The organism is Streptomyces glaucosporus (genome assembly GCF_039533345.1).
GTDB classification, from domain to species: domain Bacteria; phylum Actinomycetota; class Actinomycetes; order Streptomycetales; family Streptomycetaceae; genus Streptomyces; species Streptomyces glaucosporus.
The window spans coordinates 165,649-221,413 of record NZ_BAAATJ010000005.1 but is presented as its reverse complement, the minus strand read 5'-3'; the positions used below and the strand labels follow the sequence as shown (position 1 = coordinate 221,413).

Annotated in this window: 55 protein-coding genes (2 of these 55 running past the window's edge); 35 read left to right on the top strand and 20 right to left on the bottom strand. The window is 74.8% G+C overall.

Features of this window, described 5'->3' with window-relative positions; all coding sequences use genetic code 11:
- The 4 genes from ABD358_RS08890 to ABD358_RS08875 form a co-directional block, all read right to left on the bottom strand.
- On the bottom strand, nt 1-935 hold the 5' portion of the coding sequence (locus tag ABD358_RS08890) for a PucR-like N-terminal domain-containing protein (RefSeq protein WP_344630323.1). 274 nt of this gene lie to the left of the window's left edge; the window shows 935 of its 1,209 coding nt (coding positions 1-935); its start codon is at nt 933-935; its stop codon lies beyond the left edge, outside the window.
- A 213-nt stretch (nt 936-1,148) separates the two neighbouring features.
- Nucleotides 1,149-2,099: a hypothetical protein gene (locus ABD358_RS08885; protein ID WP_344630322.1), complete on the bottom strand. Its 951-nt coding sequence runs from the start codon at nt 2,097-2,099 to the stop codon at nt 1,149-1,151.
- 40 nt (nt 2,100-2,139) lie between these two features.
- The gene (locus tag ABD358_RS08880; protein ID WP_344630321.1) at nt 2,140-3,705 is read right to left on the bottom strand and encodes a DUF6801 domain-containing protein; all 1,566 of its coding nucleotides are present in this window, start codon (nt 3,703-3,705) and stop codon (nt 2,140-2,142) included.
- 114 nt (nt 3,706-3,819) lie between these two features.
- A complete protein-coding gene (locus ABD358_RS08875) occupies nt 3,820-4,452 on the bottom strand; it encodes a hypothetical protein (RefSeq protein ID WP_344630320.1) in 633 nt (210 codons plus the stop codon).
- A gap of 743 nt (nt 4,453-5,195) precedes the next feature.
- Here ABD358_RS08875 and ABD358_RS08870 point away from each other — a divergent pair.
- The 20 genes from ABD358_RS08870 (at nt 5,196) to ABD358_RS08775 (ending at nt 24,582) form a co-directional block, all read left to right on the top strand.
- Nucleotides 5,196-6,209: an ABC transporter ATP-binding protein gene (locus ABD358_RS08870; protein WP_344630319.1), complete on the top strand. Its 1,014-nt coding sequence runs from the start codon at nt 5,196-5,198 to the stop codon at nt 6,207-6,209.
- Nucleotides 6,206-6,970: an MlaE family ABC transporter permease gene (locus ABD358_RS08865; RefSeq protein WP_344630318.1), complete on the top strand. Its 765-nt coding sequence runs from the start codon at nt 6,206-6,208 to the stop codon at nt 6,968-6,970. Before ABD358_RS08870 ends, ABD358_RS08865 begins: the two co-directional genes overlap by 4 nt.
- Before the next feature lie 5 nt (nt 6,971-6,975).
- Complete coding sequence (locus tag ABD358_RS08860) at nt 6,976-7,782, top strand: MlaE family ABC transporter permease (protein WP_344630317.1); 807 nt, start codon at nt 6,976-6,978, stop codon at nt 7,780-7,782.
- Complete coding sequence (locus ABD358_RS08855) at nt 7,783-9,036, top strand: MCE family protein (RefSeq protein WP_344630316.1); 1,254 nt, start codon at nt 7,783-7,785, stop codon at nt 9,034-9,036. It begins immediately after the preceding gene.
- Nucleotides 9,033-10,082, top strand: coding sequence for an MCE family protein (locus tag ABD358_RS08850; RefSeq protein ID WP_344630315.1), 1,050 nt, complete (start codon nt 9,033-9,035; stop codon nt 10,080-10,082). Before ABD358_RS08855 ends, ABD358_RS08850 begins: the two co-directional genes overlap by 4 nt.
- A complete protein-coding gene (locus tag ABD358_RS08845) occupies nt 10,079-11,182 on the top strand; it encodes an MCE family protein (RefSeq protein WP_344630314.1) in 1,104 nt (367 codons plus the stop codon). Before ABD358_RS08850 ends, ABD358_RS08845 begins: the two co-directional genes overlap by 4 nt.
- Entirely contained in the window at nt 11,179-12,198 is a 1,020-nt protein-coding gene (locus ABD358_RS08840) for an MCE family protein (protein WP_344630313.1), read from the top strand. Before ABD358_RS08845 ends, ABD358_RS08840 begins: the two co-directional genes overlap by 4 nt.
- Nucleotides 12,195-13,418 (top strand): MCE family protein, encoded by a 1,224-nt coding sequence (locus ABD358_RS08835; RefSeq protein ID WP_344630312.1) that lies wholly within the window; start codon nt 12,195-12,197, stop codon nt 13,416-13,418. Before ABD358_RS08840 ends, ABD358_RS08835 begins: the two co-directional genes overlap by 4 nt.
- A complete protein-coding gene (locus ABD358_RS08830; RefSeq protein ID WP_344630311.1) occupies nt 13,415-14,695 on the top strand; it encodes an MCE family protein in 1,281 nt (426 codons plus the stop codon). The genes ABD358_RS08835 and ABD358_RS08830 overlap by 4 nt, the downstream gene beginning before the upstream one ends.
- Nucleotides 14,692-15,207, top strand: coding sequence for a hypothetical protein (locus ABD358_RS08825; RefSeq protein ID WP_344630310.1), 516 nt, complete (start codon nt 14,692-14,694; stop codon nt 15,205-15,207). Before ABD358_RS08830 ends, ABD358_RS08825 begins: the two co-directional genes overlap by 4 nt.
- Nucleotides 15,204-15,890 carry a hypothetical protein gene (locus ABD358_RS08820; RefSeq protein WP_344630309.1) on the top strand — a complete coding sequence of 229 codons (687 nt, stop codon included), beginning with the start codon at nt 15,204-15,206 and terminating at the stop codon, nt 15,888-15,890. Before ABD358_RS08825 ends, ABD358_RS08820 begins: the two co-directional genes overlap by 4 nt.
- A 31-nt stretch (nt 15,891-15,921) precedes the next feature.
- On the top strand, nt 15,922-16,467 hold the full coding sequence (locus tag ABD358_RS08815) for a nuclear transport factor 2 family protein (protein ID WP_344630308.1): 546 nt from the start codon (nt 15,922-15,924) through the stop codon (nt 16,465-16,467).
- Between the two features lie 27 nt (nt 16,468-16,494).
- A complete protein-coding gene (locus ABD358_RS08810) occupies nt 16,495-17,244 on the top strand; it encodes a hypothetical protein (RefSeq protein WP_344630307.1) in 750 nt (249 codons plus the stop codon).
- An 84-nt stretch (nt 17,245-17,328) separates the two neighbouring features.
- Nucleotides 17,329-18,582: a lytic transglycosylase domain-containing protein gene (locus ABD358_RS08805; protein WP_344630306.1), complete on the top strand. Its 1,254-nt coding sequence runs from the start codon at nt 17,329-17,331 to the stop codon at nt 18,580-18,582.
- 272 nt (nt 18,583-18,854) lie between these two features.
- On the top strand, nt 18,855-19,700 hold the full coding sequence (locus ABD358_RS08800) for a HipA family kinase (protein ID WP_344630305.1): 846 nt from the start codon (nt 18,855-18,857) through the stop codon (nt 19,698-19,700).
- Nucleotides 19,697-20,092: a DUF3037 domain-containing protein gene (locus ABD358_RS08795; protein WP_344630304.1), complete on the top strand. Its 396-nt coding sequence runs from the start codon at nt 19,697-19,699 to the stop codon at nt 20,090-20,092. Before ABD358_RS08800 ends, ABD358_RS08795 begins: the two co-directional genes overlap by 4 nt.
- A gap of 167 nt (nt 20,093-20,259) precedes the next feature.
- Nucleotides 20,260-21,021 (top strand): 3-oxoacyl-ACP reductase FabG, encoded by a 762-nt coding sequence (gene fabG / locus ABD358_RS08790; protein WP_344630303.1) that lies wholly within the window; start codon nt 20,260-20,262, stop codon nt 21,019-21,021.
- Nucleotides 21,022-21,055: 34 nt separating this feature from the next.
- Nucleotides 21,056-21,811 (top strand): SDR family oxidoreductase, encoded by a 756-nt coding sequence (locus tag ABD358_RS08785; RefSeq protein ID WP_344630302.1) that lies wholly within the window; start codon nt 21,056-21,058, stop codon nt 21,809-21,811.
- A gap of 421 nt (nt 21,812-22,232) precedes the next feature.
- Nucleotides 22,233-23,813, top strand: coding sequence for an ABC transporter substrate-binding protein (locus tag ABD358_RS08780; RefSeq protein ID WP_344630301.1), 1,581 nt, complete (start codon nt 22,233-22,235; stop codon nt 23,811-23,813).
- Between the two features lie 97 nt (nt 23,814-23,910).
- Complete coding sequence (locus ABD358_RS08775; RefSeq protein ID WP_344630366.1) at nt 23,911-24,582, top strand: uracil-DNA glycosylase; 672 nt, start codon at nt 23,911-23,913, stop codon at nt 24,580-24,582.
- A gap of 58 nt (nt 24,583-24,640) precedes the next feature.
- Here the strand turns inward: ABD358_RS08775 and ABD358_RS08770 are convergent, their stop codons facing one another.
- The gene (locus ABD358_RS08770) at nt 24,641-25,057 is read right to left on the bottom strand and encodes a DUF3224 domain-containing protein (protein WP_344630300.1); all 417 of its coding nucleotides are present in this window, start codon (nt 25,055-25,057) and stop codon (nt 24,641-24,643) included.
- A gap of 107 nt (nt 25,058-25,164) precedes the next feature.
- On the opposite strand from ABD358_RS08770, the gene ABD358_RS08765 reads away from it, so the two are divergent.
- Complete coding sequence (locus ABD358_RS08765; protein WP_344630299.1) at nt 25,165-26,181, top strand: helix-turn-helix transcriptional regulator; 1,017 nt, start codon at nt 25,165-25,167, stop codon at nt 26,179-26,181.
- 67 nt (nt 26,182-26,248) lie between these two features.
- Here the strand turns inward: ABD358_RS08765 and ABD358_RS08760 are convergent, their stop codons facing one another.
- Entirely contained in the window at nt 26,249-26,734 is a 486-nt protein-coding gene (locus ABD358_RS08760; RefSeq protein ID WP_344630298.1) for a hypothetical protein, read from the bottom strand.
- A 71-nt stretch (nt 26,735-26,805) separates the two neighbouring features.
- Nucleotides 26,806-27,402, bottom strand: coding sequence for a TetR/AcrR family transcriptional regulator (locus tag ABD358_RS08755; RefSeq protein WP_344630297.1), 597 nt, complete (start codon nt 27,400-27,402; stop codon nt 26,806-26,808).
- A gap of 102 nt (nt 27,403-27,504) precedes the next feature.
- On the opposite strand from ABD358_RS08755, the gene ABD358_RS08750 reads away from it, so the two are divergent.
- A complete protein-coding gene (locus ABD358_RS08750; protein WP_344630296.1) occupies nt 27,505-28,725 on the top strand; it encodes an FAD-dependent monooxygenase in 1,221 nt (406 codons plus the stop codon).
- A 49-nt stretch (nt 28,726-28,774) separates the two neighbouring features.
- Entirely contained in the window at nt 28,775-29,680 is a 906-nt protein-coding gene (locus tag ABD358_RS08745; RefSeq protein ID WP_344630295.1) for a Gfo/Idh/MocA family protein, read from the top strand.
- Here the strand turns inward: ABD358_RS08745 and lnt are convergent.
- On the bottom strand, nt 29,652-31,205 hold the full coding sequence (lnt, locus tag ABD358_RS08740) for an apolipoprotein N-acyltransferase (RefSeq protein WP_344630294.1): 1,554 nt from the start codon (nt 31,203-31,205) through the stop codon (nt 29,652-29,654). The two genes, ABD358_RS08745 and lnt, sit on opposite strands and share 29 nt — an antisense overlap.
- Before the next feature lie 260 nt (nt 31,206-31,465).
- Here lnt and ABD358_RS08735 point away from each other — a divergent pair, with 260 nt between their 5' ends.
- Genes ABD358_RS08735 through ABD358_RS08725 form a run of 3 tightly spaced genes read left to right on the top strand, consistent with a single transcriptional unit; the run spans nt 31,466 to nt 35,712 of the window.
- Nucleotides 31,466-32,302, top strand: a complete 837-nt coding sequence (locus tag ABD358_RS08735; protein ID WP_344630293.1) for a universal stress protein — start codon at nt 31,466-31,468, stop codon at nt 32,300-32,302.
- 22 nt (nt 32,303-32,324) lie between these two features.
- Complete coding sequence (locus ABD358_RS08730) at nt 32,325-33,281, top strand: HAD family hydrolase (RefSeq protein ID WP_344630292.1); 957 nt, start codon at nt 32,325-32,327, stop codon at nt 33,279-33,281.
- Nucleotides 33,282-33,285: 4 nt separating this feature from the next.
- The gene (locus tag ABD358_RS08725; RefSeq protein WP_344630291.1) at nt 33,286-35,712 is read left to right on the top strand and encodes a glycoside hydrolase family 65 protein; all 2,427 of its coding nucleotides are present in this window, start codon (nt 33,286-33,288) and stop codon (nt 35,710-35,712) included.
- Nucleotides 35,713-35,767: 55 nt separating this feature from the next.
- Here the strand turns inward: ABD358_RS08725 and ABD358_RS08720 are convergent, their stop codons facing one another.
- From ABD358_RS08720 to ABD358_RS08710, 3 genes are all read right to left on the bottom strand, one after another.
- Nucleotides 35,768-36,070, bottom strand: coding sequence for a hypothetical protein (locus ABD358_RS08720; protein WP_344630290.1), 303 nt, complete (start codon nt 36,068-36,070; stop codon nt 35,768-35,770).
- A 63-nt stretch (nt 36,071-36,133) separates the two neighbouring features.
- Nucleotides 36,134-37,192, bottom strand: coding sequence for a PP2C family protein-serine/threonine phosphatase (locus ABD358_RS08715; protein ID WP_344630365.1), 1,059 nt, complete (start codon nt 37,190-37,192; stop codon nt 36,134-36,136).
- A gap of 183 nt (nt 37,193-37,375) precedes the next feature.
- Nucleotides 37,376-38,299, bottom strand: coding sequence for an FAD-dependent oxidoreductase (locus tag ABD358_RS08710; RefSeq protein ID WP_344630289.1), 924 nt, complete (start codon nt 38,297-38,299; stop codon nt 37,376-37,378).
- A 155-nt stretch (nt 38,300-38,454) separates the two neighbouring features.
- On the opposite strand from ABD358_RS08710, the gene ABD358_RS08705 reads away from it, so the two are divergent.
- On the top strand, nt 38,455-39,684 hold the full coding sequence (locus ABD358_RS08705) for a CapA family protein (RefSeq protein ID WP_425576276.1): 1,230 nt from the start codon (nt 38,455-38,457) through the stop codon (nt 39,682-39,684).
- Nucleotides 39,685-39,732: 48 nt separating this feature from the next.
- Here the strand turns inward: ABD358_RS08705 and ABD358_RS08700 are convergent, their stop codons facing one another.
- The gene (locus ABD358_RS08700) at nt 39,733-40,605 is read right to left on the bottom strand and encodes an undecaprenyl-diphosphate phosphatase (protein ID WP_344630287.1); all 873 of its coding nucleotides are present in this window, start codon (nt 40,603-40,605) and stop codon (nt 39,733-39,735) included.
- A gap of 143 nt (nt 40,606-40,748) precedes the next feature.
- Entirely contained in the window at nt 40,749-41,465 is a 717-nt protein-coding gene (locus tag ABD358_RS08695; RefSeq protein ID WP_344630286.1) for a TVP38/TMEM64 family protein, read from the bottom strand.
- A gap of 152 nt (nt 41,466-41,617) precedes the next feature.
- Here ABD358_RS08695 and ABD358_RS08690 point away from each other — a divergent pair, with 152 nt between their 5' ends.
- A complete protein-coding gene (locus tag ABD358_RS08690) occupies nt 41,618-42,475 on the top strand; it encodes a spermidine synthase (RefSeq protein WP_344630285.1) in 858 nt (285 codons plus the stop codon).
- Here the strand turns inward: ABD358_RS08690 and ABD358_RS08685 are convergent.
- The 3 genes from ABD358_RS08685 to ABD358_RS08675 form a co-directional block, all read right to left on the bottom strand.
- Nucleotides 42,415-43,755 (bottom strand): MFS transporter, encoded by a 1,341-nt coding sequence (locus ABD358_RS08685; protein WP_344630364.1) that lies wholly within the window; start codon nt 43,753-43,755, stop codon nt 42,415-42,417. The genes ABD358_RS08690 and ABD358_RS08685 overlap by 61 nt on opposite strands.
- Nucleotides 43,752-44,774 carry a DUF8017 domain-containing protein gene (locus ABD358_RS08680; RefSeq protein ID WP_344630284.1) on the bottom strand — a complete coding sequence of 341 codons (1,023 nt, stop codon included), beginning with the start codon at nt 44,772-44,774 and terminating at the stop codon, nt 43,752-43,754. Before ABD358_RS08680 ends, ABD358_RS08685 begins: the two co-directional genes overlap by 4 nt.
- Nucleotides 44,775-44,884: 110 nt before the next feature.
- Entirely contained in the window at nt 44,885-45,409 is a 525-nt protein-coding gene (locus tag ABD358_RS08675; RefSeq protein ID WP_344630363.1) for a gamma carbonic anhydrase family protein, read from the bottom strand.
- Nucleotides 45,410-45,645: 236 nt separating this feature from the next.
- Between ABD358_RS08675 and ABD358_RS08670 the strand changes: the two genes are divergently transcribed.
- The 3 genes from ABD358_RS08670 (at nt 45,646) to ABD358_RS08660 (ending at nt 47,554) form a co-directional block, all read left to right on the top strand.
- The gene (locus ABD358_RS08670) at nt 45,646-46,389 is read left to right on the top strand and encodes an acyltransferase (protein WP_344630362.1); all 744 of its coding nucleotides are present in this window, start codon (nt 45,646-45,648) and stop codon (nt 46,387-46,389) included.
- A 198-nt stretch (nt 46,390-46,587) separates the two neighbouring features.
- The gene (locus ABD358_RS08665; RefSeq protein ID WP_344630283.1) at nt 46,588-47,139 is read left to right on the top strand and encodes a YbaK/EbsC family protein; all 552 of its coding nucleotides are present in this window, start codon (nt 46,588-46,590) and stop codon (nt 47,137-47,139) included.
- 37 nt (nt 47,140-47,176) lie between these two features.
- Complete coding sequence (locus ABD358_RS08660) at nt 47,177-47,554, top strand: hypothetical protein (protein ID WP_344630282.1); 378 nt, start codon at nt 47,177-47,179, stop codon at nt 47,552-47,554.
- Nucleotides 47,555-47,620: 66 nt separating this feature from the next.
- Here the strand turns inward: ABD358_RS08660 and ABD358_RS08655 are convergent, their stop codons facing one another.
- A complete protein-coding gene (locus tag ABD358_RS08655; RefSeq protein WP_344630281.1) occupies nt 47,621-48,028 on the bottom strand; it encodes a CoA-binding protein in 408 nt (135 codons plus the stop codon).
- Between the two features lie 52 nt (nt 48,029-48,080).
- Nucleotides 48,081-48,485 (bottom strand): RidA family protein, encoded by a 405-nt coding sequence (locus tag ABD358_RS08650; protein ID WP_344630280.1) that lies wholly within the window; start codon nt 48,483-48,485, stop codon nt 48,081-48,083.
- Nucleotides 48,486-48,577: 92 nt separating this feature from the next.
- On the opposite strand from ABD358_RS08650, the gene ABD358_RS08645 reads away from it, so the two are divergent.
- From ABD358_RS08645 to ABD358_RS08630, 4 genes are all read left to right on the top strand, one after another.
- Complete coding sequence (locus tag ABD358_RS08645) at nt 48,578-49,204, top strand: YigZ family protein (protein ID WP_344630279.1); 627 nt, start codon at nt 48,578-48,580, stop codon at nt 49,202-49,204.
- Between the two features lie 162 nt (nt 49,205-49,366).
- Nucleotides 49,367-50,533, top strand: a complete 1,167-nt coding sequence (locus tag ABD358_RS08640) for an exonuclease SbcCD subunit D (protein ID WP_344630278.1) — start codon at nt 49,367-49,369, stop codon at nt 50,531-50,533.
- Nucleotides 50,530-53,547, top strand: coding sequence for an AAA family ATPase (locus tag ABD358_RS08635; RefSeq protein ID WP_344630277.1), 3,018 nt, complete (start codon nt 50,530-50,532; stop codon nt 53,545-53,547). The genes ABD358_RS08640 and ABD358_RS08635 overlap by 4 nt, the downstream gene beginning before the upstream one ends.
- Before the next feature lie 34 nt (nt 53,548-53,581).
- Nucleotides 53,582-54,403 (top strand): SDR family oxidoreductase, encoded by an 822-nt coding sequence (locus ABD358_RS08630; RefSeq protein ID WP_344630276.1) that lies wholly within the window; start codon nt 53,582-53,584, stop codon nt 54,401-54,403.
- A 132-nt stretch (nt 54,404-54,535) separates the two neighbouring features.
- Here the strand turns inward: ABD358_RS08630 and ABD358_RS08625 are convergent, their stop codons facing one another.
- Together ABD358_RS08625 and ABD358_RS08620 are read right to left on the bottom strand one after the other, a co-directional pair.
- The gene (locus ABD358_RS08625; protein WP_344630275.1) at nt 54,536-55,630 is read right to left on the bottom strand and encodes a cytochrome P450 family protein; all 1,095 of its coding nucleotides are present in this window, start codon (nt 55,628-55,630) and stop codon (nt 54,536-54,538) included.
- Nucleotides 55,627-55,765: the 3' end of a cytochrome P450 family protein gene (locus tag ABD358_RS08620; RefSeq protein WP_344630274.1), read on the bottom strand. It continues 1,343 nt past the right edge of the window; 139 of the gene's 1,482 nt are visible here — the last part of the coding sequence; its start codon lies beyond the right edge, outside the window; the stop codon is at nt 55,627-55,629. Before ABD358_RS08620 ends, ABD358_RS08625 begins: the two co-directional genes overlap by 4 nt.

The following is a 55,765-nucleotide window of genomic DNA, read 5'->3' as shown; positions in this document are numbered from 1 at the left end:
ACCAGGGGCGGATCGGACAGCAGCCAGAGGGTCACCAGGTGGTCCTCGCAGCGGACCACGGGCGCGTCGGCCACGACGCCCTCGTCGATCAGCTGGAGCGTGCGGCGCGCCCAGCGGATGGAGTCGGCGGCCTGGGTCGGCGGAACGGTCAGTCCCACCACGGCGCGGGTTCCGTCCAGGGCGGCGTGGAGCATCGCCAGGCGCTCCGGGGTCGGCTCGCCGGGGATCAGCAGGTGCGGCTGCGGGACGTCCAGGTCCGCGAGGACGTCGCCGGCCAGCCCGGCCTCCAGGTGCCCGGGCACCGGTGGGCGCAGGGCGACCATGGTGACGTCCGCCGGCAGCCGCCAGGCGGCCGCCTCGCAGAGTCCGGCCAGCGCCCCGGGCAGCGGCGGGGCGGCGAGGATGAGGTGGAGCAGCCGTCTGCGCTGCGCGGACACCTCGGAGGAGGACCGCGACTGCACCTCGACATAGCCCTCGCGGGAGATCGCCTCCAGTTCCTCGACGTAGCTGAACAGGGCGTCGGCGAAGGCGAGGATGAGGGCGGGGGAGAGCCGGTACTGCCGGCCCACGGCCTTGGCCCGGCGCAGCGCGACGCGGGCGCCGAGCCGGTAGGCCCCCTGGAGGACGTCCAGTTCGCGGCCCTCGTACGCCTCGACGCGGCCGAACTTGCGCAGCAGTTCGTCGCGGAGCACGGAGTTCCTGCCGGGGTCGGCGACGCGGTCCACGAAGGCGGACACGGCCTGCTCGATGCCCTGGCGGATGGCGTCCGCGTTCGGCCCGTCGAGCAGACGCCCGTAGACGGGGTAGGCTCGGGTGACCTCGACGCGTATCTCCTCCATGAGCCCGGGTAACTCCGGTCTCATGACGGCCGCGAACTCCTTCGGGAGGGGGTCGAGGGGTTCACCGATCCCTGACGGCTGCGTGGTGGATGGCATGAGTGGTCGTCCCTTGCTCCTCGAAGCGCCCGGCGGGCCGGCCGCGTGCCCCCGCCCGGTGCGAGGCGGCACGTGACCGGCCGTCAGGTCCTGCACGACTGAGCTGCCGAAGCTAGAACAACTTCCGTGGAAGGTACACAGTCCGTGCGCGCTTCGATACGGCGGGACGTGGCGGAAGCGCCGGGACGGCCGGGAATCGCCGCTGCGCGGCCACTACTTGACGGCGGAGTGCCAGTTCCGCGACAGGATCCGGCCCGCGTCGGGCGCCACGGTGCCGGGGGCCGTCAGGCCGGCGAGGTAGGTCTCGGTGTCGTTGAGGGTGAGGCTGTTGTTCCCGGACGGGGAGGGAAGCCCGGTCTTGAGGTTGACCGCGGCGTCGATCACGCCGAGCAGGCCCAGCCCGCAGCCGCTGGCCCCGGGCACCGCGAACTCGCTGTCGTTCTGGGTCGCCCCGGTGAGATTGATGCGGCTCATCTCGCCGTCCTCGGCGAGGGTGCCGTCCCCCTTGAAGAACGACATCCCGAACTCGGGGTAGTCGAGGTTCCTGGGACGCAGGACGATCGGATCGGACTTGGAACCGATGTAGCACTTGCTGCCCAGGAACGGGTTCTCCAGGTGGATGCGGACCGGTATGGCGACGATCGGCTGGTCGGTGAGGATGCCGGCGGTCTGGTCGAAGTCGCGGGGCGCGCCCACGGACTCCACGGTGGCCGTGATCTTGTTGAGGTCGCTGTTGGCGAGCTGCTCGCAGATCGCCGTCACCACGGGCACCTTGCTCGGGCACATCAGTCCCAGCAGGCCGCCGGGGACGGTCGCGGAGTCGGCGATGATCGCGCCGGCGGGCGGGGCCACGACGGTGCTGGTGCCGTCGGAGTTCTGGACGATCCCCATCTGGAGGTTGGTCCTGCCCGTCACCACGGTGGTCTTGCCCAGCTTGATGGAGCCGCTCGGGGAGACGGAGACGACGCACTGCGGGGTCTGGGCCAGGCCGTCCGCGGCCAGCATGGCCGGCGCGTCCACGGGACAGCGGGTGAAGGGCGCCCACTCGCCGCCCGGCTGTGCGGTCGCGGCGGTCGCGGTGCCCATGGAGGCGAGGGCGCCGAGCGCGGTGGCGGCGGCGGTGACGGTGGTGGCGAGTCTCGCGCGGCGGGGGAACCGGTTCATGGGGGTGGCCTTCCGTGAGGGGACTGGTCGAGGGGGAGGGTCAGCGTTCGGGGACGGGGATCTTGAGGGGCTGCCGGTCCGGGGTGCACTCGTCCGGGTTCACTTCCTCGGCGGCGGCGAAGCAGGTCTGGCCCTGTATCTGCTTGACGTAGTTGCCGGGGCCGGAGACGGAGGCCGTGAGCAGGCGGTCGAGGTCCTCGCCGTCGGCGCCGCAGCCGGTGAAGGCCGGGATGGTGACCTCGCCGGTCAGGGGCCCGCCGGACAGGAGCAGGTAGCCGGTGGCCGGCTCGCCGAGGTTCTGCTCGCCCCTGCCGTGGAGCACCAGATGGTCGCCGGGGTGCTTGCCGGGGTCCGGTTCCGGTGAGGAGAGGGGCTTCTCGGTCCGGCAGTCCGGACCGACGTCCAGCGGCGTTCCGTTGACCTTCAGCGAGGTCACCCGCAGTACCAGCGGTACGCGGACGTAGGTGTCCGTGCTGGTGAACACGAAGTCGGTGGAGCCGGCGGAGTCGATGGTCAGCGGGCCGGTCTGCTCCAGCACCATGGTGGCCGTCGTGGGCGTGAAGCCGAAGGTCAGGAAGGTGGCCTCGAAGGGCGGCGTCTGCTTGCGGCCCCGGTAGTGGAGGTCGCCGCCGGAGTGCTGCGTGATGGTGGCCCCGCTGAAGTCCGGATAGAACTCGAACTGCGGCTCCCCCTGCTCGATCAGGGTGCAGAACGGCGGGATCAGCACGGCGCCCTTGAGTTTCCTGACGTTCGAGTAGCCGGTGATGTACGCGTTCAGCGACATCGGCCCGGCCGGGTACTGCTCGTCGTACTTGCACGGCGGCACGTCGCGGGCGGCGCCGGGAGCGCCCGGCGCGGTCCCGGCCACCTTCGGGGCCCGGTCGCGCCGCCGGCCCTCCGGCCTCCCGTCCCCCTCTTCCGGCGTGCCGGAGGAGGGGGAGGCGGACGGCGTTCCGCTCGGCGCGTCCGTACCGCCGGCCGCCTCCGGGCCGACGGGTACGGCGGCCAGCCGGCCGGCGTCCGCGGCGTGATCGGCGAGGGCGCAGTCGACGGTGAGCGCGGCGGAACCGGTGGCGGCGCCGTCCGCGGCGGCCGGCTCCAGGTCGACGACGAGGTCCCCGGCGGAGAACGTGAGTTCGCCCGTGCTCCGCCCGGTCACCGAGGGAACGTCCCCCGTCGTGGTCAGCGTCAGGGGCCCGGACGGGGGGAGGGCGACGGGCTGCGCGCTGCCGCGCCACGTCGCCTCCGCCGTGGCGCCGTTCTGCGCCACGCCGATGCCGAGCCGGGTCGCCGGCCGGACGCCGGCCGCTCCCATCTCCTTGAGGTCCGCCACCGCCTGCGCCGGGAACTCCACGGAGGTGGAGACGTCCGAGGGCCGGACCGCCTCTCCGGCCGCCGCCCGTCCGGGGAAGACGGCCGAGATCCGCACCGTCGCCGAGTGCCGCCCCGAGGGCAGGGAGCAGACGTAGGGGAGGGCGGTGTCGATCTCCCGGGAGCCGGTGGCGGCGGCCGTGGTGGGGAGGGTGGCGGCCAGTACGGTGAACGCGGTGATCGTCGCGCGCCGGGCGCGGACCGCCGGCCGGGGGGCGGTGCGGGGACCTCTCATCTGCTGCTCCGCTCGGGTCGTTCGGGCGTCCGGGGACGGCGAGGGCCGGGTGCGGGCCGGGCCGCGTGCGCCCGGCCGGGGGTGCCGGCCGGACGCACGCGAGCCCTTCGCGGATTACGGGTTGGAGCCGACGATCTTCGGGATGGTGCCGGTGCCCGCCACCTTCACCGCGTAGTTGCCCCTGAAGGTGGGCTTGGTCGCGGTGGTGACGACCGTGCCGCAGCCGGAGGCCGAGGTGACCTTGAGGTCGCCGGACACGCTGCTGACCGCCAGGATGCCGGTGGAGTTGGTGTAGGTGGCGGAGGCCTTGCCCTCCACGGTGAACACGCAGGCCCCGGCGGTCACCTTCGCCTTGACGTTGCCGACGTACCCCTTGGTGACGCCGGTCGAGGCGGTGTAGTCCTGCGCGACGACCGTCCAGGGAGTGGTCGCGATGGTCGTGACGTTGCCCAGGACGCTGGTGCACGGCGAGGTGCTGGTGCCGAAGTTGATGGCGCTGATGGAGGCGACCGTCGCGGGGTTGCCGGTGGCGCTCTGCATCGTGCCCGACGCCGACGACGTCGTGCACGTCATCGGGATGTTGGCGGTCAGCACGATGTTCCCGCTGTTGGTCGCCGCGAAGTTGGCGGGCGACGGGGTGACGGTCCACACGGTGGAGGGCACCGCGGAGGCGGGGGCGACGGTCATGCCGAACGCGGCCGCACCCGCGCCCGCCATGACGGCCATTCTTCTGATCGATTTCTTCATGGCTCTGGAACTCTCCTCTGGGGTCGACCGGCGCAGGAAGGCCGTGTCCGGACTTACGGAGGGGGGAGGACGGACGGCCCGCGGATCGGGAAAGTCCGACCGCGGACAACGACGTTACTTGCGGGAAACTTGGTCGAACAATGCCGCCGTCCATGGTTCTTCGCGATGAGGAAAAACAATCGGCCGCCGAGTGAGCAGTCCGCGGCGCGTTTTAGTCACCCGCTGCTAAGGCGGACTCCGCCGGCCCGGTGCGCGCCGGGCCCGGCAGGAGTCTTGGACCGTACTCCCCGGGGCCCTGCCGGGCCGCTTCCTGCTCACGTCCCGACAAGTCCGGAGCGGCTTTTTATCGGCGCGCTGACAAGTTTCCGGCGACCGGGCCGGATCCTGCGAAAACCTCGGAATCCGCTCTTGCCTTCCGAGGTTACCCGGTCGTAACGTGCCGGGCACGGCGCTGACCTCCAGGTGGGTGCTCCCGCAGGGGGGAGGCGCGTTGGAAGGATCTCCGGCCCCGCTCCCCTTACGGGCCGGAGACGCGCCGGCGGAGCCGCGCCGCCCCCTCCCCCAGGAGGGCGCGACCCCGCCCCGTACTCGGAAGACAGGTGCCGGACCACTCCTTGTCCGCGCGGTGACAAAGAGCGGGGCGGCGAGAGGAAATCGGCGTCCCGTCCGTTGTCGACGAACCGTGCACCGGGCTGACGCGTACTCCGCGGTGCGCGCCGGACTCATATCCTTCTGGAGGTGATATGGGAATCGAAGTGGTGGTCGAGGGCCTGACCAAATCCTTTGGGAAACAGAAGGTCTGGCGGGATGTGACCCTCACTCTTCCGGCCGGGGAGATCAGCGTCATGCTCGGCCCGTCCGGCACCGGAAAGACCGTTTTCCTGAAGTCGCTCATAGGGCTGCTCAAACCGGAGCACGGCCGTGTCCTCGTCGACGGGGTGGACATGGTGAACAGCCCGGAGCGCGATGTCTACGAGGCCCGGAAGCTCTTCGGGCTCATGTTCCAGGACGGCGCCCTCTTCGGCTCCATGTCGCTCTTCGACAACATCGCCTTCCCGCTGCGCGAGCACACCCGCAAGAAGGAGTCCGAGATCCGCCGCATCGTCATGGAGCGGATCGAGGTCGTCGGCCTGCTGGGCGCCGAGGACAAGCTGCCCGGGGAGATCAGCGGCGGCATGCGCAAACGGGCCGGCCTGGCCCGGGCCCTCGTCCTGGACCCGCAGATCATCCTGTGCGACGAACCGGACTCCGGACTCGACCCCGTCCGCACCGCCTACCTCTCCCAGCTGCTGATCGACCTGAACGCGCAGATCGACGCGACGATGCTGATCGTCACCCACAACCTCGACATCGCCGCCACGGTCCCCGACAACATGGGCATGCTCTTCCGCCGGGAGCTGGTCACCTTCGGCCCGCGCGAGGTGCTGCTCACCAGCGAGGAGCCCGTCGTGGCCCAGTTCCTCTCCGGCCGGCGCGAGGGCCCGATCGGCATGTCGGAGGAGAAGGACGCCGCCACCCTCGCGGCCGAAGCCGCCGGCCCGCGCCCCGCGGGGGCGGACGGGCCCCGCGAGGTCGTCCCGCAACTGGAGCCGTCCCCCGGCCTCCCGCCGCGCCGGGCCGCCGCCCGCCGCCGGGAGAGGGTCCTGGGCATGCTCGACCGGCTGCCTCCCGCCGCCCGCACGGCCATCGAGCGCACCTACGCGGCCGGCGCCGCCGCACCCACCCTGCCGATGCCCGCCGCCGGGAGCGGCACATGATCACCGGCGCACTGCGGCAGACCGGGCGGCTCTTCGCGCTCGCCGTCGAGGTCGGCCGCGCGGTCTTCAGACGGCCCTTCCAGTTCCGGGAGTTCGTCGAGCAGTTCTGGTTCATCGCCAGCGTCACCATCCTGCCCGCCGCTCTCGTCTCGATCCCGTTCGGCGCCGTGATCGCCCTCCAGGTCGGCTCGCTCACCCGGCAGCTGGGCGCCCAGTCGTTCACCGGCGGCGCCAGCGTCCTCGCCGTCGTGCAGCAGGCCAGCCCGCTCATCGTCGCGCTGCTGATCGCCGGCGCCGCCGGCTCCGCGATCTGCGCCGACCTCGGCTCCCGCAAGATCCGAGAGGAGCTGGACGCGATGGAGGTCATGGGCGTCTCGCCCGTGCAGCGCCTGGTCGTGCCCCGGGTCCTGGCCGCCATGGGCGTGGCCGTCCTGCTCAACGGCCTGGTCTCCGCGGTCGGCGTCCTCGGCGGCTACTTCTTCAACGTCTTCCTGCAGGACGGCACCCCCGGCGCCTACCTGTCCAGCTTCTCCGCCCTCGCCCAGCTGCCCGACCTCTACATCAGCGAACTGAAGGCCCTGGTCTTCGGATTCATCGCGGGCATCGTCGCGGCCCACCGCGGCCTGAACCCGCGCGGCGGCCCCAAGGGCGTCGGCGACGCCGTCAACCAGTCCGTCGTCATCACCTTCCTCCTGCTGTTCTTCGTCAACATGGTGATGACGGGCATCTACCTCCAACTCGTCCCGCCGAAGGGAGGCTGAGGCAGATGGCCCCCCTGCTCCTCTGGCTCGACCGCTCCGGCGACCAGCTCCTGTTCTACGCCCGCTCCCTGTTCTGGATCCCGCGCACCCTCCACCGCTACTCCAAGGAGGTGCAGCGGCTGCTCGCCGAGGTCGCCTTCGGCAGCGGCGGCCTCGGCGTCATCGGCGGCACCATCGGCGTGATGATCGCGATGACGCTGTTCACCGGGACCGTCGTCGGGCTCCAGGGGCACGCCGCCCTGGACCAGATCGGCACCGCCGCGTTCACCGGGTTCGTCTCCGCCTACTTCAACACCCGCGAGATCGCCCCGCTCGTCGCGGGACTGGCCCTGTCCGCGACCGTCGGCGCCGGCTTCACCGCCCAGCTCGGCGCGATGCGCGTCAACGAGGAGGTCGACGCCCTCGAGGGCATGGGCATCCGCTCCCTGCCCTACCTGGTCACCACCCGCATCATCGCCGGCGTCGTCGCCATCGTCCCGCTCTACGCGATCGGACTGCTCTCCTCCTACCTGGCGTCCCGCTCCGTGACGGTCCTGTTCAACGGCCAGTCCAAGGGCACGTACGACCACTACTTCAACCTGTTCCTGTCGCCCACGGACGTCCTGCTCTCCGTGCTGAAGGTGCTGATCTTCAGCGTGATGGTGATCGTCGCCCACTGCTACCACGGCTACCGCGCCACCGGAGGCCCGGCCGGTGTCGGCGTCGCCGTGGGCCGCTCGGTGCGCAACGCGATCGTGCTGATCAGCGTCACCGACTTCTTCCTGTCGCTCGCCCTGTGGGGCGCCACCACGACCGTGAAGGTGGCGGGTTAGATGAACGGCACCCGAGGCGCGACGCTGCGCCGCCGACTCGCGGGAGTGGTGTTCCTGGTGGCGCCCGTCCTGCTGGCGTGGCTGGCCGTCGCCGTCTACGACAAGAGGTTCACCGACTCCGTCCCGGTCGTGGTGGAGACCGGCAGCGTCGGCAACGAGATGCACGTGGGCGCCGAGGTGAAACTGCGCGGCGTCGTCGTCGGCGAGGTCCGCGCCATCGACGCCACCGGCGACGGCGCCCGGCTCACCCTCGCCCTGCGGCCCGGCACGGCGGCCCGCATACCGGCCGACGTGCGCGCGCAGATGCTGCCGACCACCCTGTTCGGGGAGCGGTTCGTGGCCCTCGTCCCGCCCGCGCGCCCCTCCGGACGGACGCTGGCCCCCGGGGCCGTCATCCCGCAGGACCGCTCCGCCAACGCCGTCGAACTGCAGCAGGTCCTCGACAACGTGCTGCCGATGCTCACCGCGGTCCAGCCGCAGAAGCTCTCCGCCACCCTGTCCGCGGTCTCCCGGGCGCTGGAGGGGCGCGGCGACCGGCTCGGCGACACCCTCGGCCGGCTCGACGCCCACCTGCGCGAGTTCAACCCCCACCTGCCCGCCCTCAACCGCGACCTGAAAGAACTCGTGAAGGTCAGCCACGTCTACGCCGACGCCGCACCCGAGATCGTCACGGCGCTCACCGACTTCACCACCACCAGCGGCACCCTGGCCGAGAAGGAGGGCGAACTGGCCGTCGCCCTCGGCGCCACCACGAGGACGGCCGAGGACACGACCGCCTTCCTGAGGCAGAACAAGGACAACATCATCCGGCTCGCCGCGGCCTCCCGGCCCACCCTGGAACTGCTCGCCGAGTACTCCCCCTCCTTCCCCTGCACCCTGCGCACCCTCGCCGAGTTCGTCCCGGCCATGGACGAGGCGCTCGGCAAGGGAACCGGCCGGCCGGGCCTGCGGGTCGACGTCACCACCGTGCCCTCCCGCGGCGCCTACCTGCCCGGCCGGGACGCCCCCTCCTACGACGCCGGGGGCGGACCCCGCTGCCACCCCGTGCCCTATCCCGGCGTCCGCGCCGAGCCGGCCGCGCAGGTGCCCGCGGCGGCGGAGCAGGACCTCGGGCCGGCCAACTCCCCGCAGGAGAACGACCTCGTCAACGAACTGCTCGCCCCGGCCGCCGGCAGGCACCCCGCCGACCTGCCGGAGTGGAGCAGCCTCCTCGCCGGACCCGCCCTGCGCGGTACGGAGGTGACCCTGCGATGACCTCCCGGCACACCCGGGGCCGCCCGCCGACCGGGCCCCTGCTGAAGTCCCTCGCCTTCCTGCTGGTGACCGCGCTGGCCACGACCGTGCTCGGCCTGAGCGTCGCGAACACCGGGGTCGGCGACGACACCGTGGCCTACAAGGCTCTGTTCACCGACGTCACCGGGCTTGCCGAGGGCGACAGCGTGCGCATCTCCGGGGTCGAGGTCGGCGAGGTCACCGACATCCGCGTCGTCGACCGGCGCGTCGCGCAGGTCACCTTCACCGTCCGCGACGACCGCGCCCTGCCCCGGTCGACGACGGCGGCCGTGAAGTACCTCGACATGGTGGGGCAGCGTTATGTGGCCCTCGGCCGCGGCAGTGGAGACCTCGCCGGCACCCTCGGCGGCGGCGAGACCATCCCGCTGGACCGCACCACCCCCGCGCTGGACCTGACCCTCCTCTTCAACGGCTTCAAACCGCTGTTCGAAGGGCTTTCCCCGAAGGACGTCAACGAACTCGCGGGCTCCATCGTGCAGGTGCTCCAGGGCGAGGGCGGCACCGTCGACAGCCTCCTGCGGCACATCGGTTCGCTCAGCACGACGATCGCCGCCAGGGACGAGGTCCTCGGCGAGGTCGTGAAGAACCTCGACACCGTCCTGACCACCTTCAACGACCGCGAGGCCGAGTTCGACGACCTCGTCGACACGCTCCGGGAACTCGTCACCGGCTTCAACGAGGACCGCGAGCCCCTGGGCAGGGCCGTCACCGCCATGGGGGACCTGACCACCGTGACCGCCGACCTCCTCGACGAGGGGCGCGAACCCCTCGAACAGGACATCCGCGAACTGGGCCGGCTCTCGGACAACCTCGGCGACGCCACCCCGCGGATCGAGGACTTCCTCGACCGGACACCCGCCAAGATGACCGCCCTGGCCCGCCTGTCCTCGTACGGATCCTGGTTCAACCTCTACCTCTGCGAGGCCCGCGTGAGCGGAGTGAGCACATCCGACGGCTCCCGGCCGCCGACCGGCATCGCGGTCACCGAGGCGAGGTGCGGCGCATGAGCCCGCTGCCGAGACCCGCCCGCCGCGACGAGGACGCCGCCGGCGTCCGCCGGTTCCGCCCGCCGCGCCCGAAGCCGGTCAAGGAGCGCGACCCGGTCGCCGTGGCGCTCGTCGGCCTGCTCCTGCTGGCCCTGCTCACCGCCTTGGCCTACAACGCCGGACGGCTGCCCCTGGTGGGCGGCGGCACGGCCTACAGCGCCGACTTCTCCGAGGCCGCCGGGCTCGAGGAGGGCGACGAGGTGCGCATCGCCGGCGTCAAGGTCGGCGAGGTCACCGGTGTCGCGCTCGACGGCGACCGGGTGAGGGTCGACTTCGAGGTCGAGGACGCCTGGATCGGCGACCGGACCACGGCGGCCATCGCCATCAGGACGCTGCTGGGTGAGAAGTACGTCGCCCTCGACCCGCTGGGGTCGGCCCGGCAGGACCCCGGCCGCCGCATCCCGCTGACCCGCACCACCTCGCCGTACGACGTGACGCAGGCGTTCCAGGACCTCGGCAGCACCGCCGGCGCCCTCGACACCCGGAAGCTCGCCGAGAGCTTCGAGGCGATCTCGGACACCTTCCGGGACTCGCCGCCGCACGTGCGGAAGGCCGCCACCGGCCTGTCCGACCTGTCGAAGTCCGTCTCCAAACGAGATCGCGAGCTGTCCAGGCTGCTCAGGAGCAGCGCGCGGTTCACCCGGACGCTGGAGGGCAAGAAGTCCGGCTTCGAGGCCCTCATCGAGGACGGCGGCTCCCTGCTCGGCGAGCTGCGGGAGCGCCGTGACGCCATCAGGGCCCTGCTGAGGGGCAGCCGCGACCTCGGCACCGAACTGAGCGGCCTGGTGAAGGACAACGAGAAGCGGCTGGGGCCCACCCTCAGGGCGCTGAGCCGCGTCACCTCGGTCCTGGAGAGGAACACCACGCAGCTCGACCGGACGCTGGCGCTCGCCGGACCCTACTACCGCCTCCTCGGCAACACCCTCGGCAGCGGCCGCTGGTTCGACAGCTACCTGTGCGGGGTGGTGCCCCGCGACTACCTGCCCGCGCAGTCCCGGCCCAAGACCGGGTGCATGCCGCCGAAGCAGCCGGCGGCGGCCCGGGGAAGCGGTGAGCGATGACCAAGCGCAGAAGACTCCTCGCGGCCGCGATCGCCCTCGCCGTGGTCGCCGCCGGACTGGCCACGGTGCGCGCCCTGGACTCCGGCGGCATCCGCCTGACCGCCTACTTCGACCGTGCCGTCGGCGTCTACGCCGGCTCCGACCTGCGCATCCTGGGGGTCCGGGTCGGCACGGTGGAGTCGGTACGGCCGCAGGGCACCCGGGTCCGGGTGGAACTCGCCCTCGACGAGGGCGTACGGGTGCCACGGGAGGCGCGGGCCGTGGTGGTCGCCCCCAGCGTCGTCGCCGACCGCTACGTGCAGCTCACCCCGGCCTACCGGTCCGGTCCCGCCCTCGCCGACGGCGCCGTGCTGCCTGCCTCCCGCAACCGCACCCCCGTCGAGATCGACCAGCTCTACGACGCGGTCGCCGACCTCGGCGAGGCGCTCGGTCCCGACGGGGCCAACTCCTCGGGCGCCCTGTCCGACCTGCTGGAGACCGGCGCCGCCAACCTCGACGGGAACGGCGAGGCCATCGGCGACAGCGTCGAGCAGTTCGGCAAGGCGGCCAGGACCCTCGACGGCTCCAGCGACGACCTGTTCGCCACCCTCGCCGCCCTGCAGTCCTTCACCACCATGCTGAAGGACAGGGACGCCGACGTGCGCACGGCCCAGGAGCGCCTGGACACGGTCGTCGGATTCTTCGCCGACAACAGGGACGACCTGGCCGGCGCGCTCGACGAACTCGGCACGGCCCTCGGCCGGGTGAAGACGTTCATCAGGGACAACCGGGGCGAGCTGAAGAAGAACACCGAACGTCTGGTGCCGATCACCCAGACCCTGGTACGGCAGCGCGCCTCGCTCGCCGAGGCACTGGACGTGGCGCCGCTGGCCGCCGGCAACGTCGTCGGCGCCTACGACACCGGCACCGGGATGCTCCACGGCCGGGCCAACCTCAACGAGATCAGCATGGGCGGTCCGCTGCTGCCCCTGCCGGCCACGGGAGGCTCCTCGGCCCCGGGGGAGGGGAAGCGGTGAAACGCGGAGCACTCACCACCGGCAGGGCCGCGGGCGCCGGACTCCTCGCTCTCGGTCTGGGCTTCGCCCTGGCGCTCGGCGCGTTCTCCGCCACCGCCCCGCGCTTCGACGGCATCGAGGACCTGCCGCTGCCCGGCGGCGCCGACCTCGGCTCCCACCCCTACACCGTCACCGCCGAACTCGACGACGCCCTCAGCCTCGTCCCGCAGGCCGCGGTCAAGGTCAACGACGTCGCCGTGGGCCGGGTCACGGACATCCGGCTCGACGGCGACGACTGGTCGGCCCGCGTCACCATGAGGATCAACGGCGACGTACGGCTGCCCGCCGACACCGGCGCCCGCCTGGAGCAGTCCAGCCTGCTCGGCGAGAAGTACATCCAGCTCGTCGCCCCGGACGAGCCGGACGCCGCCGGACGGCTCGGCGACGGCAGTGTCATCCCGCTGTCCCGCACCGGCCGCAACACCGAGGTCGAGGAGGTGTTCGGCGCCCTGTCCCTGCTGCTCAACGGCGGCGGCGTCAACCAGCTCAAGACCATCACCCGGGAACTGAACAAGGCCCTCGGCGGACGCGAACCCGAGGTCCGCTCGATGCTTCGACGGGTCGACAGGCTGGTGACGAACCTCGACGAGCACCGCGGCGACATCACCGACGCCCTCGACGGCGTCAACCGGCTCGCCGCCACGCTCGCCGGCCGCAGGAGCGACGTGCGGACCGTCCTCACCGACCTCTCGCCGGGGCTGAGGACCCTCCACGAGCAGCGCGGCTCACTGCTGACCATGCTGCGCTCCCTGGACACGCTCTCCGACGTCGCCGTCTCCACCGTCAACGCGAGCAAGGACGACATGGTCGCCGACCTCAAGGCCATCGCCCCCACCCTGAAGGCGCTCGCGGACGCGGGCGCCGACCTGCCCGACTCCCTCCAGGTGCTGCTGACCTACCCGTTCACCGACGAGGTCCTGAACGGCGTGAAGGGCGACTACCTCAACGTGTACCTGACCATGACCGCCGCCCCCGGCACCCGGGTGATCCCGCCGCTGGTGCCGCGGGACGGCCCCCCGCCCTCCTCGTCATCGTCCTCGTCCTCCGTCCCGCCCGGGACGGAGCCCGACGCCGCCCGGAAGCGGCCGGGCGAGGGGACGGGAACCGGATCCTCCCCGTCGGCGCCGCTGCCGCTGCCCTCCGTGCCGGCGCCGTCCGCGGACGGGGGTGAGCCGAGGTGATCACCCTCGCCGTACGCCTGAAGAACCTCGTGTTCCTCGTCGTCGCCGTCCTCGTCCTCGGCTTCGTCGGCATCCGCTACGCGGACCTCGGCCGGTACGTCGGCATCGCCGACCACTACACCGTGAGCGTCGAACTCCCGCGCACGGGAGGGCTGTTCACCCACTCCGACGTCACCTACCGGGGCGTGTCGGTCGGCCGGGTCGGCTCGATCGACCTCACCGAGGACGGAGTCGTCGCCCACCTGCGCATCAAGAAGTCCGCCCCCCGCATCCCCGCCGACACCCGGGCGGTGGTGGCCGGGCTGTCGGCGGTCGGCGAGCAGTACATCGACCTGCGGCCCGAGAGCGACAGCGGCCCCTACCTCGCCCAGGGCTCCCGGATCGAACAGTCCGACACCCAGGTCCCCAGACCCGTCACCGACGTCCTCACCAGCGTCAACGACCTCACCGCCTCCGTGCCGACGGAGGAGCTGCGCACGGTCGTCGACGAGTTCGGCAAGGCGTTCGAAGGCCACGGCGACGACCTCCAGGCGCTGCTGGACAGCGGCAGCGCCTTCATCGAGGCCGCCGACCGCGCCCTGCCGTCGACCACCCGGCTGATCGACGACGGCGAGACCGTACTGCGCACCCAGGCCGAGGAGGCGGAGGCCATCCGCGGCTTCGCCGACGGCGCCGAGAAGCTCGCCCGCACCCTCAAGGGCTCAGACGCCGACCTGCGCCGGCTGCTCACCGTCACCCCCGGGGCCGCCACCCAGGTCAGCGGCCTCCTGCAGGACCTGGACCCCAGCCTGGGCGTGGTCCTCGCCAACCTGCTCACCACCTCCGAGGTCGCCGTCACCCGGCAGCGCGGCATGGAGGAACTCCTCGTGAAGTACCCGGCGGCCGTCTCCGCCGGCGCCACCGCCGTCGAGGGAGGAACGATGAAGCTCGGTCTGGCCGTCACCTTCTTCAAGCCCCTGCCCTGCACCGCCGGATACGGCGGCACCCGCTACCGCAACGGACTCGACCTCGGCACCGCCCCCGCCCTCAACACCGGAGCCTCCTGCACCGCCCCGGCCGCGAGCGGGGTCAACGTGCGGGGCTCCGCCAACGCCCCCCGGGGCGGCGCGGTGCCCGAACCGGCCCGGCCGGGCTCCCTGCCCCCGGCCGGCGCCACGCCGTCCACGGCCGCGGACTCCGCACGCCTGCCGGGCGCGCTCGCGCTGCCGGGCACGGGCGGCGGGGCGCCGCCGGACCTGGCGGGGCTCCTCGGGGCGCACCCGGAGGACGGCCGGTGAGGCGGGCCCGCGTCCTCGCCGGGGCGGGACTGGTCCTGGCGCTGGGGTTCTGCGGCGCGGGAGCGTGGACCTACGCGCAGGCACGGGGCGACGACTCGCTCGCCTACGGCCGCGCACGCGACGAGGCGCTGGCCGACGGGCGCGCCGCCCTGGCCGTGCTCACCACGCTCGACGCCTCCTCCCGCGAGGACGCGCGGGCGGGCATCCGGGCCTGGCGCGCCGCCTCGACCGGCCCGCTGCGGGACGAACTGGGCCGCACCGGCCCCAGGGCGGGCGCGTCGGCGCGGGGCACGGTCACGGAGGCCGCCGTCACCGCCCTCGACGTACGGGCCGGCACGGCCAAGCTCATCGCGACCGTGAGCGTGGAGGTCACGCCCGCCGGGGCGAAGACGTCCACCTCGGACCGCAAACGCCTGGAGGCGGTCCTGGCCCGCACCGGCGAGGACGAGTGGAAGGTCAAGGCGCTGAGCGCGGTACCGCTCGCGCGGACGGCGGAGGAGGGCGGCCGATGACGCGGATACCGGGCGTCCGGCGACCGTCCCGCTCCGCCGGCCCGCCGGCCGGGGACCCGCGGGCAGGGGATCCGCCGGAGCGGGACGGCCGCGCCGGGGAGGCCGGACCCGGCGTGCCCGGCGCGCCGGACGGGGAAGCCGCGGAAGCCGCGGAGGACACGGCGGGCGCCGGCCGCCCGCCGCGCCGCCGGCTGCGGCGGGCCGTCCCGGCGGCGGGCGCCGCGGCACTCGTCCTCGCCGGCTGCGGCTTCTTCCACGCCGCCCACGAGCTGGACTCCGCGCCGTCGGCGCGGAACCGCGCGCTGACCGACGCCGGGGCCACCGCACGCGTCGCCGGGGACGTCGGCAGCGCCCTCGCCCGGATCTTCTCGTACACGCCGGACGGCCTGGGGGCCACCGAGCGCTCCGCGCGCTCCGTCCTCGCCGGCCGGGCGGAGCGCCAGTACACCGAGCTGATCGGGCGGATCCGCGAGGACCTCGTCGAGCAGCGCGTCACCCTGAGCACCCAGGCCGTGCGCACCGGGGTGATCGAACTCAACAGCGACAGCGCCCGCCTGCTGGTCTTCCTCGACCAGATCTCCCGCCGCGGCAAGGACGGGGCCACCGCCGCGGCGGCCCAGCTCACGGTCACCGCGCGATGGGAGGAGGACCGGTGGCGGATCGTCGACATCAAGACCCGCTGAACGCACCCGGAAGAACGGAAGGGAGGATCCCATGAGACGCGCGGTCCGCAGGCCGGCCGGGCTCCGGACCCCGACGGCCCTCGCCCTCGTCCTCGCCGTCGTCGCGGGCGGATTCGCGGCATGGACGGGCTGGGACTGGTACGACGCCGCCCACGACGAGTCGGCGGCGTACGCCGTGCAGCGCGACGAGGCGCTCGCCGCCGGCGAACAGGCCATCCAGAACCTCAACACCCTCGACCACCGCCGGCTCGACCGGGGCCTCGACCTGTGGGAGTCCTCGACGACCGGCGAGCTCCACGACCAACTGGTCTCCGGGCGCGACGAGTTCGCCGACCGGGTGAGGACCGCGAAGACGGTCACCACGGCCCGGGTGCTGTCCGGCGGCGTCACCGAACTCGACGACCGGGCCGGCCGAGCCCGGGTGCTCGTCGCCCTGCGGGTGACCGTCAGGGCGCCCGGCGAGAAGAGCGTCGACAAGGACAGCCGGATGCTCGGCGAACTGACCCGCACCGGCGGCCGGTGGAAACTCAGCGCCCTGGGGCAGGCCCCCGTCGGCGGCACGGCGCCGGTCGGCTGATCCGGCCGCGGGAGAGGACGACACACGATGCCGACGACCCGTCACCACATCAACAGCCTGCGCCGCCGCCGGGCACGCGAGGCCGTCCGGACCGAGACCCCCGGACGCGCGGCCGGCCCGGCCCGCACCCGTCCCGCCGCACGGCCCGCGCGTGACGCCGCGCCCGCGCGGACCGGCCGGGCGGACACGCGCCGGACGGGGAAGGACCGGCCGGCGCGGACCGGCCGGCGGTCCCGGCCCGTGGCACCGGTGCTGCTGTGCCTGCTCACCGTCGTCCTGGGCGGCTTCGCCGGCTGGGCGCACGCGCGCGCCCAGGACCTGCGGAACGATCCCGCGGTGCGCAACACCGCCCTGACCGACACCGCCCGCACCAGCCAGGTCAAGGGGCAGACGGCCAAGGCCGTCGCCGCGCTCTTCTCCTACGACCACACCGATCCCGCCGCCTTCGAGAAGGCCGCGAAGGACCTGCTGACGGGGAGGGCCGTCGAGCAGCACCGGACCCTGCTGGACGACGTCCGGGCCCGCGCCGGGAAGCAGAAGGCGGTGATCACCACCACGGTCACCGACAGCGCGGTCGAACGCATCGACGGCGACCGGGCCCGCGTCCTGGTCTACGCCGACCAGAGCAGCGTCAGCACCGCCAAAGACGCCGAGGGCTCCAAGAAGGGCGCACGGGCGGGGGACGGGGGGACGTACGCCGGGGCGATGCTCGCCGTCGACGTGGTGTGGCGCGACGGCCGCTGGCTCGTCTCCGGCATCGACACCTTCGGCCGCTGAGGACGGCCGGACGGACCCGGGCACACCGCGCCCGGCGCCTTCGCACCCGCACCGCGGGAATCCGACCACCAGGGAGTGACAGCCATGCCCGCACACCGCGCACGACGCCTGCGCGCCCGGACCCGGCGGAGCCTGGAGACCACCGCCGTCGCCGTGACCGCGATGGCGGTCCTCACCGCCTCCCAGGCGCCCGGCCTCCCGCAGGACGAGAGCCTCCGCCCGGCCGCGGGCGGAGGACGCCCGTCGGCGCCGGAGCTCCCGTACGCCGAGCTCTCCCCGCCCGGGGACGGCTCCTACCACACCGAACTGCCTCCCCTGGTGTCCCCGGACGCCCCGCCCCGTCCCGAGCAGGTCACGCGGTTCCGGGCGGAGTCCGGCATTCCGGGGACTGTGCTGCGCGCCTACCGTGCGGCCGAGCGGTCCGTCGCGCGCACGGACCCGGGCTGCCGGCTGCCCTGGGAACTGCTCGCCGCGATCGGCAAGGTGGAGTCCGGCCAGGCGCGCGGCGGCGCGGTCGACCGGCACGGCACGACACTGGGCCGCATCACGGGACCGGCTCTCGACGGCCGGGGCTTCGCCCTGATCCGGGACACCGACGGCGGCGCCCGGGACGGCGACACGGTGTACGACCGAGCGGTCGGCCCGATGCAGTTCCTGCCGTCGACCTGGGCCCGGTGGGGCGCCGACGGCAACGGCGACGGACGCGCCGACCCCAACAACGTCTTCGACGCGGCGCTCGCCGCCGGGCACTACCTGTGCGCCGGGGACCGGGACCTGAGCCGGTCCGCGGACCTGGACCGGGCGATCCTCGGCTACAACCACTCGCGCTCCTACCTCGACCTGGTCCGGTACTGGCTGGACTTCTACCGCCGGGGCGTGCGCGCCGTGCCCGACGGCAGGGGCGTCGTCCCGAGGTCACCCGGGGCCGGGGGCGACACCCCGGCGACGGAGCCGGCCGACGGGAGCGACGGACGCGGGGGAGGAGAGGGAGGAAAGGGAGGAAAGGGAGGCGGCAGCGTCGTCGGTCCCGACCCCGGAGCCTCCTCCGGGCCCGGCGCGTCCGTTCCCTCCCCCTCGTCCCCGGCGCCGTCCCCCTCCACGACGCCGCCCGCCGCGGGGCCGAGCCCCTCGCAGACACCCTCGCCGTCACCCGATCCGGAGCCGTCCGACACCCCGACGGCGACCCCCACTGAAACCCCGACCCCCACCGAAACCCCGACGTCCCCGCAGGACTGCCCCTCGGAGTCCGCGAGCCCCTCCCCGGAGGCGAGCGAATCACCCGCGACCGGGCCCGGCGCCGCGCGGGAGGAGCCGGCGTGCCCGGCCGGTGAGGAGTGAGGCGGGCCGGAACACGCGGCGGCCCCCGGTCCTCGAGGAGCGCTCCGTCCCCGCGGAGTCCGGTGGGCGGCCCGGCGGACGGTCCGGCCGCGGGGACCGTCCTCCGCCGGACGGACGGGGAGTACGCGGAGGCGTCCTCTCGCCGGTCACCGGCCGGGGCACCGCGGTCGGCCGGGCGGACCTCCGGGAAGGTCCGCGGCCTGCCGGCCGTCACGCCGAGCCCGGGAACAAACAGTGGATCGGAAGGCCGCGGGGCCGTATAGCCTGGGAAAATGCTTCCCGAAGTCACCGCCACGCGCTATGTGACACCCCTGCGCGAGGGCGGTTCGCTGCCCGGGATCGTCGAGGCCGACGACCTGGGCACCTACGTCATGAAGTTCACCGGCGCCGGACAGGGCCGCAAGACCCTGGTGGCCGAGGTGCTGTGCGGACGGCTGGCCCAGCGGCTGGGTCTGCGGGTGCCCGACCTGGTGCGGATGCAGCTCGACCCGGTGATCGGCCTGGGCGAGCCCGACCAGGAGGTGCAGGAACTGCTCAAGGCCAGCGGCGGGCTGAACCTGGGCATGGACTTCCTGCCCGGCTCGATCGGCTTCGACCCGCTCGCCTACGCGGTGGGCCCCGAGGAGGCCGGGCGCGTGGTGTGGTTCGACGCGCTGGTGAACAACGTCGACCGCTCCTGGCGGAACCCCAACATGCTCGTCTGGCACGGCGACCTGTGGCTCATCGACCACGGCGCCACCCTCATCTGGCACCACAACTGGCCCACCGCCGACCGGGCGGCCGACAAGCCGTACGACGCCTCCGACCACGCCCTCGCCCCCGCCGGCCCCGACATCGCCGCGGCCGCCGCCGAGCTGGCGCCGCGCGTGACGGAGGAGCTGCTGGCCGAGTGCGCGGCCGACATCCCCGACGAGTGGCTGGCGGGCGAGCCGGGCTTCGATACGCCGGACGCCCTGCGCCGCGCCTACGTCGAGGTGCTGGCGGCCCGGGCCGGTACGGTCCACCGGCGGATCACCGTCGGCGCCCCGAGCCAGGACGGCCCCTCCAGGGCGCCGGGCTGGCTGAAGGACTGGGCGGACGCCGTGAGCGGGCTGAAGAAGGGCGGGCGGCAGCGGTGAGCGGTCTGACAGGCGGGCGCGACGTCTTCGAGTACGCCGTCCTGCGCGTCGTCCCCCGGGTCGAGCGCGGCGAGCTGATCAACGCCGGAATCGTCCTCTACTGCCGGGCCCGGTCCTTCGTCGCGGCCCGCACCCACCTGGACGAGGGCAGGCTGCGGGCCCTGGACCCGGACGCCGACGTCGAGGGCGTGCGGGCGGCCCTCCACGCGGTGGAGTGCGTGTGCCGGGGCGGGGACGCCGCCGGGCAGGCCGCCGGCGACGACGCCGGGAGGCGTTTCCGCTGGCTGGTGGCGCCCCGTTCCACCGTCGTCCAGCCGGGTCCGGTGCACACCGGGCTGACCGCCGATCCCGGGGCGGAGATCGAGCGGCTGCTCCGGACGCTGGTGCGCTGAGGGGGCGGCCGGACGGCGGCGCGCCGGGCCCGTGAGCGGGCCCGGCGCGTGGGCTGGGCCTCACCCGTGCTGCGGGGCGTTGACAGAGCGTGTCCGTGCTTCTAGCGTCACGTCCACCAGAGGTACTAAGCGGTTGCTCACCCATTCGAGCGCGAGGAGAGACCAGCATGTCCACCACCGAGCAGCGTGTCGCGATCGTGACGGGCGGCGCCCGGGGCATCGGCGCGGCCACGGCCGTCCGCCTGGCCGCCGAGGGCCGGGCCGTCGCCGTACTCGACCTGGACGAGTCGGCCTGCAAGGACACCGTGGAGAAGATCACCGCCGCGGGCGGGAGGGCCCTCGCCGTCGGCTGCGACGTGTCCGTGGCCGAGCAGGTGGAGGCCGCCGTCGCCCGGGTCGCCGAGGAGCTGGGCGCGCCGACCGTCCTGGTCAACAACGCCGGCGTGCTCCGCGACAACCTGCTGTTCAAGATGAGCGACTCCGACTGGGACACGGTCATGAACGTGCACCTGCGGGGTGCCTTCCTGATGTCCCGGGCCTGTCAGAAGCACATGGTCGACGCCGGGTTCGGCCGGATCGTCAACCTCTCCTCCAGCTCCGCGCTCGGCAACCGCGGCCAGGCCAACTACTCCGCCGCCAAGGCCGGCCTCCAGGGCTTCACCAAGACCCTCGCCATCGAGCTGGGCAAGTTCGGCATCACCGCCAACGCCGTGGCCCCCGGCTTCATCGCCACCGACATGACCGCCGCCACCGCCGCCCGCGTCGGCATGGGCTTCGAGGACTTCCAGAAGGCCGCCGCCTCGCAGATCCCCGTCCAGCGCGTCGGCAGGCCCGAGGACATCGCCAACGCCATCGCCTTCTTCACCGGCGAGGAGGCCGGATTCGTCTCCGGCCAGGTGCTGTACGTGGCCGGCGGGCCGCTCGACTGACGCCCGAACGACCCACCAGGAAACGGACAACGGTATGGCAGTGCAGGACGGCGGCAAGGTCGCCATCATCACCGGGGCGAGCCGCGGCATCGGCTACGGCATCGCCGAGGCCCTCGTCGCCCGCGGCGACCGGGTGTGCATCACCGGCCGCAACGAGGACGCGCTCAAGGAGGCCGTCGCCCGGCTCGGCGCGGACCGCGCCATCGGCGTCGCCGGGAAGGCGCACGACGAGGCCCACCAGGCGGAGGCCGTGGAGCGCACCATGGAGGCGTTCGGCCGCGTCGACCACCTGGTCAACAACGCCGGCACCAACCCGGTCTTCGGGCCCATCGCCGAGCTGGACCTGAACGTCGCCCGCAAGGTCTTCGAGACCAACGTCCTCTCCGCGCTCGGCTTCGCCCAGCGCACCTGGGCGGCCTGGCAGAAGGAGAACGGCGGCACCATCGTCAACATCGCCTCCATCGCCGGGCTGTCCGCTTCGCCCTTCATCGGCGCCTACGGCATCAGCAAGGCCGCGATGGTCAACCTCACCCTCCAGCTCGCGCACGAGATGGCGCCGAAGGTGCGGGTCAACGCCATCGCCCCGGCCGTGGTGAAGACGAAGTTCGCCGCCGCGCTCTACGAGGGGCGCGAGGAGGAGGTCGTCCGGCGCTACCCGATGGGACGGCTCGGCGTGCCCGAGGACATCGGGGGAGCGGCGGCCTTCCTCACCTCCGACGCCTCCGGGTGGATCACCGGCCAGACCCTCGTGGTCGACGGCGGGATGTTCCTCAACGCCGGGGTGGAGTGACGGAGCGGACCCCGGCCGGCCGAGCGCCGGGGACGCCCGGACAGCGCCTCCGGCACCGTACCGCCCGCCCGGGCGGGCGGTACGGTGCCGGAGGCGCTGTTTCCTTTCCGAGCCCTCCCGGTCCCCTGCCGCGAGGCCCCGCGCCCGGTGGGCCGCGTACGGTTGCGCCCGGTCTGTCCGCCCGTGCCGGCGGCCCGGGCCCGGCCGCCGGGAAAGCCATGATCCGAACCGGTTCGGAAGCCTGTCAGCTACGTCACATGCTGCGGTATGGTCTGCCACGTCGTCGGCACGACAGGCCAGTTGACGCCCTGCCGCCGTGCGGTGGCACGCGCACCGCGGCCCGTGCTCCGCCCCCGTCGGCCGATGGAACCCCCCACAGCACCCCAGGCAGTAGTGGCATCGCCGACCGAGGAGCGTACGAGTGTTCAGCCAGGACAAGCCTCTGAAGGGCGCAGCCGTGGTGGTGACGGCGAGTCTGCTCGCCGGGTGCGGCTCACTGGGCGGGGGAGGCGGGAGCGACAGGGCGATCGTCGTCGGCACCACGAGCATGCCCAGCGTCCTGGATCCGGCCGGCGCCTGGGACGGCTCCTGGGAGCTGTTCCGGAACGTCTACCAGACGCTGACGCACTTCCCGAACTCCAGCGGGACCCCCGAACCCGACGCCGCGCAGAGATGCGGCTTCACCGACGCCGTCAGCAGCGTCTACCGCTGCGTCCTGAAGAAGGGCCTGACGTTCTCCAGCGGGAACCCGCTGGACGCCGAAGCGGTGAAGTACTCCTTCGAGCGCACCCTCGCCATCAAGGCGGAGAGCGGTCCCGCCCAGCTGCTGCAGAGCATCGACCGGATAGAGACCTCCGGCGACCGGACGATCATATTCCACCTCAAGCGGCCGGACGCCACCTTCCCGCTGGTGCTCGCCACCCCCGCCGCCTCCCTGGTCGACCCCGCCGTCTACCCGGCCGACCGGCTGCTGAAGTCGGACACGATCAGCGGGTCCGGGCCGTACCGCATCGAGGAGTACAAGGACGGCGAGCGGGTCGAGCTGGTCAGGAACGAGAAGTACCGGGGAGCCGCCGAGGTCAAGAACGGCGCCGTCACCGTCCGGTACTTCAAGGACTCGGGGAAGATGACCGACGAGCTCAAGAAGGGCACCGTCGACCTCACCTACCGCGGCCTGACGCCCGAGCAGGTCACCGACTTCGACAGGAACCGCACCGACTACCCGGACATCAAGCTCGACGAGGTCTACGGCACCGAGATCCGCTACCTGGTGTTCAACCCGGAGCACGAGGAGGTCTCCGAGCCGGCCGTCCGCCGGGCCGTGGCCCAGATCATCGACCGCAAGGCCCTGGTCCGCAACGTCTACCAGCGCACCGCCGCCCCGCTGTACTCCATGGTCCCCGGCGGGATCACCGGGCACACCAGCGCCTTCTACGAGGAGTACGGCGAGCCCGACGTGGACAAGGCCAGGGCCGCGCTGGCCGGAGCCGGGATCACCGGGAAGGTCCGGCTGACCCTCTGGTACGCCACGGACCGCTACGGGGCCACCACCGCCGAGGAGTTCGCCGAGATCAAGCGGCAGCTCGAGGCGTCGGGACTGTTCGAGGTCACCCTGGAGGGCCGCGAGTGGCGGGAGTTCCAGGAGGGCGTCGCGGAGGGCGAGTACCCGGTGTTCGGCCGCGGCTGGTTCCCCGACTTCCCGGACGCGGACAACTACATCTCGCCGTTCGTCGGCAAGGAGAACGCCCTCGGCACGCCCTACGAGCACAGTGTCCTGACCGGGACGCTGCTGCCCCGGGCCCGCAAGGAGAGCGACCGCGGCGAGGCGGGCGCCGCCTTCGCCGAGGCCCAGGAGATCCTGGCCGAGGACGCCCGGCTGGTCCCCCTGTGGCAGGGCAAGCTCTACATCGCCGCGCGCGACGACATCGCCGGGGTGGAGTGGTGCATCGACTCCTCGACGATCATGCGGCTGTGGGAGCTCTCCCGCAAGGAGAGCTGGTAGTCCCCGGCCCGCCGCCGGAGCGCCGCTGTCGGCGGTCACCGGTAGGTTCTGAGGCGCAACGCGGAACCGAAACCGGAGGTTGTCTCACGTGAACGGCATGCTGCCCGAGTCCTGGCAGGGCGTCCTCGGCGACGAGCTGGAGAAGCCGTACTTCAAGGAGCTCGTCGAGTTCGTCGAGGCGGAGCGGGCGCGCGGGCCGGTCTACCCGCCCCGGGAGGAGGTCTTCGCGGCGCTGGACGCCACCCCCTACGACCAGGTCAAGGTGGTGATCCTCGGCCAGGACCCGTACCACGGCGAGGGGCAGGGCCACGGGCTGGCGTTCTCGGTGCGGCCGGGGGTGAGGATCCCGCCGTCCCTGCGGAACATCTACAAGGAGCTGCAGGCGGAGCTGGGCTGCCCCGTCCCCGACAACGGCTACCTGATGCCGTGGGCGAAGCAGGGCGTGCTGCTGCTCAACACGGTCCTCACCGTCCGGCAGGGCGAGCCCAACTCCCACAAGGGGAAGGGCTGGGAGAAGTTCACGGACGCGGTGATCCGCGCCGTCGGCGCGCGGCCCGACCCGGCCGTCTTCGTGCTGTGGGGGGCCCACGCGAGGAAGAAGCTGCCGCTGATCGACACCGAGCGGCACGCGGTGGTGCAGGGCGCCCACCCCTCGCCGCTGTCCGCGAAGAAGTTCTTCGGTTCCCGCCCCTTCACCCAGATCAACGAGGCGATCGCGGCGCAGGGGCACACCCCGGTCGACTGGTGCATCCCCGACCTGGGGAAGTGACCGCCCGGCCCCGTGCGGCACGCCCGGGGCCGGCCACCCGTACGGCGCCGGTCCGGCGTCAGTCCAGCTCGTAGTCGAAGGCGTACGCGACGGACGGCTCGCCGTGCACCGCGGTGAAGCCGCCCGTCCCCCGCAGGCCGGCCAGCTCCCCGGTGCCGGAACCGGGCACCACCTCGAAGACGCAGTGCACGGTCCCCCTCTCGTCGAAGGTGCCGTGCTCGGCGAGGACGAAGCTGCCCTTGCGGCCGTCGAGGGCGCCGGTGACCAGCTCGTGGCCGGTGAAGCTCCCGGCCGACTCCGGGTCCCCGGTGGTGTACACGATGCTGTAGGCGCACGCCGTCCCGGCGGCCTCGATGCCGCCGGTGAAGTGGTTGGCGACGGTGGCGCGGGCCAGCTTCGGACCGCCCTCGGCCTCGGAGAGGACGGCCTCCTGCCAGTCGGCGAAGGTGAAGCTGCCGGTGGTGTGCGTGGACATGGGGTCTCCTCCGTGACCGGCGGCGCGGGTCCCTCCCGCGCCGGACGCCACCACTGTCGCGCCCGTACCTGACATCTCCTGTCAGGTACGGGCGGCAGACTGGCGCCATGCGAGCCGACCGCCTCCTGCAGATGCTCCTGCTGCTCCAGAACCGGGGCCGGATGACCGCGTCCGAACTCGCTGCCGAGCTGGAGGTGTCGGTCCGCACCGTCTACCGCGACGCCGAGGCGCTGGCCGCCTCCGGTGTGCCCGTCTACGCCGAGCGGGGGCCGGACGGCGGATACCGGCTCATGGAGGGCTACCGCACCCGGCTGACCGGGCTCACCGGGGAGGAGGCCGACTCCCTCTGGCTCGCCGGCATGCCCGCCGCCGCGGCCGAGCTGGGACTGGGGGCCGAACTGGCCACCGCCCAGCTCAAGCTGCGTGCCGCGCTTCCCGCGCGGCTGGCCGAGCGCACCCGGCGCGTCCAGGAGCGCTTCCACCTCGACGCCCCCGCCTGGTTCCGGGACGCCGAGCCCGTGCCGCACCTGGCGCGGGTGGCCGAGGCCGTCTGGGAGCAGCGGCCGGTGCGCGTCCACTACCGCCGCCGGCGCGGCGAGGTCCACCGTGAACTGCATCCGCTCGGTCTCGTCCTCAAGGGCGGCATCTGGTACCTCGTGGCGCGCTCCGGGGACTTTGGCGGGGACTCCGGAGCGGCCCCCGGAGCGGAGGTGCGCACCTACCGGGTCTCGCGCATCCTCGGTCTCGACGTCGCGGACGAACACTTCGAGCGGCCCGGGGACTTCGACCTCGCCGCCTACTGGGCGGCGTCCTCCCGCCGCCTGGAGGACGCCCGGCTGCGGGGCGAGGCGCACCTGCGCGTCTCGCCGCGCGCCCTGCGGCTGCTGCCCATGCTGTTCGGCGCGGCGGGGACGCGGGCTGCGCGGGAGGCGGGCGAACCGGACGCGGAGGGCTGGGTGCGGGTGGACCTTCCGGTGGAGAGCACCCCCGTGGCGGTGGGCGACCTGCTCCGGCTCGGCGCGGAGGCCGAGGTGCTGGGGCCGGACGGGCTCCGCGCGGCGGTGGCGGAGGCGGTGGGGGCGCTGGCCCGGCGGTACGGACGGGACGCCTCCGCCGGGTCCTGAACTCCGGGCGGACCGGGCGGACCGGTCGGCCCCGGCGGTGCCGGGAGGCCCGCGGCGGCCGCGCCGGTCAGCCCCCGTAGACCTCCCGGCACGCCCGCGCCTGCTCGCTGCGGGGATCCCAGCCGCCGTACGTCTCGCCGAGCCCGCACACGTCGGCGCCGGGCGGCAGGGGAAGACCCCCGAGCGCGCCGCCGGGCCGGCCTGTGCCGGAGGGGCCGGGCTCGCGCGGTGTGCGCCGGGGCCGCTGCGGGACCGGCCGGGGGGGCGGGGCGCCCCGGGCGCCGGCGGACGGCGGCCCGTACCGCGTCGGGGTGTCGTCCGGCGCGGGCGGGCGTGCCGTGGCGGCCGGCACCCGTGCCAGGGTCTCCCGCGCCGGCCCGGGGGTGAGGCGCGGCCCGTCCTCCCGCTCCGGCCGGGCGGGAGCGGCGGACGGGTCGGGCGGGAGGTCCGCCCCGGCCGCGGGGCGGCCGGCCGCCGTCACGCAGCCCGAGGCCCCCGAGACCACGGTCAGGGCCGCCCCGGCCAGGAGCAGGGCGTGTCGCACGTGTCGCATCCGGACCACTCTGGTGTACGCGGCGTCCTCCGGGAACTCCCCGCAGGGGTGACGCGGCCGGCCGGGGCGGCTCAGGGCCCCAGCATGCCCCGCAGCAGTTCCCCGAGACCGGCCCGCAGGTCCTCCGGGGCGGGCGCCGTGGAGTGGTAGGAGCCCGCCGTGCAGGAGAACATCACGCCGTCGCACCAGGCCACCAGCGACAGGGTGTGCCGTTCGGGATCGGCCGAGCCGGCCGCGGCCATCATCGCCACCAGGGGCTCGCGGAAGGCGGCGGTTCCCGCCCGGTCGTAGATGGCGCGGAGGGCGGGCCGCCGGGTCGCCTCCAGGGCCAGTTCGTAGCGGGCGACCGCCAGGTGCCGGTGGCGGGTCAGATAGCGGTGCAGTGCCCGTGCCAGGGCGTCGGCCAGCGCGTCCGGGCCGTCCTCGGGGGCGGGCATCTCCCGCGGTCCCAGGACGCGCGCCTCGCGCACGGCCAGCCGCCGCACCGCCGCCTCCAGCAGGGCCTCGCGGGTGCGCGCGTGGTTGGACGTCGAGCCCTGCGGCAGCCCGGCCGCCTCGTCCACCGCGCGGTGGGTGAGACCGCGCAGGCCCCGCTCGGCCAGCAGGTCGATCGCGGTGTCGGCGATCAGCTCGCCGCGGGCGGTGGGTCGGGTCGTGCGCGGGGCCATGGCCGCCAATCTACCGCCCTCACTACAGGTGTAGTAACCTGTGAGTTGTCACTACAGCTGTAGTCTCACCGTCGCGACCGCCGATCCAGGGGAGAACCGGTCATGAACCAGCCGCGAGCCTTCGTCATCGGAGCCGGGATCGGCGGTCTGACCGCCGCCGCGGCGCTGCACCGGCGCGGCTGGGAGGTGACCGTCGCCGAACGCGCCACCGCGCCGGAACGCGTCGGGGCGGGCATCGCACTGGCCCCCAACGCCCAGCGGGCCCTGGACGTCATCGGACTCGGCGACACCGTCCGGGCCATGTCCGCCTGGCAGGACGAGGGCGGCCTGCGCACCCCGTCCGGCCGCTGGCTCTCCCGCACCACCCAGGACGCCGCGGCCGAGCGCTTCGGCGGCCCCGCCGTGGTCGCACACCGCGCCGACCTCGTCGCCCTGCTCGCCGCCGGGCTGCCCGGGGGAGCCGTCCGCACCGGCGTCTCCGCCGAGGTGGCCGACCCCGGCACCGCCGAACGCCCCGCGACCGTGCGGACCGCGGACGGCCGGGAGCACACCGCCGACCTCGTCGTCGCCGCCGACGGCATCCACTCCGCCACCCGGCGCGCCCTCTTCCCCGGCCACCCCGCGCCCCGCTACGCGGGCTTCACCGCCTGGCGCTTCGTCGTCCCCGCGCCCGAGCGGCCCTTCAGCCCCCACGAGACCTGGGGACGCGGCTCGCTGTGGGGCACCATCCCGCTGCACGACGGCCGGGTGTACGCCTACGCCACCGCCGCCGTCCCCGCCGGGCAGCGGTCCCCGGACGGCGAACGGGCCGAACTGCTGCGGCGCTTCGGCGACTGGCACCACCCCGTGCCCGACCTGCTCGCCGCCCTGGACCCCGCCGCCGTCCTGCGCAACGACGTGTACCGCACCGCCGCCGCGCCGCCCGCCCACCACCTCGGCCGGGTGGCCCTGCTCGGCGACGCCGCCCACGCCATGACCCCCAACCTCGGCCAGGGCGGCTGCCAGGCGATCGAGGACGCCGTCGTCCTGGCCCACCACGCCGCACCCGACCCCGGCACGACGGCCGCGGCCCTGGCCGCCTACACCCGCGACCGGCTGCCGCGCACCATGGCCGTGGTGCGCCGCTCCGAACGGGTCGGACGGATGACGACCCTCACCTCCCCGCCCGTCGTCGCGCTGCGCACCGCAGCCGTCGCCGTCCTCAACCGGATCGGCCCGCGCCTGGCCCTGCGCAGCCTCGACGGCATCGCCGACTGGCGGCCGCCGGAGCCGTATGCTGCCGGGGCACGGGAGACGCGGGGCACGGCCGGCCGGCGGCGCTGACGGCCCCGCGGCCCCGGCGGCACGGACGGCAGCGATCCCAGGAGGTCCCGTGAAGGTCGGCGTGATCGGACTCGGCGACATCGCACAGAAGGCGTACCTTCCGGTGCTCGCCACCCGGCCGGGGGTGGAACTCCACCTCCACACCCGCACCCGCGCCACCCTGGACCGGACCGCCGACGCCCACCGCGTCCCGGCCGGGCAGCGCCACGCCGACCTCGACGCACTGATCGCCGCCGGACCCGACGCGGCGTTCGTCCACGCCCCCACCACCGAGCACCCCCGCATCGTCGCCCGGCTGCTGGAGGCCGGGGTGCCGACCTACGTGGACAAGCCGCTCGCCTACGACCTGGCGGAGGCCGAGCGGCTGGTGCGCCTGGCCGGCGAGCGGCGCGTCGCGCTCGCCGTCGGCTTCAACCGCCGCCACGCGCCCGGCTACGTCCAGTGCCTGGAGCACCCGCGCCACCTGATCCTGATGCAGAAGAACCGCGTGGGACTGGCGGCCGACCCGCGCGTGGCGGTCTACGACGACTTCATCCACGTCGTCGACACCCTCCGCTTCCTGTTGCCCGGCCCGGCCGACCACGTCGACGTCCGCTCCCGGGTCCGCGGCGGACTCCTCCACCACGTGGTGCTGCAGATGTCGGGCGACGGCTTCACCGCCGTCGGCACGATGAACCGGATGAGCGGCAGCGCGGAGGAGATCCTGGAGGTCGCGGGGGAGGACACCAAACGCCAGGTGTTCAACCTGGCGGAGATCGTCGACCACAAGGGCCAGCCCAGCATCCGCCGCCGCGGGGACTGGGTGCCCGTGGCCCGCCAGCGCGGCATCGAGCAGGGCGTCACCGCCTTCCTCGACGCCGTGCGCGCCGGGAAGTGCCTCGACGCCGAGGACGCCCTGCGCACCCACGAACTGTGCGAACGGATCGTCACCGCCGTGCTGGAACGGTCCGGCTGAGTGGCTCCCGCCCCGGCTCCGCCTCCTGCCGGACGCCGCCGGAACCCCGCCGCGCCCGCCCGGCCGCCGCGACGGCGGCCGACACCAGCAGCGCCGCCAGCGCGGCGGCGGGCACCCAGTCGCCGAACCGCACGTAGGGGCTGGTGCCCGAGGCGAGCGGCACCTCGTACACCGCCGCCCCGCTCCGGTCGGTGCCCAGCCGCCCGCCCACCGGCTCGCCGCGCGGCCCGTGCACCGCGCTCACCCCCGTCAGCGTGGCGTGCACCATCGGCCGCCAGGTCTCCGCCGCCCGCAGCGCCGCCAGGGAGGCGTGCTGCCCGGGCGCCCAGCTCTCCTGGAAGGAGGACGTCGCCGACTGGGCGACCAGCACCCCGGCGCCGTCGCGCACCAGCGCCCGGCTCATGTCGGGGAAGGCCGACTCGAAGCACACCAGCGGCCCGACGCGCACCGCGCCGGCGTCCATCACCACCGGCGCGTCCCCGCGCCTGCGGTCCTCGCCGGCCGCCCGGCCCACCGCCGTCGCCCAGCCCAGCACCGAACGGGCCGGGACGTACTCCCCGAACGGGACCAGACGCATCTTGTCGTAGCGGTCCCCGGTCGGCCCGCCGGGTCCGATCAGCACCGAACTCTTGAAGATCCCCGGCCGGTCCGAGCGCCGCGCGTCCACGTTGACCAGCACCGGCGCCCCGACGCGCGCGGACAGCGCCGCGAGCCGCCTCCGCAGGTCGGGACGGGCGTCCAGATCGTGGCCGACACTGCTCTCGCCCCACACCACCAGGTCCGCGCCCCGGCCCGCCAGCCCGCGGGTCAGCCGCTCGCCGGCGTCGAAGCGCGCCTCCGGGCCCGCCACGACGCCCGGCTGCACCACCGCGACCCGGACGGAGCCCGCCGGACGCGGCAGCGGCGCCCACGCCCAGGCCGCGGCCGGGACCAGCGCGCACACCACCGCGGCGGCGGCCGCGGGCACCCGGGCCCGGGGTGCCGCGACGAGCAGCGCCGACACGGTGTTGACGGCCACCACCCACACGGTGACCAGCCACACCCCGCCCAGCGAGGCCAGCCGCAGTGCGGGCGGCACCTGCCACTGGCTCGCCCCGAGCAGCGCCCACGGACCGCCCAGGTACTCCCAGGAACGGACCAGTTCGGCCATCAGCCACGCCGAGGGCACCAGCACCACGGCCGCGACCGCCCGCCCGGGGCCCGGCGAGCCCGCCAGCAGCCGCCGCACCAGCCACCCCCAGGGCGCCCACAGCACGCCCAGCAGGGCCGCCGTCACCACGATGAAGACGTGCAGGTTCGGCGCCAGCCAGTGGTGCCCGGCCAGCAGGAAACCGGTCCCGCCCAGCCAGCCCTCCACGGCGGCGCGGCGTCCGCTTCCCGCCGTCCGCAGCAGCAGCAGCCACGGCACCAGAGCGGCGTAGGCCCACCACCACAGGGACGGTTCCGGGAAGGCCGGGGCGGGCAGTGCGCCCGCCGCCACCGCGAGCGTCCCGCGCCGCCACCGCGTGCCCCGAGCCACCCGCATGCCGCGCCTCCTCGCCTCGGCCGGGACCGATGTGCGGGACCGCCGTCCGGGAGGGCGACCGGCCGGGAACCGCCCGTTCCGGGTTTCGGTGGTCCATATGCGGGTCACCGTTCCCAGAAACATTCCCAGAAACCGGCCGGTGATGGCCCCGGACGGGACGCGAGGCCGGAGGGAACCCGGGCGGAAACCCGCGGAGGGAACCCGGGAGAAGGGACCGGAGGAGGAACCCGGGCGAAGGGCCCGGAGAAGGAGGAGACGGCGTGGAACTTCCCGTGCTGGTGGGCGTCGACGGGTCCGAGTCCAGTCTGCGCGCGGTGGACTGGGCCGCGGACGCGGCGGTCCGGCACGGGGTGCCGCTGCGGCTCCTCCACGCCTCCACCGAGTGGACGGAGGAGGAACTCCGGCCGGAGGACCTGATGGCCTGTGCGGCGGAACGCGCCCACCAGCACGCCCCCGGCGTACGGCTGAGCACCGGCGTCCTCACCGAGGACCCCGCGGACGCCCTGGTCCACGCGGGCCGCAACGCGTTCGCCGTGGTCGTCGGCTCCCGGGGCCGGGGCAGGATCGCCGGGCTGCTGCTGGGCTCGGTGAGCCTGTCGGTGGCCGGCCGCGCCGACTGCCCGGTGGTCGTCGTACGGGGCGGGGACGCCGCCCGCCGCGGCGGGCGCGGGCGGATCGTCCTCGGCGTCGGGGACGTGTCGGAGGATGCGCCCGCCGCCCGCTTCGCCTTCCGCGAGGCCATGGCCCGGCACTGCGAGCTGCACGCCGTGCGGGCCTGGCGCCGTCCCGCCCTCCACGCGCAGAAGCACCCGCTGATCCAGGGGAACCCCGCGGTGGCCCGCGAGCGGGAGGCGCTGGAGTACCTGGACGGCGCCCTGCGCGCCACCGCGCGCGAGCACTCCGGGATCGACCTGCGCATGCGGGCCGTGGAGGGGCCCGCCCGGGTGGTGCTGCTGGAGGAGGCCCGCGGCGCCGACCTGCTGGTGGTCGGAGCCCACCGCCGCCCGGGCCACGGCGGCCTCCAGATGGGGATGGTCGACCACACCGTCCTCCACCACGCCGACTGCCCGGTCGCCCTCGTGCCGGAGCACATCTGACCCGACCACCGGATGGAGGCCCATGTCGTCCGCCACCGCCGAACCACGGGAGAACGGCCGCCGGGAGGAGCCCGCACAGCGTCCCGCACAGCGCCCCGGGGAGGACGGGGACGCCGGGGCGGCCCGCCCGGAGGAGACCGCCGTACCGGCCCCGTGCCTGCGCGGGGTCCACGCCGTGGTCTTCGACACCGACGGGGTGATCACCGACTCCGCCCGGGTCCACGCCGCCGCCTGGAAGAAGGCCTTCGACGCCTGCCTGGAGGTGTGGCGCGAGCGCTTCGGCGGCACGGGGACGGGCCCGGGCGACCGGTTCCGCCCCTTCGACGCCGACGAGGACTACCGGCACCACGTGGACGGGAGGGCGCGCATCGACGGGGCCGCCGCCTTCCTCGCCTCACGCGGCCTGGACCTGCCGCCGGGCACACCGCAGGACCCCCCGGGGGACGACACCGTCCGGGCCGTGGCCGCCCGCAAGGAGAAGCTGTTCACCGACGCGCTGCGGGAACACGGCGTCGACACCTGGCCCGGCACGCTCCGGCTGCTGCGCGTCCTGCGCCGCGGGGGCACGCCCATGGCGGTGATCTCCGCCTCCCGGCACGCACGGGAACTGCTCTCCGGCGCCGGGGTGCTGGAGCTGTTCGACGCCGTGGTGGACGGCCACGAGGCGGCCCGGCTGGGACTGCCCGGCAAACCGGACCCCGCGGTCTTCCTGGAGGCCGCCCGGCGCCTGGGCGCGCCCGCCTCCCGGACGGCCGTCGTCGAGGACGCCCTGGCCGGCGTCGAGGCCGGACGCCGGGGCGGGTTCGGCCTGGTCGTCGGGGTGGACCGGACCGCCGGGCCCACCAGCGCCGCCGACCTGCGCGACCACGGCGCCGACGTGGTCGTGCGCGACCTGGCGGAACTGCTGACCGAGCCCGGGGACGGCCCCGGCGAGAACACCGGCCGGCGTCCCGCCGGCCGCCGCGACGAGGGGAGCTGAGACCGTGGAGCAGTGGGTGTGGGGGTACGAGGGCTACGACCCCGCCGAGGAGCGGCTGCGCGAGGCCCTGTGCACGCTGGGCAACGGCTACTTCGCGACGCGCGGCGCGGCCCCGGAGACGGACGCCGACGAGGTGCACTACCCGGGCACGTACGTGGCGGGCTGCTACAACCGGCTGACGTCCACCGTGCAGGGCCGCGAGGTCGAGAACGAGGACATGGTCAACCTCCCCAACTGGCTGCCCCTGCGCTTCAGGATCCTCGACGGCCCCGCACCCCCCGAAGACGGCTCCGCCCCGCCCTGGTGGGCCCCCGACCAGGGCGGAATCCTGGAGTACCGGCAGGAACTGGACCTCCGGCAGGGCGTCCTGAACCGGACGGTCCTGCTGGAGGACCCCGCCGGACGGCGCCTGCGCGTCGAGCAGAGCCGCCTGGTCCACATGGGCGAGCCGCACCTGGCGGCCCTGCGCACCACGTTCACCGCCGAGGACTGGGCCGGGACGGTCGAGGTCGAGTCCGCCGTCGACGGCGGCGTCGTCAACGCGGGCGTCGCCCGCTACCGCGCCCTCGACGGCCGCCACCTGACCGGCCACCGCGCGGGCTCGGCGGACCCCGACACCCTGTGGCTGCGCTGCCAGACCAGGACCTCCGAGATCTGCGTCGCCGTGGTCGCCCGCACCCGCCCGGCGGACGGGGAACCCGGCTCGGTCCGCGACGACCCCACCGCCCCGCGGCCCGCCCGGCGGCTGACCGTCGCCGTCGAGCCCGGACGCCCCGTCGCCGTCGACAAGGTCGTGGCCCTCCACACCTCGCACGACCTGGCGATCAGCGACCCCCTGCAGGCCGCGCTGGAGGACGTCCACCACGCGCCCGGCTTCCCCGGCCTGCTGGAGACGCACCGCGCCGCCTGGGCGGAGCTGTGGCGGCACGCCGGCCTGGAGGTGCCGGGCAAGGCCGGCCACATCCTGCGGGTGCACCTCTTCCACGTCCTGCAGACGCTCTCCCCGCACACCGCCGACCTGGACGTGGGCGTCCCGGCCCGAGGGCTGCACGGCGAGGCGTACCGGGGGCACGTCTTCTGGGACGAGCTGTTCGTCCTGCCCTACCTGAACGTCCACCTCCCGGAGGTCTCCCGGGCCCTGCTGACCTACCGCCACCGGCGGCTCCCCGAGGCCGTGCGCGCCGCCGAGGACGCCGGATACGCCGGGGCGATGTACCCGTGGCAGAGCGGCAGCGACGGGCGGGAGGAGACCCAGACGCTGCACCTGAACCCGCGCTCGGGCCGCTGGCTGCCGGACCACTCCCGGCTCCAGCACCACGTGGGCTCGGCCGTCGCCCACAACGTCTGGCAGTACTGGCAGGCCAGCGGCGACACCGAGTTCATGCACTCCAGGGGCGCCGAGATGCTCCTGCGGATCGCCCAGTTCTGGGGGAGCGCGGCCCGGTACGACCCCGACCACGAGCGCTACCGCATCCTCGGGGTGGTCGGCCCCGACGAGTACCACGAGGCGTACCCGGACAGCGACCGGCCGGGTCTGGACGACAACGCCTACACCAACGTCACCGCCGCCTGGACGATCGCCCGCGCCCTGGACCTGCTGGAGACGCTCCCCGAGCCGCGCAGCCGCGAACTCCGCGAGGAACTGGGGGTGGACGACGGGACGGTCGAACGCTGGCGGGACGTCTCGCGGCGGCTGCGGGTGCCCTTCCACCGGGGTGTCATCAGCCAGTTCGACGGCTACGGCGACCTGGCCGAACTGGACTGGGAGGGCTACCGGGAGAAGTACGGCAACATCCGCCGCCTGGACCGGATCCTGGAGGCCGAGGGAGACACGGTCAACCGCTACCAGGCGTCCAAGCAGGCCGACGTGCTCATGCTCGGCTACCTGTTCCCGCCCGCCGAACTGGCCCGGCTGTTCCGGCGGCTGGGCTACGCCTTCGACGACGACCTGTGGCACCGCACGGTCGACCACTACCTGCACCGCACCAGCCACGGCTCCACCCTGAGCTCCCTGGTGCACGGCTGGGTGCTGGCCCGGGTGCGGCGCCCCGAGGCGTGGACGTACGTCCAGGAGGCGCTCGTCAGCGACGTCGCCGACATCCAGGGCGGCACGACCTCCGAGGGGATCCACCTGGGCGCCATGGCCGGAACGCTGGACCTGGTGCAGCGCGGGCTGACCGGCCTGGAGGCCCGCGAGGGCGCCCTGTGGCTGGACCCGGCGCCGATCCCGGAGCTGTCGGAGTTCGGCTTCACCCTGCGCTACCGGCACCACTGGGGGGTGGAGGTGCGGATGCGGTCGGAGGAGCTGTGCATCGGCCTGCCCGCCTCCGCCGAGGCGCCTGTCCGCCTGGCGCTGCCGGACCGGACCGTCACGGTCGAACCCGGCGAGTCGTGCCGGCTGGGCCTGGCCGGGGACCGGTCCGGGGTCTGAGGGGACGCCCCGCGGCGGCCGCGCGTCCCCGGGCCGGTCCGGCCGCCGCGGGGCGTCAGCGCCGGTCCGGACGGTCCCCGCGGCGGCCGGCCCAGCCCGCCGCACCCGTGATCAGGACGGCGAGGAACAGCAGCACTCCGATCCCGGGATGGAGGATCATCAGCGCCGGGACCAGGAAGACGCAGACGGCGAAGAACGCCCACAGGCGGCGCCGAGCCGGCGGGGCGTCCATGAGGGGATCGGGCGCGGGCTCGCCGAAGTCGCGGAACCGCGCCGCGAGTTCGGCGTCCCCGCACAGCTCCCGCTCGGTCTCGTGCAGGATGCGGAGCTCTCGGGGGGTGAGTCGGGATTCGTGCATGGTCTTCGATCGGCGTGGACGGCAGTGGAGGTCTTCTGCCGCCGGGTACCCGCTCCGTGCCGGTCATCCCCCGTTCTCGGCGATCCCGGCGGAATCCGGGACGCGGGTGTCCGGGGGCCGGGACCAGCCGCCGCGGTACCGCAGGAGCAGCATGGCCGCGTCGTCGTGGAGCGGCCCCCCGACATGGGCCACCAGGTCCCGGCGCAGGGCCTCCAGCGCGGCGTCCGGGCTCGCCTCCCGCAGCAGGAAGGCCCGCCGGGACAGCGGGTAGAAGACGCCCTCCGGATCGCGGGCCTCGGTGACGCCGTCGGTGTACAGCAGCATCTGGTCGCCGGGGCCGAGGGAGAGCCCGTACGGCTCGGGGGGCTTGAGGTCGAGCCCCAGGCCCAGGGGAGGCGAGGTGTCGGGGGGCTCCGCGAGGTGCGCGGTGCCGTCCGCCCGGACGACCAGCGGTGAGGGGTGCCCGTGGTTGAGCACGGTGACCGACCGGTCCTCGTGCGTCTCGACCAGGACGGCCGTGACGAACCGCTCCGCCGGCATGTGCCGGTTGACCGATCTCTCCAGCCGGGCGCTCACCGCCATCAGGTCCGGCTCGTCGTACGCCGCCTCCCGGAACGCGGCCAGGACGACCGCGGCCGTCTCCACCGCCTCCAGGCCCTTCCCCTGGACGTCGCCCACGATCACCCGCGCCCCGGTGGGCGAGGTGACGACCTCGTACAGGTCGCCGCCGATCCGGGCCTCGGCCACCGCGGAGGTGTAGGACACCGCCACCCGCAGGTGGCCGGCCGCCCGCGGGACCGGACGCAGCAGCACCCGCTGGGCGACCTCGGCGATGGAGCGCACACTGGCCAGCTCGGCCTCGTGCCGCTGGCGGACGGCCGCGGCGGCCAGCCCGGCCGCCGCCACGCCGAGCACCGACGCGGCGGCCGTGTAGCCGCGCGGCCTCCCCAGCAGGCCGTCGTACGCGCCCAGGAGCAGGCACAGCGCGAGCGCCAGCGCCCCGATCAGCGCCGTGCGGCGCATGCCGCCGACGAGGCTGGCGAAGGCGGGACCGAGCGCCAGCAGCGGCAGGAACCCCACCTCCGGCCCCGCCGTCACGTCCACCAGGGCGACGACGGCCATGGCCACGTAGGGGAGGCCGGCCAGCAGTCGGTAGCTGTCGTCGTTGCGCTCGGCCAAAGTGTTCTCCGGGGTCTCGGTGCGGACGCCCCACGGCTGCCTGTCCACCAGCTTCCCAGCCCGGGGCGACACGGAAAAGCGGACGTCCGGCAGCGCGGACTCCGCCGGGGCGCGCCGCGCGCCCCGTCACTCCGGCCGGTCCGGAACCCCCCGCAGGGCGTAGTACGCGCGCAGCGCCGCCTCACCGCCCGAACCCATCGCCGTCATGATCCGCTGGGCGCGGGCCGACCGCAGGTCACCGGCCACGTGGACACGTGGATGCTGCCGGTCCGGCGGGCAGTAGCCGGTGGAGTCGGGCACGAGATCACCCGGAAGGAGTACAGGCGCGCTGCCGATGTTGAGGTACGCCGCGTCCGCCGTCCACCGCAGCGCGTCCCCCGCCGCGGTGGTGATCCGGGCGGCGACCCCCCGCCGGGCGCCCTCCAGCACGACCCGCCGGACGGACACCAGCTCGACGCGGGGGTCCGGTCGGACCTCGGCGGTCTTGTACCCGTCCGCCGGCGGGTGCGCCACCAGGAAGCGGACCCGTGCCGCCGGGGCGGCCCGCAGCAGGGTGCCCAGCGGGCGGTCGGCGCCCAGCACGAGCACGGTCCGGCCCTCGTGCGCCGCCGGATCGGCCTCCCACAGCGGGGCGCCGGCCAGACCGCCGGGATCGTGGAGCCAGCCGGTGTCCGCCGGGCCCAGCGGACCCGTGCCGGTGGCGACGACGGCGTGGGCGGCGGTGTACGAGGCGCCCGACTCCAGCACGGCCACCACGCGGTCGCCGCGGACGTCGAGCCGGACGACGCGCGCGCCGAGCTCGACCCGGCACCCCTCGGCCCGCGCCACGTCGGCGGCGGCGGACGCGGCGAGGTCCGGGCCGGAGGCGAAACCCCCCAGCACGTTCTCCAGGGACCTCACGTACCGCAGCCTGCCGCACAGCTCCGGCCGCGCCTCCAGCAGCAGCGAGCGCATCCCCACGCTGGCCGCCATGACGGCGGCCGCGCAGCCCGCCGGCCCGCCGCCCACGACGAGCAGGTCCGTCCCGGTGGTGTGTGCCGTCCCTGTCATGCCTCCCATTCCAGCATCCGGGCGGTCCGCCGCCCCGGACGGATCAGCGGAACGCCCCTTCGGAATGCCGCCCGTCCCGCCCGCGCCCACGCTGCCGGGAGGAGGGCGGTGCCGCCCCGGCAAGGCGGCGCGCCGTGACACACGGGAGGCGGACGATGCGCCGGACGGAACGGACCGGGCCAGGGGAGCGGACGCGCGCGGCGGTGCGGACGGCACACCGGGGCGCAGCCCGGACGGGCCGCGCAGCCCGGACGGGCCGGACCGCTCCGGCCGCCGCGGTCCTGGCGCTCACCGCCCTGACGGCCGCCCTGGCCTCGTGCACCGCGTCCGGCGGCCCCGCCGCCCGGGACGACGGGGCGCCCCCCGGGGACGAGCGGCGCCGCCCGTTCACCCTGCTCGCGGCCGGCGACATCGTCCCCCACCCCTCGATCGTCCGGCAGGCGGCGGAGGACGCGGGCGGCGACGGCTACGACTTCTCCCGCATCCTGGCGGGGGTGAAACCGGTCGTGGCCTCCGCGGACGTGGCGCTGTGCCACATGGAGACGCCCTACGGGGGCGAGGACGGCCCCTTCACCGGCTCCCCGACGTTCCGCTCCCCGCCCCAGCTCGCGGAGGCGCTGCGCACCACCGGGTACGACAGCTGCTCCACGGCCTCCGACCACAGTCTCGACGACGGATTCGCGGGAGTGCGCCGCACCCTGGACGCGCTGGACGAGGCGGGCGTGCGGCACGCGGGCACGGCCCGCGACCCGCGGGAGGCCGCCCGCCCGGCCCGGCTGAGGGCGGGCGGCGCCGAGATCGCCCACCTGTCCTACACCTACGGCACCGACGGCATCCCGCTGCCCGACGGCCGCCCGTGGGCGGTGAACCTGCTGGACCCGGACCGCGTGATCGCCGACGCCCGCGCCGCCCGCCGCGACGGGGCCGACGTGGTCGTCGTCAGCCTCCACTGGGGCACCGAGTGGCAGCAGGCCCCCGACGGCCTGCAGAAGGAGCTCGCCCGCCGGCTGACCGCCGCGCGCACGGAGGGCCGCGGGGACATCGACCTGCTGATCGGCACCCACAACCACGTGGCGCAGCCGTACGAGAAGGTGAACGGCACGTGGGTGGTCTACGGCCTGGGCAGCCAGATGGCCGGATTCGTCCCGGCGGAGAAGCGCGGCGGCAACGAGGGCTCCATGGCCCGCTTCACCTTCGCCCCCGAACCCGGAGGCGGGGGCTGGACCGTCTCCCGGGCGGAGTACCTGGCCGTCCACTCCGACACCGGACCGCCCTTCCGCGTCGTCCCCGCCACCGAGGAGGACTTCCCCGAGGTGCGCGAGAGGGTGCGCCAGGCGGTGCTGAGCCGGGGCGCCGCCGGGGACGGCCTCACCGAGGGCCGGTGACGGGGACGTCCCCGGGCCCGCCCGCGTGCGCCGGGCCCCGGCGGCGCGTCAGCCCACCGACTCGCCCGCGTGCGGGGAGACCGCCCCGGTCGCGACGAGACCGAGGATCAGCAGTCCCAGCAGTATCCGGTAGACCACGAACGGCATGAAGCTCTTGGTGGAGATGAACCTCATGAACCAGGCGATGACGGCGTAGGCCACCAGGAAGGCCAGACCGGTCGCCAGCAGCGTCGGCCCCCACGAGACGTGCCCCTCGCCGATCTCCGTCAGCTCGAACAGACCGGAGGCGAGCACCGCGGGGATGGCCAGCAGGAACGAGTAGCGGGCCGCGGCCTCGCGGCTGTAGCCCATGAACAGGCCGCCGCTGATCGTCGCGCCCGACCGCGACACGCCCGGGACGAGCGCCATCGCCTGGGCCATGCCGTACAGCAGGCCGTCGCGCACGCTCAGGTGGTCGAGCGACTTGCGCTCCCGCATCGCGCGGTGCCGCCCACTGGAGGCGTCACGCGCCGCCAGACGGTCGGCCACGCCCAGGACCACGCCCAGCACGATCAGCGTCGTGGCGATCAGCCGCAGGTCGCGGAAGGGGCCCTCGATCTGGTCCTTGAGGGTCAGGCCCAGGACGCCGATCGGGATCGAGCCCACGATCACCAGCCAGCCCATCCTGGCGTCGGGGTCCCGCCGGGCCCGCCCGTCGTACAGCGAGCGGAACCACGCGGAGACGATCCGCGCGATGTCCTTGCGGAAGTAGATCAGCACGGCGGTCTCGGTGCCGATCTGGGTGACCGCGGTGAAGGCCGCGCCGGGGTCCTCCCAGCCCGCGAAGACCGCGGTCAGCCGCAGGTGGGCGCTGGAGGAGACGGGGAGGAACTCGGTCAGCCCCTGGACGAGCCCGAGGATGAGTGCTTCGAACCAAGACATGTCGGGGTGTGCTCGCCCTTGCGTTGTGATCATCGGTCAGGTCGGGCAGAGGCTATGGCCGCCGGGCGACGGGAAGGGAAACGGCGGACGAACGTACACCGCCGGTGTGTACCGGTCCGGTCACCGTCCCGCCCGGCGGACGGCTACCCCGCCGCCACCGCCTGCCGCAGCCGCCCGCGCCGGCGCCAGGCGACGAGCGCGGCGGCCAGCCCGGGGACCACGATGAAGCCGAACGCCACCAGGAAGACGGGCGAGGTCGGCGTCGCGGCGCGGCTGCCCGCGACGGCGTACGCGGCGGTGTTGGGCACACAGCCCAGCGCGGTGGCGGTCAGGAAGGCCGCCCAGCCCATCCGGGAGACGGCCGCGCCGTAGTTCGAGACGGCGAACGGCACGCCGGGGAGCAGCCGGAGCGCCAGCATCGAGCGGAAGCCGTGGCGGCTGAGCTGCCGGTCGCCGGCCGCCAGCCAGCGGCCGCGCAGCAGCGGCCGCAGCGCGTCCTGCCCCAGGAGCCGTCCGAGACCGAAGGCGATCCCCGCGCCGAGCACCGTCCCGGCCACCGCCGCGACCGTGCCCAGGGAAGCGCCGAAGAGGGCGCCCGCCGCCAGGTTCAGCACCGGCCGCGGCACGAGCGCCGCCGTGCACAGGCCGTACACCGCCACGAAGAACACCACCGCGCCGGCGCCGGAGAAGCCCGGGAGACCGCCGCCGGCGATCAGACGCTGGGGCTCGTGGACGGCCACCACCGTCGCGGCGGCGGCCAGCAGGGCGGCGAGGAGGGACAGACGGAACCACGGGGAGAGCAGCACCGCGGAGCCTCGGGCGGCGAGTCCGGCGGGCCGCCGGGAAACGGGGACGAGCACCGGGGGAGCGTAACCGACGGGGACGCCGGGCGCCCCCGCCCGCACCGCGGGCTCCGCGCCCCGCCGGCCCGCCGCGCGGACCCGGGCCGGACCGACGCGGCCGCCGGAAACCCCCGGGCCGACGCAGTCGCCGCACCCGTCACAATGGGGCGATGGAGGAGACGGCGGACGGGCCGGTGCCCGTGATCAGGGACGTGGACCAGGGCACCGCCCGGCTGCTGCCCGACGTGGACCGCAGGCGGGCCTGGCTGCTCACCGTGGACGGAGCCCCCCAGTCGTACGTGGACCTCGACGACCCGGAACACCTGGAGTTCGAGTACGTGCGCAGGATCGCCCACGTCCTGGACTGCGCCGCCGCGCCCGGCGAGCCGCTGGACGCCCTCCACCTGGGCGGCGGGGCGCTGACCCTGCCCCGCTACCTCGCCGCGACCCGCCCCGGTTCGCGCCAGCAGGTGGTGGACGCCGACCGGGCGCTGCTGGAGATGGTCGCCGAGCACCTCCCGCTGCCCGGGGACAGCGGGATCACGGTGTGCGCCCGGGACGCCCGCGCCGCCCTGCGGGACCGGCGGCCCGGATCGGTGGACGTGCTGGTCGCCGACGTCTTCGGCGGCTCCCGCGTCCCGGCGCACCTGACCACCCTGCCCTACGCCCGCGCCGCCGCCGGGGCGCTGCGCCCCGGCGGGGTCTACACGGCCAACCTCGCCGACGCCGCGCCGTTCGCCTTCCTCCGCTCCCAGCTCGCCACCTTCGCCGCCGTCTTCGACCACCTGTGCCTGATCGCCGAGCCCGCCGTGCTGCGCGGCCGCCGCTTCGGCAACACCGTGCTGGTCGCCTCCCGCGCCGAACTGCCCGTGGAGCGGCTGGCGCGGCTGGCGGCGGCCGACCCGTTCCCGGCCCGGGTGGCGCACGGCGCCGCGCTGGAGGAGCTCATCGGCGACGCCCGCCCCGTTCAGGAGGCGGACGCCATGCCCTCGCCGGAGCCGCCGGACGGCGCCTTCACGGTCGGCTGACCTTCCGCGGGCGCACCGGAGGCGACGGGCCCCCCGCCGGCCGTCCCGCGCCGGGTGAGGTTCCGCACGTCCGGCACGCACAGCACGGCGGCGGTCAGCAGGACCACCAGGGCCGAGCAGCCCCACAGCGCCGCGGGCCGTCCCACCAGCGCCTCGACCGGCCCGGCCGCGGCGGTGGCGACCGGGACCAGGGCGATGGAGCCCAGCCAGTCGTAGGCCGACACCCGGGAGAACTTCTCCTCGGGCACCTCCTGGTGGAGCGCCGTCATCCAGGTCACCCCGAACACCTCCAGCGTGACACCGGTCGCGAACATCGCCGCGACCAGCCACGCCACCGGGACCGGGACCGCCAGCGCCGCCGAGGGCAGGGCCAGCGGGAAGACGCACAGCGTGCCGGCGAGCAGGATGCGGCGCGGCTTCCAGCGGGTCATCAGCAGACCGCCGAGCACCGTGCCCGCCCCGTAGGCGGCCAGCGCCACGCCCCACGGCTCCGCGCCGCCCAGGTGCTCCTCGGCGACCTGCGGCCCGTAGACCGCCTCGGCCGCCGCGACCACCGCGTTGACGACGGAGAACTGCAGGACGACCGCCCACAGCCACGGCCGTCCCACCACCTCGCGCCAGCCGTCGCGCAGATCGCCGAGCAGGCCGCCGCCCGGCGCGCGGTCGGGCATCCCCCTCAGGTCGAGGAAGGCGCGCAGCGCGCCCGCCACCGCGAAGGCGGCGGCGTCGACGGCCAGCACCCAGCCGGGCCCGACCGCGGCGATCAGCGCGCCGCCGAGCGCCGCACCGCCGATGGACGCGCCGTTCACCCCCATCCGGAAGAGGGCGAAGGCGCGCCCGGCCTGCTCGCCGCGGACGCTGGAGAGCACCATCCCCTCGGCGGCCGGGGCGAAGAACGCGTGCCCGGCGCCGCCCAGCGCGGACAGCACCGCCATCTGCCACAGCTCCGCGCGCCCGGAGATCACCAGCGCCGCGAAGACGCCCTGGGAGAGGCAGTTGAGCGCGTTGGCCGCCACCATCACCCGGTGGCGCGGCAGCCGGTCGGCGACGGCCCCGCCGACGAGGAGGAGGACGACCAGGGGGACGGTGCGGGCCGCGGCCACCAGGCCCACGTCGGTGCCGTCGCCGCCCGAGGCGAGCACGGCGAAGGCCGCCGCGATCAGCGCCCCGGAGTTGCCCAGGCCGGTGATCACGGCGGCGGCGGTCAGCAGTGTGTAGTTGCGGCCCGCCCAGGCGGGACGGGCCGGCCGCGTCGCCCCGCCCCGCTTCCGGTCCGTCAGTCCTCCTCTGCGTAGGGCCGCAGGGTGGAGGTGATCTTGTCGATGGTGGACTGGGGCACCTCGTCCTTGACCCCGGCGTCGGTGACGATCAGCCAGATGCGCAGGTCGTTGGTGCCGTCGATCCAGGACACGGCCACGACCTTGCCGTCGGACTCGCACTTGTTGTTCTTCTTGACGCCGGTGGCCGTGGCGGTGGCGATGTGCCCCTTGATGCCGTGGTCGTTGGAGAACTTCTCGGCCTTGGCGCGCTTGACGGTCTTCTTCTGCTCGCCGTAGGCGAAGTAGACGAAGTTGTCGGCGGCGATCTCCGCGGCCTCGGCGGTGTTGCGGGAGCCCTGGCCGCCCTTGCTGCCGACGACGGCGCGGGTGTACCTGCCGCCGTCGGCCTGGCACCATCCCCGCTTGTAGTAGGCCGGGCCGGTGAAGGCGACCTGCGGCCCGGAGAAGGGGTCGTCCTTGTCCTGCAGGCCGTAGGAGATGAACGTCGACTCCGACGGGTCCACCTGCCACTCGGGCGGCACGTCGAAGGCGTTGTGGTTCTTGGAGTTGGTGACGACCTTCCAGCCGGGGATCACCGGGTCGGGCTTCTCGGGAACGAGGCCGTCGCGCGGGTTGCTGGGGTCGTCCCCCCGGTCGGTCTCCTCCGGCGCGCTCTCCCCGGTGGAGGGTTCGGCGCTCGGCGACGCGGTCGGGCCGCCCTTGGCGGCGGGGGCCTCGTCGTCCCGGAACACGAAGACGCCGGCGACCACGGCGGCGGCGATCACCGCGACGGCCACGACGATGGCGATCGCCGCGGTGCGGCCGCCCTTCCCGCCGCCGCCGCCGTTCTGCGGCGGCTGCGGGGCGCCGGGCATGCCGGGCTGCCCCCACTGACCGCCCGGCTGCGGCTGCTGGTACGGATTGGGCGCCTGGTAACCCGGCTGCTGGTACGGGTTGGGCGCCTGGTACCCGGGCGTCTGGTACGGGTTGGGCTGCTGCGGGTTCTGCCCGCTCCCGGGCTGCTGCTGTCCTGGCCACATGGCCAGAACATTAGAGGCGTCGCCGCGGCGGGGCCACGGCCGCCCCCGTTTCGGTACGGAGCCGGTACACGGCGCCGGTGGAGTACCGGCGGACGGCGGCGCCCCGCCGCTCAGCCCTCGCCGCCCTCCTGCGCCCGCCGGTGCGTACGGGCCAGGTCCCGGTACATCGCCGCGTTCACCCGGATGCCCTCCCGCTCCTCGGCGGTCAGCTCCCGCCTGACGCGGGCGGGCACCCCGGCGACCAGGGAACCGGGCGGGATCTCCATGCCCTGCGGCACCAGGGCGTGCGCCGCCACCAGCGAACCGGCGCCCACCCGTGCGCCGTTGAGGACGGTCGCGCCCATCCCGATCAGCACCTCGTCCTCGACGGTGCAGCCGTGCAGCACCGCGTTGTGGCCCACCGAGACGCGCTCGCCCACGACCGTGGGGAAGCCCGGATCGGCGTGCACGGTGCAGTTGTCCTGGACGTTGCTGTCGGCGCCGACGGCGATCGCGTCGCAGTCGCCGCGCAGCACCGCGTTGTACCAGACGCTCGCGCCCGTGCTCAGCGCCACGTCCCCGACCACCACGGCCGTCGGGGCCACGTACGCCCCCACCGCGACCACCGGTTCCCTGCCGTCCACGCCCGCGATCATCGCCCGCCTCTCCACTGCCGCCTCTCCGTCCTTCCGGCCGGGCCGTTCCCGCGCGCCGCCGCGCCCGGTCCCCGCCGCCGCGCCCCGGGTTCCCGCTTCCGGGTGCCGGGCACCCGTTCCACCGGCACCGTAGCCGGTGGGTGGGGCAAGGATCACAGCACACGGAGCGGTGCGCCGCATCCCCGGGCGTCTACGGTGAGCGGGTGCCCAACCGCAGGAACGTGTTCTCATCCCTGATGTCCCGTGCCCTGTCCCGCAGCGTGCACGCCCTGTGGCGCCACGCGCAGCGGGCGGGCGCGGTCACCGCCGAGCACCCCGGCCCGTACGCCTTCCGCCGGATCGGGGACGGCACCCGGCTGGCCTTCCCCCAGGGCACGCTGTTCGGCACCGAGTGGATCGAGATGGGGGACCACTGCGTGATCGGCGCGGAGGTCACGCTGACCGCCGGGATGATGCCGGACCTCGACCTCGGCCCGGAGACGGTGCTGCGGCTGGGCGACGGGGTGGTCCTCGGCCGCGGCAGCCATGTGGTCGCCGACACCGCCCAGGCCCCGGTGACCATCGGGAACGACGTCTTCTGCGGCCCGTACGTGTACATCACCTCCACCAACCACTCCTACGACGACCCCCACACGCCGATCGGCCGGCAGTGGCCGCGGTCCGCGCCGGTGGAGATCGGCGCGGGCAGCTGGCTGGGCACGGGAGCGGTGGTGCTGCCGGGGGCGCGGCTGGGGCGGAACGTGGTGGTGGCGGCCGGCGCTGTCGTCCGCGGCGAGGTGCCCGACCACGCCGTGGTCGCCGGCGCGCCCGCGAAGGTCGTGCGGCGCTGGGACCCCGAGGAGGGCTGGCTGCCCCCGCTGCGCACCCCGCCGCCCGCCCCGGTCCCCGAGGGCGTCACGTCCGAGCAGCTGCGCGCCCTGGCGGCGTTCGGCACGGCCGGGCCCGAGGCGGGCACACTGGACACGGCGGCCGGCGGCTGACGGAGGACCGGCCGGAGCCGGGGAACCGACGGGGTGCGTACGCGTGAGCGACCGGAACCTGCGACGTCTGCTGCTCTTCGCCGTGCTCCTGCACGGCCTGGCGGTGCTGCTGTACGCGGTCCGCCACCACTGGGCGGGGTGAGGGGCCGACCGGCCGTTCCGCCGGTCCCGCCGGACGGGACTGCTAGCGTGCGGGGCATGCGTGCGCCTCTCGGAGAGTTCACCGACGCCTGGCCGGTGACCGACAAGCTCGACCTGCTGCCCCCGCCCGTCGCCGCCGCGCTGCGCGGCCCCGTCCCGGCCGACGGCGTCGTCTACGTCGACAGCGACCCGGACGACGCGGACACCGCCCGTTTCGGCGAGGTCCACTCCATCCCGCCGGAGCTGTCGGCCAACTGCGTGGTCGTCGCGGGCCGCCGCGGGCAGGAGACCACCCTCGCCGCCTGCGTGGTCCTCGCCCACACCCGCGCCGACGTCAACCGCCTGGTCCGGCGTGAACTGGGCGCCCGCAAGGCGTCGTTCGCCCCCATGGAGACGGCCGTCGGAGAGTCCGGCATGGAGTACGGGGGCATCACCCCGATCGGCCTGCCCGAGGACTGGCCGCTGCTGGTCGACGCGGCCGTCGCCGACGCCGAGTACGTCGTCGTCGGCAGCGGGCGCCGCCGCGGCAAGCTGCTGGTGCCCGGCAAGCTCCTGGCCCGCCTGCCCGGGGCGCGGGTGGTGGAGGGCCTGGGGATTCCGGCGGCCTGAACCCGCGCCGGAATCCCGCGGGCGCTACTCTGCCCGCATGTCGATCCACGATGACCTGCTCGTCGACATCGCCGAGAAGGTGGAGACCGAGCAGAGCAACCAGATGCCTCTGACCGTCGTGGTGCCCGGCGCGGTCATCACCGGCAGGCTGGCACCCGAGGCCGTCTGGAAGGCCCGGGTGGCCGAGGTCCTGCGGGACTCGGAGCGGCTGAAGCCGTTCGCCGAGTTGTTCGAGCCCGCCGGGCCGGACGCCCGCCGGAGCGGGGAGCGCCGCCGGCCCACCCATCTGCACCTGCACCTCGCCCGCATCCTCCAGGGAAGCTACGGCCTCCCCGACACCGGGGGGATGTACCGCGTCGCCATCGACGAGGTGAGCAGCTGGACCCTCGGAGAGCTCAGCTACTCCGACGAGTGAGAGGCGCCCGGGGCGGCCGGCCGGACCCGGCCGGCCGCCCCGGGCGTGTCCGTCCCGCCGCCCCGCTCAGCCCAGCCGCGGGATCTCGATCGCCGGGCAGCGGTCCATCACCATGTCCAGTCCGGCGGCGCGGACGCGTCCGTACGCCGCCTCGTCGACCACGCCGAGCTGGAACCAGACCGCCTTGGCCCCGATGGCCACCGCCTCGTCCGCGACGCCGCCCGCCAGCTCGGAGTTGACGAACACGTCCACCACGTCGACGGGGAAGGGGATCTCGGCCAGGGAGGCGTATCCCTTCTCGCCGTGCACCGTCTCCGCCTTGGGGTGGACGGGCACGATCCGCTTGCCGAAGCGCTGGAGCACCTCGGCCACGCCCCAGGCGGCGCGGCTCCGGTTGGACGACAGGCCGACCACGGCCCAGGTGTCGCCGCTCCCGGTCAGGATCCTGCGGACTGTCTCTGCGTCTCCGTACATGTCCCGGTCAACCGGGGCCCGGGCCGGGGCATTCCCGCGCGTTTTCGCGGCGTCACCGCCCGGCGTCCGGCGGGGCGGGCAGCCTCGCCTCCACCTCGATCTCGATCCTCATCCGCGGGTCGGCGAGCCCGCACACCTGCATGGTGGCGGCCGGGCGGATCCCGCCGAAGTGGCGGCGCAGGACGGGCCAGCACGGCTCGAAGTCCTCGCGGCGCGGCAGCAGGTACCGCACCCGGACCACGTCGGCCAGGGTGCAGCCCGCCTCGGCGAGCGCGGCCCCGATGTTCCGCAGGCACTGCTCGGCCTGCTCCACCACGCCGTCGGGGATCGTCATGGTCGCGTAGTCGAAGCCGGTCGTCCCGGAGACGTGCACCCGGTCGCCGTCGACCACCGCCCGGGCGTAGCCGATCTCCTCCTCGAAGACGGAGCCGCTCAGGATCGTTCGCCGCTGTGTCATGGACACGGACGCTATGCCGTCGGAGGGGGCGCGTCCACCCTCCCCGGGGCCCGCCCCCGCGGGGACCGGGGGACTGATCTAGGCTGGGCCGGGTGCGGGAGCAGTATGTGACGGTCGCCGGCGAGGGCGTCCACGAGACCGAGGTGAACCGGTCGCGCTTCATCTGCTCGCTCGCCCCGGCCGCCACCGAGGAGGAGGCGCAGGCGTTCGTCGCGCGGATCCGCGCCCGGCACGCGGACGCCACCCACAACTGCTGGGCCTACGTCATCGGCGCCGACGCCGGGGTGCAGAAGGCCAGTGACGACGGGGAGCCCGGCGGCACGGCCGGGACGCCCATGCTCCAGATGCTGCTGCGGCGCGAGGTCCGCTACGCCGCCGTCGTCGTCACGCGGTACTTCGGCGGGGTCAAGCTGGGCGCGGGCGGGCTGATCCGCGCTTACGGAGGCGCGGTCGGCGAGGCCCTGGACGCCGTGGGCACCGTCGTCCGGCGGCGGATGAGGCTGGTCACGGTCACGGTGGACCACCAGCGGGCGGGCCGGCTGGAGAACGACCTGCGCACCGGCGGACGGGACGTGCGGGACGTCCACTACGGCGCCGAGGTCGCCATCGAGGTCGGCCTGCCCGAGGCCGAGGTCGACGGCTTCCGCGCCTGGCTCGCCGACGCCACCGCGGGAACCGCCCGTCTGGAACTGGGCGGCGAGGCGTACGGGACCGCGTAGGGCGCCCGCGCCCGCCGCGGACCCGGGGCCCGCGCGGGCGCCCCGGCCCCCCGAACGCCCGATTCCCCCGTACGGGACAGCGCGCCCCCCGGGACGTGCCACAATCCAGATCATGACCCACGGGGGCGACGGAGGGACACACGTGCGGGGCGGAGCGGGCCGTTGAGACTGCTGCACACCTCCGACTGGCATCTGGGGCGGAGCTTCCACCGGGTGAACCTGCTGTCCGCCCAGGCGGCCTTCGTCGACCACCTGGTGGAGACGGCGCGGCGGGAGCGCGTCGACGCGGTGCTCGTCGCCGGCGACGTCTACGACCGGGCGGTGCCGCCGCTGGCCGCCGTCGAACTCTTCGACGACGCCCTCCACCGCCTCGCCGCCCTCGGCGTGCCGACGATCATGATCTCCGGCAACCACGACTCGGCCCGCCGGCTGGGGGTGGGCGCCGGACTCATCGAACGGGCCGGCGTCCACCTGCGCACCGACCCCGCCGGCTGCGCCACCCCCGTCGTCCTGGCCGACGAGCACGGCGAGGTCGCCTTCTACGGGCTGCCCTACCTGGAACCCGCCCTGGTCAAGGACGTCCTGGGGGTGGAGAGGGCCGGCCACGCGGCGGTGCTGGGCGCCGCCATGGACCGGGTCCGCGCCGACCTGGCCACCCGTCCGCCCGGCACCCGCTCCGTCGTCCTCGCCCACGCCTTCGTCACCGGGGGCGAGCCCTCCGACAGTGAACGGGACATCACCGTCGGCGGTGTCGCGTCCGTCCCGATCGGCGTCTTCGACGGCGTGGACTACGTGGCGCTGGGCCACCTGCACGGCTGCCAGACCCTCGCCGAACGCGTCCGCTACTCCGGCTCGCCGCTCGCCTACTCCTTCTCCGAGACCCACCACCGCAAGTCGGTCTGGCTGGTGGACCTCGGGCCCCGCGGCGAGGTGAGCGCCGAACGCGTCGACTGCCCGGTGCCCCGCCCGCTGGCCCGCGTCCGCGGACGCCTGGAGGACCTCCTCGCCGACCCCGCCCTGGAACGCCACGAGCAGGCGTGGGTGGAGGCCACCCTCACCGACCCGGTCCGCCCGCGCGAGCCGATGGCCCGGCTCGCCGCCCGCTTCCCCCACGTCCTCACCCTCGTCTTCGACCCGGAACGGCCCCCGGAGGACACCTCCCTCTCCTACGGGCGGCGCCTCCGCGACCGCACCGACCAGCAGATCCTGGAGGGCTTCGTCTCCCACGTCCGGGGCGGGGAGGGGCCCGACGAGCGCGAACGCGACCTGCTGGGCCGGGCCCTGGACGCCGTGCGCGCCGAGGAAGCCCGCACGGAGGCGCCCCGATGAGACTGCACCGGCTCACCGTCACCGCCTTCGGGCCGTTCGGCGGCACCCAGACGGTCGACTTCGACGAACTCTCCGCCGCCGGGCTGTTCCTGCTGCACGGCCCCACCGGCGCGGGCAAGACCTCCGTGCTGGACGCCGTCTGCTACGCCCTCTACAACGAGGTGCCCGGCGTCCGCCAGAACCCCGGCCAGCGCCGGCTGCGCAGCGACCACGCCGACCCGCACACCCCCACCGAAGTGGTCCTCGACCTCACCGTCGGCGGACGGCGGCTGGAGATCACCCGGCGGCCCGAGCAGCAGCGCCCCAAGAGGCGCGGCACCGGGCTGACCACCGACAAGGCCCAGTCCTGGCTGCGCGAGTACGACGCCGCCGCCGGCGCCTGGAAGGCGCTCAGCCGGTCCCACCAGGAGATCGGCGAGGAGATCAGGCAGCTCATGGGCATGAGCCGCGAGCAGTTCTGCCAGGTCGTCCTGCTGCCGCAGGGCGACTTCGCGCGCTTCCTGCGGGCCGGGGCGGAGGACCGCGCCAAACTGCTCGGCCACCTGTTCGACACCCGGCGCTTCGCCGCCGTCGAGAGGCACCTGGCGGAACTGCGCACCGCCGCGCAGCACCGGGTGCGCGACGCCGACGAACGACTCCTCGCGCTGGCCCACCGCATGCGGCAGGCCGCCGGGACCGCCTCCGAACCGGACGGCGCCCCGTTCGAGGACCTCTCGCCCGGGGACCCAGGCCTGGCCGGCGCCGTGCTGGAATGGGCCGCCCTGGCCCGCTCCACCGCCCGGGAGCGGCTGGACGCCGCCGCCTCGGCACGCCGCCTCGCCGAGACGGCCCACGCCGCCGCCCAGCGGGATCTGGAGGAGGCCCGGGAGCTGGACCGCCGCCGGCGGCGCCACGCGGCCGCCCGGCAGCGCGCCGAGGCCCTGGCCGCCGGGGCGGAGGAGCACCGCAGGGACCGCGCCCGGCTGGAGAGGGCCCGCGCCGCCGAGACCGTGGCGCCCGTCCTGGAGGCGCGCGAGAGGGCCGAGGCCGAGCACCGCCGCACGGCGCTCGCCGAGGAGCGGGCCCGCGAGCTGCTCCCCGCCGACGTCGCCCAGGCCTCCGCGGAGCGGCTCGCCGAACTCGAACGCGCCGCCCGCCAGGAACTGGGCGCCCTGGACGCCGCCCGGCACGCCGAGGAGCGCAGCGCCCGCCTCGCCGACGAACTCGCCGCCCTGGAACGGGAGTCGGGCGCGGACGAGGACCTGCTGCGCGAGGCGGACGAGTGGCTGGCCGGCTGGGAGGCCACCCGCGACGCCCACCAACGGCGCGTGGACGCCGCCGCCGAGGCCGCGTCCCGCGCCGAGCAGCTCGCCCGGCGGCTCGACACCGTCCGGCGGCAGTGGGAGGCCGCCCGCCGCCGGGACTCCCTCAGCCGGGAGGAGACCGCCGCCCGGGCCGAACTGCTGGAGGCCCACGAGCGGGCGCTGGCCGCCAAACAGGACTGGCTGGACGTCAGGGCACGGCGGCTGGACGGCATCGCGGCCGAACTCGCCGGCGAACTGAGCGACGGCACGCCGTGCATGGTGTGCGGCTCGCCCGACCACCCCGCCCCGGCCCGCCCCGGCGCGCGGCACGTCGACCGGCAGGCCGAGGACGCGGCCCTGGAGCGCCACCGGCGCGCCGAGGAGGCGCACCACCGGGCCGAGCGGCGGCTGGACTCCCTCCGGGAGAGGCTGGCCCTGGCCGTGGAGGAGGCGGGGGAGACGCCCGCGGCCGAGCTGGCGGAGCGGACGGCCGGACTGGAGGCCGAGTACGCCGCCGCCCGCCGGACCGCCGCCGACGCGGCCGACGCCCGCGCGGCCTTCGACCGGATCCTGCGCGAGCACGAGGCCCGCCGGGCCGCCCGGCAGGAGGCCGAACGCCGGACGGCCTCCCGCACCTCCACACGCGACGCGCTGCTGAGGGAGCGCTCCGAGCTGGAGGAGCAGGTCGCCCGGGCCCGGGGCGGGGCCGTCTCCGTGGCCCGCCGCGCCGGCGAACTGGAGCGCCGAGCCGCCCTGCTGGCAGCCGCGGCCGAGGCGGCCTCGGCCGCCGAGGCCGCCGCGCGGCGCCTGAAGGAGGCCGACGCGCGGCTCGCGGACGCCGCCTGGCGCGCGGGGTTCGACACCCCCCAGGCCGCCGCCGACGCCCGGCTCGCCGACCACGAGCAGCGCCTGCTGCAGCGCCGCGTCGACGACCGGCAGGCCGAGGAGGCGGCCGTCGCGGCCGAACTCGCCGACCCCGAACTGGCCGGTGCCGCCGCCCTCCCGCCCGCCGGCACCGCCGGGGCCGAGGCCGCCCTGGAGGCGGCCGTGGCGCGGCTGAACGCGGCCGTCGCCGCCGACGCCGAGGCCCGCCGCCGCTGTGAGGAACTCGACCGCCTCTCCGCCCGCGCCCTGGCCGACGCCCGGGACCTCGCCCCGCTGCGCGAGGAGTACGACCGCGTCGCCCGGCTCGCCGGACTGGCCGCCGGAACCTCCGCGGAGAACGAGCGCAGGATGCGCCTGGAGTCCTACGTCCTGGCCGCCCGGCTGGAACAGGTCGCCGCGGCCGCCACCGCCCGTCTGACGCGCATGTCCGGCGGCCGCTACACCCTGGTCCACTCCGACGCGCGGGGCTCCGGCCGGGGCCGCTCCGGCCTGGGCCTGCACGTCGTCGACGCCTGGACCGGCATCGAACGCGACACCGCCACCCTCTCCGGCGGGGAGACGTTCTTCGCCTCGCTCGCCCTCGCGCTCGGCCTCGCCGACGTCGTCACGGAGGAGGCGGGCGGACTGCGCCTGGACACCCTCTTCATCGACGAGGGGTTCGGCAGCCTGGACGACCAGACCCTCGACGAGGTGCTGGACGTGCTGGACTCCCTGCGGGAGCGGGACCGCAGCGTCGGCATCGTCAGCCACGTCGCCGACCTGCGCCGGCGCATCCCGGTCCAGCTGGAGGTGGTCAAGGGCCGGGCCGGCTCGGTCGTCCGCCACCGCGGGCCGAAAACCGGGTGACGCCCGCACCGCCGGTCCGCGAGCATCGGATGCCATGACGACCGGCACCCCCCACCGCGACCCCCTGCCGCTGCTCGGCCGTACCGCCCTGGTCACCGGTGCCTCACGGCGGGCCGGAATCGGCTACGCGATCGCCCGCCGCCTGACCGCGTACGGCGCGAGCGTCTACCTCCACCACCACGTCCCCCACGACGCCGGGCAGCCTTGGGGAGCCGACCCGGAGGGCCCCGAGGCGCTCGCCGCCGGCCTGAGGCCGCTCGCGGCCGACGGCGCGGTGATCGCCCACGGCCCCGCCGACCTCACCGCGCCCGGAGCCCCGGCGGAACTGGTCGAGGCCGCAGCCGGGGCGCTCGGCGGGCGGCTCGACATCCTGGTCGCCAACCACGCGCTCAGCGGCGGCGACGGAACGCTCGACGAGATCGACGCGGACATGCTGGACGCCCACTGGGCGGTCAACACCCGTTCCACGGTGCTGCTGGTCCAGGCGTACGCGCGGCGCCGCGCGCCGGGGGAGACCGGGGGCCGGGTGGTGATGACGACCTCCGGCCAGGACCTGGGCAACGGAATGCCGGGGGAGCTGGCCTATGCCCTGGCCAAGGGGGCGCTGGCCTCCGTCACCCGCTCCCTGGCCACCGCCCTCGTCCGCCTCGGCGTCACCGTCAACACGGTCAATCCCGGCCCGGTGGACACCGGCTACGCCACCGGCGAGGACCACGCGTTCGTCGCGTCCCTCTTCCCCGGCGGGAGGTGGGGCCGGCCCGACGACCCGGCCCGGCTGGTCGCCTGGCTCGCCACCGACGAGGCGGCCTGGATCACCGGCCAGGTCATCCACTCCGACGGCGGCTTCAACCGCTGACGCCTCCTCCTCGTCCCCGTCCCTCTTTCCTCTCGTCCTTCCGGCGGCCCGCGCCGGCCCGCGGCGCCCGTGAGCGCCGCGGGCCGCCGGGCCCAGCGCCCGGCGGCCCGTGAGCAGAATCGTTTCTCCGGCTCAGGTGAGGGGCTTGAGATGAACCGGCAGGGACCGGTGGCCGTTGGCGATGAAGGACGCCTGGGGCACCAGCTCGGCGGGCTCGACTGCCAGACGCATGTCGGGGAAGCGCTCGAAGAGGGCCGGGAGCGCGATGGAGGCCTCCAGACGGGCCAGGGGAGCACCGAGGCAGTAGTGCACCCCGTAGCCGAACGCCATGTGCTCCCGCTCCTCGCGGGTGAGGTCGAAGGCGTCGGCGTCCTCGCCGTTGAGGGCGGGATCGCGGCCGGCGGCGCCGAAGGCGAGGATGATCGCGTCGCCCTTGCGGATCGTCACACCGTCGAGGTCGATGTCCTCCACCGCGTACCGCAGGGGCATGTGCATGATCGGGGCTTCGAGACGCAGGGTCTCCTCGATCACGTCGTCCCAGGTCGCCCTCCCCTCCCGCACCAGGGCGAGCTGGTCGGGGTGGGTGAGCAGGGCGTGGACGGCCTTGGCGATCAGGTTGACGGCCGTCTCGCTGCCGGCGCCGATCATCAGGACGAGGGTGCTGATGAGCTGGTTCTCGTCGAGGGCGAAGTCGCCGTCGCGGGCGGCGATCAGATCGCTGGTCATGTCGTCGCCCGGCCTGACGCGCTTGATGTCCGCCAGGGCGCGCATGCAGGCCCACATCTCGGCGTAGTCGGCCCGCGCCTGCTCGGGGGAGGCGCCGGTGTTCAGGACGGCGTCCATGACCCGCCGTGTCCAGGCGCGCATGTCGGCCGGTACGCCGAACAGTTCGCAGATCACCTCGTTGGGGATGATGTACGCGAACCTCGCGCGGAGGTCCACCGGCTCCCCCGGATCGGCGGTCCCCAGGTCGGTGATCAGCCCGTCGACGATCTCCCGGACACGGGGGCGCAGCGCCTCGGTGCGCCGGGGGGTGAAGGACGGCGCGATCATGCTGCGCAGCCGGCGGTGCTCCTCGCCGTAGCTGGTGAAGGCGCTCACCACCCGCACCCACACGTTGAGGGCCCAGTCCTGGGGTATTCGCTCCAGCTCGGGCCAGTGCCGGCGGGGGTCGCGGGAGACCCGGCGGTCGCCCGCGAGCCGCCTGACGTACTCGTGGCCGGTCACCGACCACGCAACCACCCCGCCGGGGAGCTCCACCGGCGTCGCCGGCCCTCCGGCGCGGAGCCGGGCGGCCTCGCCGTGGAGGTCGCGGCCGGTGGGATCGAGGACGTGGACGTCGGCGGCTGGGGCGGCGAGGGA

Excerpts from the sequence above, each read along its gene's own strand:
- ABD358_RS08885 (WP_344630322.1), bottom strand. The coding sequence starts at position 2,099 with ATGAACCGGTTCCCCCGCCGCGCGAGACTCGCCACCACCGTCACCGCC.
- ABD358_RS08880 (WP_344630321.1), bottom strand. The coding sequence starts at position 3,705 with ATGAGAGGTCCCCGCACCGCCCCCCGGCCGGCGGTCCGCGCCCGGCGC.
- ABD358_RS08875 (WP_344630320.1), bottom strand. The coding sequence starts at position 4,452 with ATGAAGAAATCGATCAGAAGAATGGCCGTCATGGCGGGCGCGGGTGCG.
- ABD358_RS08870 (WP_344630319.1), top strand. The coding sequence starts at position 5,196 with ATGGGAATCGAAGTGGTGGTCGAGGGCCTGACCAAATCCTTTGGGAAA.
- ABD358_RS08865 (WP_344630318.1), top strand. The coding sequence starts at position 6,206 with ATGATCACCGGCGCACTGCGGCAGACCGGGCGGCTCTTCGCGCTCGCC.
- ABD358_RS08860 (WP_344630317.1), top strand. The coding sequence starts at position 6,976 with ATGGCCCCCCTGCTCCTCTGGCTCGACCGCTCCGGCGACCAGCTCCTG.
- ABD358_RS08855 (WP_344630316.1), top strand. The coding sequence starts at position 7,783 with ATGAACGGCACCCGAGGCGCGACGCTGCGCCGCCGACTCGCGGGAGTG.
- ABD358_RS08850 (WP_344630315.1), top strand. The coding sequence starts at position 9,033 with ATGACCTCCCGGCACACCCGGGGCCGCCCGCCGACCGGGCCCCTGCTG.
- ABD358_RS08845 (WP_344630314.1), top strand. The coding sequence starts at position 10,079 with ATGAGCCCGCTGCCGAGACCCGCCCGCCGCGACGAGGACGCCGCCGGC.
- ABD358_RS08840 (WP_344630313.1), top strand. The coding sequence starts at position 11,179 with ATGACCAAGCGCAGAAGACTCCTCGCGGCCGCGATCGCCCTCGCCGTG.
- ABD358_RS08820 (WP_344630309.1), top strand. The coding sequence starts at position 15,204 with ATGACGCGGATACCGGGCGTCCGGCGACCGTCCCGCTCCGCCGGCCCG.
- ABD358_RS08815 (WP_344630308.1), top strand. The coding sequence starts at position 15,922 with ATGAGACGCGCGGTCCGCAGGCCGGCCGGGCTCCGGACCCCGACGGCC.
- ABD358_RS08810 (WP_344630307.1), top strand. The coding sequence starts at position 16,495 with ATGCCGACGACCCGTCACCACATCAACAGCCTGCGCCGCCGCCGGGCA.
- ABD358_RS08805 (WP_344630306.1), top strand. The coding sequence starts at position 17,329 with ATGCCCGCACACCGCGCACGACGCCTGCGCGCCCGGACCCGGCGGAGC.
- ABD358_RS08800 (WP_344630305.1), top strand. The coding sequence starts at position 18,855 with ATGCTTCCCGAAGTCACCGCCACGCGCTATGTGACACCCCTGCGCGAG.
- fabG (WP_344630303.1), top strand. The coding sequence starts at position 20,260 with ATGTCCACCACCGAGCAGCGTGTCGCGATCGTGACGGGCGGCGCCCGG.
- ABD358_RS08785 (WP_344630302.1), top strand. The coding sequence starts at position 21,056 with ATGGCAGTGCAGGACGGCGGCAAGGTCGCCATCATCACCGGGGCGAGC.
- ABD358_RS08775 (WP_344630366.1), top strand. The coding sequence starts at position 23,911 with ATGCTGCCCGAGTCCTGGCAGGGCGTCCTCGGCGACGAGCTGGAGAAG.
- ABD358_RS08770 (WP_344630300.1), bottom strand. The coding sequence starts at position 25,057 with ATGTCCACGCACACCACCGGCAGCTTCACCTTCGCCGACTGGCAGGAG.
- ABD358_RS08765 (WP_344630299.1), top strand. The coding sequence starts at position 25,165 with ATGCGAGCCGACCGCCTCCTGCAGATGCTCCTGCTGCTCCAGAACCGG.
- ABD358_RS08760 (WP_344630298.1), bottom strand. The coding sequence starts at position 26,734 with ATGCGACACGTGCGACACGCCCTGCTCCTGGCCGGGGCGGCCCTGACC.
- ABD358_RS08755 (WP_344630297.1), bottom strand. The coding sequence starts at position 27,402 with ATGGCCCCGCGCACGACCCGACCCACCGCCCGCGGCGAGCTGATCGCC.
- ABD358_RS08750 (WP_344630296.1), top strand. The coding sequence starts at position 27,505 with ATGAACCAGCCGCGAGCCTTCGTCATCGGAGCCGGGATCGGCGGTCTG.
- lnt (WP_344630294.1), bottom strand. The coding sequence starts at position 31,205 with ATGCGGGTGGCTCGGGGCACGCGGTGGCGGCGCGGGACGCTCGCGGTG.
- ABD358_RS08730 (WP_344630292.1), top strand. The coding sequence starts at position 32,325 with ATGTCGTCCGCCACCGCCGAACCACGGGAGAACGGCCGCCGGGAGGAG.
- ABD358_RS08720 (WP_344630290.1), bottom strand. The coding sequence starts at position 36,070 with ATGCACGAATCCCGACTCACCCCCCGAGAGCTCCGCATCCTGCACGAG.
- ABD358_RS08715 (WP_344630365.1), bottom strand. The coding sequence starts at position 37,192 with ATGGCCGTCGTCGCCCTGGTGGACGTGACGGCGGGGCCGGAGGTGGGG.
- ABD358_RS08710 (WP_344630289.1), bottom strand. The coding sequence starts at position 38,299 with ATGACAGGGACGGCACACACCACCGGGACGGACCTGCTCGTCGTGGGC.
- ABD358_RS08705 (WP_425576276.1), top strand. The coding sequence starts at position 38,455 with ATGCGCCGGACGGAACGGACCGGGCCAGGGGAGCGGACGCGCGCGGCG.
- ABD358_RS08700 (WP_344630287.1), bottom strand. The coding sequence starts at position 40,605 with ATGTCTTGGTTCGAAGCACTCATCCTCGGGCTCGTCCAGGGGCTGACC.
- ABD358_RS08690 (WP_344630285.1), top strand. The coding sequence starts at position 41,618 with ATGGAGGAGACGGCGGACGGGCCGGTGCCCGTGATCAGGGACGTGGAC.
- ABD358_RS08680 (WP_344630284.1), bottom strand. The coding sequence starts at position 44,774 with ATGTGGCCAGGACAGCAGCAGCCCGGGAGCGGGCAGAACCCGCAGCAG.
- ABD358_RS08675 (WP_344630363.1), bottom strand. The coding sequence starts at position 45,409 with ATGATCGCGGGCGTGGACGGCAGGGAACCGGTGGTCGCGGTGGGGGCG.
- ABD358_RS08670 (WP_344630362.1), top strand. The coding sequence starts at position 45,646 with ATGTCCCGTGCCCTGTCCCGCAGCGTGCACGCCCTGTGGCGCCACGCG.
- ABD358_RS08665 (WP_344630283.1), top strand. The coding sequence starts at position 46,588 with ATGCGTGCGCCTCTCGGAGAGTTCACCGACGCCTGGCCGGTGACCGAC.
- ABD358_RS08660 (WP_344630282.1), top strand. The coding sequence starts at position 47,177 with ATGTCGATCCACGATGACCTGCTCGTCGACATCGCCGAGAAGGTGGAG.
- ABD358_RS08655 (WP_344630281.1), bottom strand. The coding sequence starts at position 48,028 with ATGTACGGAGACGCAGAGACAGTCCGCAGGATCCTGACCGGGAGCGGC.
- ABD358_RS08650 (WP_344630280.1), bottom strand. The coding sequence starts at position 48,485 with ATGACACAGCGGCGAACGATCCTGAGCGGCTCCGTCTTCGAGGAGGAG.
- ABD358_RS08635 (WP_344630277.1), top strand. The coding sequence starts at position 50,530 with ATGAGACTGCACCGGCTCACCGTCACCGCCTTCGGGCCGTTCGGCGGC.
- ABD358_RS08630 (WP_344630276.1), top strand. The coding sequence starts at position 53,582 with ATGACGACCGGCACCCCCCACCGCGACCCCCTGCCGCTGCTCGGCCGT.